We start from the raw sequence: 42,288 nt of genomic DNA, 5'->3' as shown, positions 1-42,288 counted from the left end.
CCTGCCGTGACCGTGCTGGCTAGCAAAAATGTTAACGCAGGCGCAGCAGGGGCATGGATGGTTCTGGCAGCAGAACAGCAAGGGGCGGTATGTGGATGCTTTGCGACTGGAGAAAAAATAATGTGCCCACGAATGCTGAGAATAGCTATACAAAAATATGACGATAAACGTGCAGATGGGGAAACAAATATACCCATGAACTTCAAGTTGATTGCTATCTGTTTACTTCAGGCTACTCTTGGTCCCATCTGCGTTGGTGGGTAAGCAAGCATCTTCAGGTTTATTGGATATATAGCAATATAAGGAGGTGAACATGGGTAACTCTCAGGATGAGGCTATTCAGCAGGCATACGATGCTTATGACGACTTAATGCTGGATAAACGATATATCAGGGACAATGATGCCTGGGGAGATTTAAAAATTGACCGTGAAAATGGTGCAATCTCATTGTTGCTCAGATGGAAATATAATTGGATAAAAAGATGGGATGCAAAAACTGATTGGACAGATATGGAGAAAAATGCCTTTCATGGGAAAGTTATTTTTGTCATTAATCAAACATGGAATAATAAGATTTTTTTTATCCGTTTCTGGGAAGTCTGAGTTTGTCAGTAAGTTTAATGGCAAGGATTTATCTTTCACAATAGAAATAATTCAGACTGATCGTCATGGGTATTGGGATGTGGTGGTGTTTAAAATTGATAATGATGATCCAAATAGTTTTCGACAGAGTTCCATTGTCTGGAATAGTCGATACGTTGAACTTGACTCTAAAGATATAGTTGCAGCAGCTAAATGTCTTGGTTCATCAAAAGTTTGCCATGAGCAAATAGGGCTGTCTCACGAGCTTGGGCATATTATTGGATATCTTGCTGATGAATACTATAGTGATGATGCAGATAAAGCAACTACACCATTCTCCGGGGACGCCAGTGCGTTAATGAATATTGGTATGGAACTGCGCTCTCGTTATATGGGAAATGTCATTGAGCGGTTAAATAGAATGGTTCCGGGTTCTAATTTTTTTGTGAAAAGCGTAAAAAAATGAAACTAATATACGCTGTGATTATTTTTTTGATAGTGGGTGGGGCGAAAAATAGCATGCCTGATATTCCTGTACATGCTTATCTGAATGCGAGTGGTGTGTATAATAGAGTTGAAGAGAATGTTCTATTAAATAACTATGGTCAGCCAGCGTATGAATTTATAAAGCCTCGTTATAAACTTGTAGGCGAATATTATATAGAAATTGAAAGTACCTATCGCTCAACAAATCCTGAATTCAGAAATATCCCCATCAAAGAAATGTTTTGGCATTTGCGGGGGGATTTAAATCTGACATGTTTTTTTCATTATAAAGATGGACAGTGGCGGGTTATTTCTTATTTTTTCTGGCAGCCGGGCGCTAAATTCTAATCCGATATTAAAGGAATAAATATCATGAGTTTTGTATCTACGGGTAATAAATCTGGCAGTAACGGTGGGCCAGCTATCTCCACGCCACTTATAGCCAGAGAAAGTGGTGGTATAAGCCCTGGTTCAGCCGCAACCGATGTAGCTGATGCAGCCGAGCAGATGGCAGAACAGGCCGCGGCGGACCTGTTTGGTGCGTTGCCGGAACCGTCAGGTCTGGTTAAAGCCGCAGTAGCTGCTGCTCAGGCTGCCGCTGCAGCAGCAGGGATATCGGATATGGCTGGTGCAGTTCAGGATGCGGCGGCGTCGATTGCAGCCGGTGGTCCGGGCGCGCATAACGTCACAGTAAGTGGTAGTGCGGTGCCGCCGCAGATGCTTTTGTTTGCAGGCATGAATGGTTCGGAAGGGCTTGGGAATCTGTTTTCCTACACAGTACAGCTTAAAACGCCGGACGCCCTGAACCTGGGGTACGTTTCCCCCGCTGCTAACCTGCCGCTTCAGCCCATGGTGGGCAAAGACCTGTGCATCAGTATCGAACTGGACGGTGGCGGAAAACGGTATATCAGCGGGCTGGTGACGGCGGCGAGGGTGGTCGGCCATGAGGGCCGTTCGGTAACGTATGAATTACGCATTGAGCCGTGGCTGAAGCTGCTGACCCACACCAGCGACTACAAAGCGTTCCAGAATAAAACCGTGGTGGATATTCTCGATGAAGTACTGGATGAATATTCTTTTCCGGTGGAAAAGCGGCTGGTGGAAAATTATCCACCCCGCGCCTGGCAGGTGCAGTATGGTGAAACCGACTTCGATTTCATCCAGCGCCTGATGCAGGAATGGGGGATTTACTGGTGGTTTGAGCACAGCGAGAACAGCCACACGCTGGTGCTGGCGGATGCCATCAATGGTCATAAAGCGTGCCCTGACTCGCCGCTGGTGGAGTGGCACCAGGAGGGACTGAAGCTGGATAAGGAATTTATCCATACCATTACGGCCAGTGAGAGGCTGCGTACTGGAAAGTGGGTGATGGACGATTTTGATTTCATGAAGCCGCGTTCGCTGCTGAAAAGTACCGTGGCCAGTCCGCGTGATACCGGTCATGCTGAATACGAGCATTACGAATGGCCTGGTGATTACTTCACTACGGTCGAGGGCGAGATGCTGACGCGCATTCGTATGGAAGCGCAGCGCAGCCCAGGCAGCCGGGCACATGGGGCCGGTCATATCCGTACCCTCATGACCGGGTACTCCTTTACGTTGATGAATCACCCGACGGCAGAAATTAATCAGGAATATCTGCTGGTACAGACCACGCTGTTTTTACGGGATAATGCGCAGCACAGCGGTCAGGATCAGCATTTTACCTATGTCACCACGTTTGAACTGCACCCCACCAGCGAAGTTTACCGCCCACAACGAACCCTGAGCAAACCCCACACCAAAGGCCCGCAGAGCGCCATTGTCACCGGCCCGGCGGGGCAGGAAATCTGGACGGATAAATATGGCCGGGTGAAGCTGCAGTTTGGCTGGGATCGTTACGGTAACAATGACGAAAACAGCTCCTGCTGGGTCCGTGTCAGCTATCCGTGGGCAGGGAAAGGATTTGGCATGATCCAGATCCCGCGTATTGGCCAGGAAGTACTGGTGGATTTCAAAAACGGCGATCCGGATTTGCCCATCATCGTGGGGCGCACCTATAACCAGGACACCATGCCGCCGTGGGGGCTGCCGGGCATGGCGTCGCAGAGTGGGATATTCAGCCACTCATTGCAGGGAGGGCCGACTAACGGAAATATGCTGCGCTTTGACGATAAAACTGGTGCGGAAGAAGTGAAGTTCCACGCGGAAAAAGACCTGAATACTACGGTAAAAAACAATGAAACCCACACGATCATGGTCGATCGCACAAAAACCATTGTCAAAAATGAAACCATCAGCGTGGGAGAAGACCGTAATGCCACCATCACAAAAAATGATGGTCTTTCCGTCAAACTGGCTCAAACCATCAATGTCGGAACGACATATCGTCTGGATGTTGGCGATCAATTTACCCTTCGTTGCGGCAATGCAGCGCTTGTATTACACAAGGATGGCTCGATTGAGTTTTGCGGAAAACAACTTTTACTGCACACCAGCGATGTTATGCAACTCATTGGCAGTGGCATTGATATGAACCCGGATGGCGGAAAAGCCATTACTGCGGATGATATTGCCCCGTTATCCACTCCGGATGCTTCTGAATAAAAAATAATAAAAGGATTTTATCTATGACCAGCCTTTACCGTATTCAGGAGGGCAGCTTTGCCCTGCCTGAAACTTTTCTTGATCGCACCGTCAATATCTTCGTCCCGTTGGGCAATGAGAGGGCAACTCCCAGTCTGAATATTTCCCGCGATACGCTCAGGTCCGATGAAAACCTGACCACCTATATTGACCGCCAGATAGCCTTGATGAAAAAAAACCTGGGCCAGCACCGGGTACTTTCGCGGGGAACGGCACTGGCGGGAACTGGCGAAGCTGCCATGACAGGTGAACAGATTCTCGCAACTCATCGTTCTGGAAAAACAGAAGTGTACCAGCGTCAAGCCGGGTTTATCACCGGGCCAGCAAAGGTACTGGTGTTGACGCTGACCAGTCAGCGTCCTTTTGATGAGCACACCGACCAGCTATGGACTGCATGGTTGACCAGTTTTCAGCCTGCTAAAAGCTAAAAAAACAGGGAGGTTTTGTCATGTATGAAGCCGCACGGGTGGATGATCCCATCTACCACACCAGCGCCCTTGCCGGGTTTTTGATAGGGGCCATCATAGGTATCGCCATTATTGCCGTCGCCAGCTTTGCTTTTGTTACCTGCGGCTTTTTGGCTGGGCTGATTTTGAGTTTTCTGGCTGATCAGATAGCTTCCGGAGTCCTGCAATTGGGAGAAGCCATCGGGCGCTCGATACATTCCACAGTGGGAAAAATTCTGACCGGTTCTGATAATGTCAGCACCAACAGTCGCCCGGCCGCCCGCGCCGTACTGAGTACGGTGATATGCGAAGACCATTCCCCGGAAATCCGCATTGCCCAGGGTTCCGGCAACATCTACATCAACAGCCAGCCAGCTGCCCGCAAGGATGACCACACTGAGTGTGATGCAGTGATTGAGGACGGCTCCCCCAATGTCTTTCTCGGCGGTGGTACACAAACGGTACTGGAAATCAGCCCGGAAATCCCTGACTGGCTGCGTCAGGTGGTGGATGTGCTGTATGTGGTCGCCGGAATGCTTGGCGGACTTGCCGGAGCCGCACGCCAGGCGGCAAAGATGGGGTCGAAATTTGGCACAAAATGCGCGGCCAAATTTATTGGCGGCGAAATTACCGGGATGGCCGTTTCCGAGGTCGCTATGGGGTTGTTCAGTAACCCGGTGGATGTCACTACAGGGCAAAAAATTCTGCTGCCGGAAACGGATTTCACCCTGCCGGGTCGTCTGCCTGTTACCTGTTCGCGCTTTTATGCCAGCCACCTGGAAACTGAAGGATTGCTGGGCAGAGGATGGCGGCTGAACTGGGAAATAACCCTGCGAGCTGATGAGGAACATATCACTCTGATTGGCGGACAAGGTCGGGAGTTAAGTTATCCGAAAGCGATGCTGACACCGGGTCACCAGATATTTGACCCCGAAGAGCAGTTTTACCTTAGCCGCCTGCATGACGGACGCTATGTGCTGCATTACACCGACCGCAGCTACTACGTGTTTGATGAGTTTGATGACCACGGCGTCGCGCCATTACTTTTTATGGAGACACCGTACCGGCAGCGAATTGCTTTCGGGCGTGAGAACGGCAGGCTGGTGCGGGTGGCTTCCAGCAGCGGGCACCATCTGTTACTGCACCGCACAATGACGCCGGCAGGGGAAAGACTTTCGCATATTGAACTGGTGAAAGGCGGGCGTCCCGGTAACCTGGTGGAATATCGCTACGACGATAACGGGCAACTGACTGGCGTGGTGAACGGGGCCGGTGTGACGGTACGCCAGTTTGCCTATGAAAATGGCCTGATGACAGAGCACCGCAACGCGACGGGCTTTACCTGTACCTACCGCTGGGAAGAGATTGAGGGGGTTCCCAGGGGGGTGGAGCACTCAACCAGCGACGGTGAGGATTACCGGTTCCACTATGATTTTGCTGGTGGGCAGACGGTGGTAACTGGCAGGCCGGAGCAGAAGTGGCAGTGGTGGTTTGATGAAGATACGTATGTGACTGCTCACCGGACGCCGGGCGGCGGAATGTACCGCTTCAGGTACAACGAAAACCATTTTCCCGTAGAGGTGGAACTCCCCGGCGAACGCAGGGTAACGCTGGAATACGATACCCTGAGCCGGGTGGTGAAAGAGACGGACGCGGCAGGGCGGGTGACACAGACGCAGTGGAACGGCAGTTTTGCTGAAATCACGCGCCGGGCACTGGATGACGACCACGTATGGAAGGCGGATTACAACGAACACGGTCAGGTGATACGGGAGACAGACCCGGAAGGACGCGTCACGCGCTACGGGTATGATGAACAGGGGCTGGCGGTCAGCCGCACGGATGCGCGGGGCGGCGAGGTTGCGCTGGCGCGCGATGCGCGCGGTCAACTGACGCGTTACACCGACTGTTCGGGGCGCGCCACGGGTTATGAATACGATGAAGACGGCAATCTGACGGCGGTGACGGACGCGGAAGGGAAAACGGTACGCATCAGCTATAACCGTCTGGGGCTGCCGGAGACGGTCAGCCACCCCGGTAAACAGCAGGACCGTTACACCTGGAACGCGCTGGGGTTACTGAGCAGCCACCGTCGCATCACGGGCAGCGTACAGTCCTGGCAGTATACGCCGCGCGGGCTGCTGGCGCTCCATACGGATGAAGAGAAACGGGAGACGCGCTGGCATTATACCGCGGAGGGATGGATTGCCAGCCTGAGCAACGGCAACGGGGCGCTTTACCGGTTCAGCTACGACGGCGACGGACGGCTGACGGGAGAACAGCGCCCGGACGGCCTGATACGGATGTTTGTGCTGAATGCGGGCGGGTATCCGGTCATCATCCAGACGCAGGGTACAGAAGGCGGGATGCTTAATGAGCGGCAGGAGCGTGATGTGCTGGGCCGCCTGCTGCGCAGTGACACGCAGCACAGTACACGGACCTTCAGCTACAACCGTCTTGACCAGATAACGGAAGTGACGCTCACCCCGACGGAAGAAGGGGAACGGCTGCACCACATGCAGGCGGACAGGGTGCGCTTTGATTATGACCGCAGCGGGTGGCTGACGGCAGAGCACAGCGTGCACGGCAGCATAAAGTACCGGCGTGACGCGCTGGGCAATCCCACCGACATTACCCTGCCGGGCGGGCAGCATCTCAGCCATCTTTACTACGGCAGCGGGCATCTGCTCCAGACGGCACTGGACGGTATCACGGTCAGTGAATATGAGCGTGACAGCCTGCACCGTCAGGTGATGCGCACGCAGGGGAAACTGGCGACGTTCAGCGGCTACAACGCCGACAACCGGTTAAGCTGGCAGCGCAGCCTGCCGGGCGGCAGCCAGAATCCGCAGCAGACCGGTAACCCCCCGGCGCAGAACGACAGCGTGACGGCGCGGGACTATATCTGGAATGCGGACGGTGAAGTTGGCGGCATCAATGACAAACTGCGCGGTTGCCTGGTGTTCAGCTATGACCGCAGCGGCTGGCTGACCAGCCGCACGGGACAGATGTACGACCATGACCATTATTATTACGACAAAGCGGGCAACCTGCTGACGGACGAGTATCAGGGAGCGGTGCCGGATAACCGCCTGCCGGGCTACGGGCGTGACCGTTACCGCTATAACGAATGGGGCGAACTGACAGAACGCAGGGACCAGCAACTGGAGTGGAACGCACAGGGCCAGTTAACGCGAGTCATCAGCAGCAACAGCGAGACGTGGTATCAGTACGATGCGCTGGGCAGGCGCATCAGCAAGGCGACCAGCAATCTCCATGCCGACCGGGGAGAACGAAGCCGGACGACGTTTGTGTGGGAAGGGTTCCGGCTGTTGCAGGAGACAACGTGGCAGGGGAAGCGGACATACCTGTACGACGCGGAACAGCCGTACACGCCGGTGGCGGCCATCACCGGGCGCGGAGAGAGCCGGAAAATCTGGTATTACCACACGGACCTGACGGGAACGGTGCAGGAGGTGACCACAGCGGACGGGACGCTGGTGTGGGCAGGCTACCAGGCGGGATTTGGTGAAAACCGGGGCGACATCAGCAACAGCGGGGCGTACTTTGAACAGCCGCTGCGACTGCCGGGGCAGTACTTTGACGAAGAAACAGGACTGCATTACAATCTGTTCAGATATTATGCGCCGGAGTGCGGGCGGTTTATCAGCCAGGACCCGATAGGGCTGGCGGGTGGAATAAACCTCTATGCTTACGCGCCTAATCCGCTGTCATATATTGATCCTCTGGGGTTAAGTGCAATTCCTGGAATAGATACCAATAATGTATTTAGAGGCGATGGTAATTATAGCGGAGGCTCAATTGGACTTCCGAAAGAAGGAATAATATCAGCAGAAGATATTGTGAATCATATTGAAGAAAAAGGTGATGGGCGTTTAACGTCTTTTAGTACTAAAAATAAATCTTCACCCAGTTCACGAGGAGCAGATTTCTTCTCCAATAAAGTGGTTAAAGTTTCTGTCGCTGATCTTGCTGAATTAGAAAAGGCAGGTTATATTTCCGTACTAACACAAGAAAAAGTGAAGGGGATACTTAAATCATCATCCGATAAAAGCATCAGAAGGAATGTAAATAATATACTTCAAAATATGAGTAGAAATAATGAAGTATTAGTTCATGGGCAGATTCCTGGGGATAATGTTAGGCCATGTGGGTGAGACAGTTTATTTATAAACGGAGGAGCTATGAGTGATGTTAATATAGGTGTCTCAGGTAATACATCTTCTCCTTGTGTTAGTGTAATCAGGTTAAAAGGTTATACTGTTACATTATCCATTCAGATTATGTCTGATGATGAATTTGATTGTGCTTACGAGTGGTATGCTAAGAGAGATAATCAATTTTTTCGAGCTACAAATCCAGAGGAATTATTAGGGTTGATTGTTATGTGGGAATATAAAGGAATTAATTGGCAATCAGAAGGCAATGAGTATATTGAATATAAAAATATTATTGAAAATGCTCAGGTATTCGATAAAAATGGCAAAGAAATAACCTCAATTTGAATTTTGTTTGGTCATATATGAGATAAAAAAACCGGGAAAAAATTAAATCTTCCCGGCTTTTTATTATTTAACTCTCGTTCAGCACACTAAACATCCCGTCACGCATCCCCTTAACAGCCTGTTTAACCTGATACAGTTCCTCCCGCAGCTCCTGCACCTCGTCACTGTCAGCGATGATGGTCAGGCATCCCTCCGAAATCTTCACCGTGACACCCCGTCCGGTATCAAATCCGGCCTCTTTCAGCCAGTCGCCCTTGAGGTTCAGGCTGGGGTGTCGTGAGTAGTACGTGGTCATGTAGGTTTTGCTGTTTATGTGGCGGGCTCTGACATAGCCGACTTTATAGCGGCGCTGTGTTTTGGAAATGGTGACTTCTGGCGTAATATCGTGTTCAGCCATCATTAACTACCTCAGTTAGCTGCTTGCAGGGGCTTTCATAATCTTACCCCGACTCTCCCCGGCCCTAAACACAACCCCCACTCACCACAACCTAAACTCATCCGCATCCCGCCATGCCGGAAACTTTTCTCTATATTCCCTTAACACAGCCATCGACAGCTCCGCATCAATGCGCGTTGCCTGATGCGCGTCGGCAGTAGCGATAATCTCGCCTTGTGGATTAATCACCCGACTGTCACCGCGATAATGGCAGCCGTTGCCATCGCTGCCGACGCGATTACATCCCGCCACATACGCCTGATTCTCAATCGCGCGGGCTGTCAGCAATGCCTGCCAGTGCAGAGAGCGCGGTGCAGGCCAGTTGGCAACGTAGATGGCGAGGTCGTAATCGTTGAGATTGCGCGACCACACCGGAAAACGTAAGTCGTAGCACACCAGCGGTAAAATACGCCAGCCGCGCCATTCCACCATCACTCGCGCATTGCCCGCTTTATAATGCAGATGCTCATCTGCCATTCGGAACAGATGACGCTTGTCATAAAAATGTACCTTGCCGTCAGGCTCAACCAGCAAAAATCGATTAACCGAACCAGACTCCGTTTGTAATGCAACACTGCCTGCAATCAGCGCATTGCACTGCTGCGCTTTGGCTGTCATCCAGTTCACTACGTCATCTTGTGCTAGCGACGAAGCTGCCGCTTCCATGGCAAAGCCGCTGGTAAACATCTCCGGTAGAACGATCACATCGCGCCCGGTAATACCTTCCAGTTGACGATCAAAATGGCGCAGGTTGGCAGGACCATCCATCCACACCAACGGTTGCTGCAAAAGCGTAATCTTCAAACCAGGCACGGTGTACAACTCCTTTATGCGAAGGGTTTTATAACTTTAACACCTTATCAGGCTATTACCTTACTGCGGAATAAATTGATAACAAATGCTGATATTGGAAATATCTGATTTGCAAATTATCGTGTTATCGCCAGGCTTTAGGAGGTTAATAACATGGGCAGGATAAGCTCGGGAGGAATGATGTTTAAGGCAATAACGACAGTCGCCGCTCTGGTCATCGCCACCAGTGCAATGGCGCAGGATGATTTAACTATTAGCAGCCTGGCAAAGGGCGAAACCACCAAAGCTGCGTTTAATCAGATGGTGCAAGGGCATAAGCTGCCTGCCTGGGTGGTGAAAGGCGGTACTTATACTCCCGCACAAACCGTGACATTGGGAGATGAGACGTATCAGGTGATGAGCGCGTGCAAACCGCATGACTGTGGCTCGCAACGTATCGCTGTGATGTGGTCCGAGAAATCTAATCAGATGACGGGGCTGTTCTCGACTATTGATGAGAAAACGTCGCAAGAGAAACTCACCTGGCTGAATGTGAACGATGCGCTTTCGATTGATGGTAAAACGGTGCTGTTCGCGGCGTTGACCGGCAGCCTGGAAAACCATCCGGATGGCTTTAATTTTAAATAATTAGCGGATAAAGAAACGGAGCCTTTCGGCTCCGTTATTCAATTACGCGGCTTCAACTTTCCGCACTTTCTCCGGCAACTTTACCGGCTTCGTCGCCAGCTCTTCCGGATCAAAGTCATCAACGTTAATACTACGCAGACGGCTTTCTTCAGCTTTCACCAGAATAGCGGCTTCATCTTTATCAATCAGCCCCTTCGCCAGCGCGTTGTGCGCCAGTTCATCCAGACGGGTAAACGGCAGATTTTTACCCAGCTCTTTACAGATCCGCTGATGAATCGGGTCGGCGGCAATCACATCCACCAGCGCCTCTTCCAGCAAGCCAACCGGGTTATGCTCGCTCGGCGTCAGGTACTGACCGCGCCCAATGCGGGAACGGGTGGCGTTCGGCACTTGTAAAATCTTCGCCACCTTATGATCCAGCTTGTCAGAAGGTGCCAGATAATGACGTCCGGTCGGGAAGATCACCACATTCAGCAGCCCGGCAACCACGCGGTTCGGGAAGTTTTGCAGTAAATCATCCATCGCCTGTTCAGCCTGATACAGCGCATCTTGTACGCCCCAGTGCACCAGCGGCAGGTCGGCTTCATTACGGCCTTCGTCGTCATAACGCTTCAGAACGGCAGAGGCGAGGTAGAGCTGGCTTAAAATATCACCCAGACGGGCCGAGATGCGCTCGCGACGTTTCAGGCTGCCACCCAGCACCGCCATCGAGACATCAGAAAGCAGGGCGAGGTTGGCGCTCAGGCGGTTCAGGTGTTGATAGTAGCGTTTAGTGGCATCGCCGGTTGGCGTGCTGCTGGTTAAACCGCGCGTCAGGCCCAGCCAGAAGCTGCGAACTTTGTTGCTACCGACGTGACCGATATGTTTGAACAGCAGTTTATCGAACGCGTTAACGTCATTGTTCTTCGCTGCTTCCATCTCTTCCAGCACGTACGGATGGCAACGAATCGCCCCCTGACCGAAGATCATCATGCTGCGGGTCAGAATGTTAGCCCCTTCAACGGTGATGGCAATCGGTGCGCCCTGGTAAGCACGCGCCAGGAAGTTGCTTTGCCCGAGCATAATGCCTTTACCGCCGGTAATATCCATCGCATCAATAATCGACTGCTGCCCGCGGTGGGTACAGTGATACTTAACAATGGCCGACAGTACGGCGGGTTTTTCACCGAGCATAATGCCGTAGGTAATCAGCGACGCCGCAGCGTCCATCACGTAGGCGTTTCCTGCAATACGCGCCAGCGGCTCTTCAATCCCTTCCATCTTACCAATAGAGATTTTGAACTGACGACGAATGTGCGCATACGCGCCCGTTGCCAGCGCTACTGATTTCACGCCGCCGGTTGAGTTGGAAGGCAGGGTGATGCCGCGGCCTACCGAGAGACACTCCACCAGCATCCGCCAGCCTTGCCCGGCCATTTTCGGCCCGCCGATGATGTAGTCGATCGGCACGAAGACATCTTTACCGCGCGTCGGTCCGTTCTGGAACGGTACGTTCAGCGGGAAGTGGCGACGACCAATTTCCACGCCCGGCGTGGTGGTCGGGATCAGCGCACAGGTAATACCTAAATCTTCTGCGCCACCCAGCAGTTTTTCCGGGTCGGAGAGTTTAAACGCCAGACCAAGCACGGTCGCAATCGGTGCCAGCGTAATGTAGCGTTTGTTCCAGGTCAGACGCATCCCCAGCACCTGCTGGCCCTGCCACTCGCCCATGCAGACAATCCCGGTGTCCGGAATCGCGCCCGCATCGGAACCCGCTTCCGGGCTGGTCAGTGCAAAGCAAGGGATCTCCTGACCACGCGCCAGACGCGGCAGATAGTGATTTTTCTGCTCGTCAGTGCCGTAATGTTGCAGCAGCTCGCCCGGGCCTAATGAGTTCGGCACGCCGACGGTAATCGCCAGGATCCCGCTCACGCCGGAGAGTTTTTGCAGCACGCGAGACTGGGCATAAGCTGAGAACTCCAGTCCGCCGTACTCTTTTTTGATGATCATCGCGAAGAAGCGATGCTCTTTAAGGTACGCCCACAACTCCGGCGGCAGATCAGCCAGTTCATGGGTGATCTGGAAATCATTCGCCATCCGGCAGGCTTCTTCTACCGGGCCGTCGAGAAACGCTTGCTCTTCGGCGGTCAGGCGCGGCTGTGGATAGTTGTGCAGCTTTTTCCAGTCCGGCTTGCCCTGGAACAAATCGCCCTCCCACCAGGTGGTGCCTGCGTCGATCGCTTCTTTCTCAGTGCGCGACATCGGCGGCATCACTTTACGGAAACCGCGAAATACCGGCGCGGAAATCATCGACTTACGCATAGGCGCAAAGTTAAACGGCACAAGGATAATGGCCAGAGGCACCAGTACCCACGCCGACCACAGACCAGCAACGCCGAGGGCGGCTGTCCAGGCGAGCAAAATCAGACTGCTGATAAATAAGCTCACGCGGTGATAGAACAACGCGCCGAGCAGGACAACCGTAGCGAGAATACTCAAAATCATCATAACGAAAAGCCCCTTACTTGTAGGAGGTCCGACCACTTGTGATGATATGGTTGTAGTAGATGTAAAATTATTTAGCAATGCGTTTACAATATAATTACAACGAAGCTCACATTGTTGCTGTTTTTATCCGCACTTTGGGTCAAAAAGTCCTGGTCATTCCACCGCGCTGGTCTTCTCGCTTTTGGTGGTATCCGGTACACTGCATTTTGTCTAATTCATTTATGCTGAAGGATATCCTCATGTACCAGGATCTTATTCGTAACGAACTGAACGAAGCGGCGGAAACGCTGGCTAACTTTTTAAAAGATGACGCCAATATTCACGCCATTCAGCGCGCGGCGGTCCTGTTAGCAGACAGCTTTAAAGCCGGTGGCAAGGTGCTTTCCTGTGGCAACGGCGGCTCCCATTGCGACGCCATGCACTTTGCAGAAGAGTTGACCGGTCGCTACCGTGAAAACCGTCCGGGCTATCCGGCGATTGCCATTTCAGATGTCAGCCACATCACCTGTGTTGGCAACGATTTTGGTTTCAACGATATTTTCTCCCGCTACGTTGAAGCCGTAGGACGCGAAGGCGATGTGCTGCTGGGGATCTCCACCTCCGGTAACTCAGCAAACGTGATCAAAGCGATTGCGGCGGCGCGTGAGAAGGGGATGAAAGTGATCACCCTGACCGGTAAAGACGGCGGTAAAATGGCTGGCACAGCGGATATCGAAATTCGCGTTCCGCACTTTGGTTATGCCGACCGCATTCAGGAGATCCACATTAAAGTGATCCATATCCTGATCCAGTTGATTGAAAAAGAGATGGTTAAGTAAGTCTGGCGTAGGCCGGATAAGGCGTTTACGCCGCATCCGACCTGAAAATTCTTAAATCAATCTTCGCCGGGGGCCATGCGCTCCCGCTGTTGTGGAGGTTACCGATGTGCGAATTGCTCGGGATGAGCGCCAACGTCCCTACCGATATCTGCTTTAGTTTCTCCGGGCTTGTGCAGCGTGGTGGTGGAACCGGGCCACATAAAGATGGCTGGGGCATCACCTTTTACGAAGGTAAAGGCTGTCGCACATTTAAAGATCCACAACCCAGCTTTAATTCCCCCATCGCCAAACTGGTCCAGGACTATCCGATAAAATCCTGTTCGGTTGTGGCTCATATTCGCCAGGCCAATCGGGGCGAGGTGGCACTGGAAAATACTCACCCGTTTACCCGCGAGTTATGGGGACGCAACTGGACTTATGCCCATAACGGGCAACTGACGGGCTACAAATCACTGGAAACTGGCAACTTCCGCCCAGTAGGTGAAACCGACAGCGAAAAAGCCTTCTGCTGGCTGCTGCATAAATTAACGCAGCGTTACCCGCGCACGCCGGGCAACATGGCAGCAGTGTTTAAATATATCGCCTCACTGGCGGACGAACTGCGGCAGAAGGGCGTTTTCAACATGCTGCTTTCGGATGGGCGCTATGTAATGGCGTATTGCTCGACTAATTTACACTGGATCACCCGCCGCGCGCCGTTTGGCGTGGCAACGTTGCTGGATCAGGATGTGGAAATCGACTTCAGCTCGCAGACCACACCGAATGATGTGGTCACGGTGATTGCGACACAGCCGCTGACGGGCAATGAAACCTGGCAAAAGATTATGCCAGGCGAATGGCGCTTATTTTGCCTCGGGGAGCGTGTAGTTTGATGCCAGCTGTGGTTGCACCACTTCGTGGCTCAACGGCTTGCTGACCACGTAACGACCATTGACCACAGAAACGGTCGGTGGCTTACGGGTCTGTTCAAAGTAGTCATAGCCTGGCTTCAGTTGCTCCCAGAAGTCCTTAAAGTTGGAATATTTATGGCGCTTCATATTAGCGTCGGTCATGCGGAACGGGTAAATACTCACCTGCACGCTCGGCTGACCAAATACCAGCGCGCCAGTAACGAACTGGAAGATCTCATCAATACCCTGATTGGTCATTGCGTAGCAGCCGATGGAAACACAATCGCCGTGGATCATCAGGTATTTCCCTTCATAACCATGCGCACGGTCATAGGCATTGGGGAAACCAATATTAATCGCTTTGTAGTAACGGCTGTCAGGTTTTAACTGATTACGCTGAACGCTATAAAACCCTTCCGGACTTTTAAAATCGCCCTGACGCTGTTTGGGTCCTAACCCGCCGGAATATTTACAGATTTTATAACTGTCGAGCAGTTGATATTGCTCGCCCATTTTGACGTAGAGATCGAGCGTACGTTCTTCCTTGAAGATCTGGATGTAGACAGGGGATCCCATCAACTGCTGCTTATACTCTTTGCTCACTGGCGTGGTAGAGCTACTGCTGCCCAGCAAACCGGCGAATGAAACGCACGGGATCAACAACATCGCAAGAATTAATGCGATTTTACGCATACTGCTTATTCCTTGATAAAACGGTTACACACGCCAGGACGGCAAAATAGATCCCAAATCGGAATAGTCTGGATTTGGAAGGCTCACATTATCACCAAAAGAGTTTTACGCAAGTCTGTCGGCGCTGGGTTTACAAATTTAGCATAAGTGGCGATTTTCAAAAGTCCGAAAAGCGCATGTAAAGCGGTTTATTTCTTATTTCCTAAGGTTATGAAACCTCGATAGTAATATGCAAATAAGCAATTAATAATCCCGCCTCTCCTTCCTTTCCTCTAATATTCTCATCTTCATTCAGCCGGTTTATATCCTCCATGTATTTGTTCTCTCACGACAGATTGCTGCGCCTGGGCGTGTTTTCTTTGTCCCTTTTGCTTCCTTTACTTGCCAGCGCCACCACATCACATATCTCTTTCAGCTACGCCGCCCACCAGCGGATGCAAAACCGTGCGCGTTTATTAAAACACTACCAAACCCATCTGAAAAAACAGGCGAGCTACATTGTGGAAGGCAATGCCGAAAGCAGAAGGGCGCTACGCCAGCACAACCGGGAGCAGATAAAACAGCATCCAGAATGGTTCCCAGGCCCGCTGAAGCTGAGCGACCGACGCTGGCAGTCGCTGGCGGAAAACAACCACTTTTTAAGCAGCGATCACCTGCATAACATCACCGAAGTGGCGATTCACCGCCTGGAGCAGCAGCTTGGCAAGCCTTATGTCTGGGGCGGCACGCGGCCCGATCAAGGCTTCGACTGTAGCGGGTTGGTTTTTTATGCCTACAACAAGATCCTTGAGGCGAAGCTCCCGCGCACGGCCAATGAGATGTATCACTACCATCGGGCAACGATTGTGGCGAACAACGACCTGCGCCGGGGAGATTTGCTGTTTTTCCATATCCACAGCCGCGAGATAACCGATCATATGGGCGTGTATTTGGGCGATGGGCAATTTATCGAGTCGCCACGTACCGGCGAAACCATTCGGGTAAGCCGGTTAGCCGAACCTTTCTGGCAGAACCATTTTTTGGGCGCGCGGCGGATTTTGACGGAAGAGACGATTTTGTAAATGGAGAATACTGACGATCAGGCAAAAAATCGGATGCCATATGGCATCCGACCTGTTTACATCTGGGATGAAAACTCACGTTCTAATACATCAACAATAAGCTGATTTTTTGAAATGGAATGTTGTCTGGCGACAATGGTCAGCCGTGAATCGATGTGATGAGGAACACGAAGCGTCAGGCGTTTTTGCTCTTCTTCTTCACGAAAAGGGGCAATGCCGTCCTCTTCACAATCCGCCATCCACTCATCCAGCGCACTTTCACCTTCCCGGTACAATGCCTCAATGCTTGTCGCCACAAAGTCGCAATAACCATTTACATTGAGGAATTTGCCGCGAAATGCGTTGATATCAGCTTCAAATGTTACTGCAGCCGGTTGACCTTTAATGGTGATAATGTTTGATGCTTTATTCATAATCTACCCCTACACAGTTAACAAACCACTCCTTAAGACCTGTTACTGCGCCTTTATCCATCACATTCTTTGGATGTGGCTCATGAGTACTGAATTTGGTCGTACCAATCTGAAATTTCCTTCTGGAACCATTGTTATTTTTTATTGTTCCACCCACCGCTTTAATGAGTGCAACAACATCATCCCATTTAATTCCAGATTTTGGCGGCTCCGTCATTACATCGTCGAATGTTTTTCTATGACGAGAGCCTAGCGCGCTGACCTTAATCATACTATCAATCCATGACGTCATTGTATGGTGTCATCGTAATCTGTTTGCAGTGTGACGTCAATCAATGGTGTCAGATGGTGCAAAGCATGGAAAAGAATCCCCAATCAACTCAACGCTCCCATAATCTTCAACTCCAGCTCATCCGGCACTTCGTTATACGACAGCACATGCAGCCCCGGCGCAAACAACCTTGCATAGCGCGCCAGCAAAGGACGCAACTGCGGCGGCACCAACAGTACCGGGTCTTTCCCCGCCGCTTTCATCTGCTCTTTTACCTGCGGCATCGTGCTCTGGAACTGGTTGAGCATATTCGGGTCGACCGGCACGCTGTCGAGCATCACTTTGCCGCCCTGTTGCGCCTGATTCACCACGTTGGTCAGCAGATTTTCCAGCTCATTATTCAGCGTATACACCGTCAGCTCCTGCTTGCGAACGAACGGATGAGTAATGCTGCGCCGCAGCGCCAGGCGCACATCAGCTGCCAGCAGAATATGATCTTTGGTCACTGTGCTACTGGCGACCAGCACGGTGGCGATGGTGACAATATCGCGCAGGGAAACGCCTTCGGTCAGCAGCGCCCGGTACACTTTCAGCAACTGGCTGTAATTCAGCGCCGCGCTCAAATCTTCCGCCAGGCGCGGTGCCATCGACGACAAACGGTTATGCAACTGCGTGATGTCGTCATAGTTAAACAAATCAGGAATATAGCTGCGCACAATCTTATTCACATGGGTAGCAATCACGCTGGCGCTGTCGATCACCTGATACCCCATATTCAGCGCCTTCGCTTTCTGCGTGGGCTGGATCCAGGTGACCGGCATCCCGTACGCCGGGTCGTTCCCCAGCACGCCGTCAATCTCGCCGTAGGTTTCGCTGGAGGGCAGGGCCATCAGTTTATCCGCCGGAATATCCGCTTCATCGGCCTTTATGCCGTTGATGAAAATGGCGTACTGACTGGGCTTGAGGCGGAAATTTTCCCGAATGCGGATCTCCGGCAGCAGCACGCCGTTGCCGTCGGAAATCACCTGCCGCACGCCGCGAATCCGCTGGGTGAGCGGGTTGCCCTGCGCTTTATCCACCAGCGCCACCAGTTTGTAACCGAGGCTTAAACTGATGGGCTCGATCAGCGGAATGGTTTCCCAACTGACCTGTTGCTCGCTGGTTTCGGTGATGGTGCGGGTCAGCGTTTCGAGGCTTTTCTCTTCCGCCTCCGCCGCCTGCGGGCGTTTGCTCATTCGCCAGCCGGTAAAGCCCAGCAGAGCGCTGAACAGCAAAAACGGCAGGTGCGGCATCCCCGGCACCACCGCCAGCACAAACATAATCCCGGTGGCGGTGTAGAGCACCGACGGGCTTGCCAGCAGCTGGTGGCGCACGTCATGGGCGATATCGCCGTTGTCGCTGACGCGGGTGACGATAATCGCCGCCGCGGTGGAGAGCAGCAGGGAAGGGATCTGCGCCACCAGCCCGTCGCCGATGGTCATCAGTACATACTGCTGGAAGGCGGCATCGGCGCTCAGGTTGTATTTGAAGATCCCGATGCAGACACCGCCGATCAGGTTGATCGCCAGAATCATCATCCCGGCGATGGCGTCCCCGCGCACAAACTTCGATGCCCCGTCCATTGCGCCGTAGAAATCGGCCTCGCTGGCAACATCTTTACGCCGGGTTTGCGCCTGCGCCTGGTTGATCAATCCGGCGTTAAGATCGGCGTCAATCGCCATCTGTTTGCCGGGCATCGCGTCCAGAGTAAAGCGGGCAGAAACCTCGGAAATACGCTCGGCCCCTTTGGTGACGACGATAAAGTTGATTGTCAACAGCGTCAGTAAATCCGAGCGTGAAAGCATTATCGCCGCGCTGCACGGGCAGTCGATTTTCAATGGCGGCGGGCTGTCGCCGTTAAATAAAATTAACCCGTCTTATCCGCCAAAAACTGCCACCGTGGCGGTGCCGGAAGAGACGGAGAAAAAAGTGCGCGACGTTAACGAGAAAACGGCGCTGCTGAAGAAGAAATCCGCCACTGAGCTTGGCGAGCTGGCAACCAGTATCAACACCATTGCCCGTGATGCGCATATGGAAGCGAATCTGGAGATGGAGATTGTTCCCCAGGGATTGCGCGTGCTGATTAAAGATGACCAGAACCGCAATATGTTTGAACGTGGCAGCGCGAAGATTATGCCGTTCTTTAAAACGCTGCTGGTGGAACTCGCGCCAGTGTTCGACTCGCTCGATAACAAAATTATTATTACCGGGCATACCGATGCGATGGCCTACAAAAAGAATATCTACAACAACTGGAACCTTTCGGGCGATCGCGCGCTTTCGGCTCGTCGGGTGCTGGAAGAGGCCGGAATGCCGGAAGATAAAGTGATGCAGGTGAGCGCAATGGCGGACCAGATGCTGCTGGACGCCAAAAATCCGCAAAGCGCGGGTAATCGGCGCATTGAGATTATGGTGCTGACCAAAAGTGCGTCCGATATGCTGTATCAATACTTTGGTCAGCATGGGGATAAAGTGGTGCAGCCGCTGGTGCAAAAGCTGGATAAGCAGCAGGTGCTTTCGCAGCGAACGCGTTAAATGCTGAATCTTTACGCATTTCTCAAACCCTGAAATCACTGTATACTTTACCAGTGTTGAGAGGTGAGCAATGCGTAAAATCATTCATGTGGATATGGACTGCTTTTTCGCAGCGGTGGAGATGCGCGACAATCCCGCCCTGCGCGATATCCCTATTGCTATTGGCGGCAGCCGCGAACGTCGGGGGGTGATCAGCACCGCCAATTATCCCGCGCGTAAATTCGGCGTACGCAGCGCTATGCCGACAGGGATGGCGCTCAAATTATGCCCGCATCTCACCTTGCTTCCGGGGCGCTTTGACGCCTACAAAGAAGCCTCGAATCATATCCGCGAAATTTTCTCGCGTTACACTTCGCGCATTGAACCACTGTCGCTGGATGAAGCCTATCTCGACGTCACCGATAGTGTCCATTGCCACGGTTCTGCGACCCTCATCGCCCAGGAAATCCGCCAGACGATTTTCAACGAGCTGCACCTGACGGCGTCTGCGGGCGTTGCGCCAGTTAAGTTTCTCGCCAAAATCGCCTCCGACATGAATAAACCCAACGGCCAGTTTGTGATTACTCCGGCAGAAGTTTCGGCATTTTTACAAACCTTACCGTTGGCAAAAATTCCCGGTGTTGGCAAAGTCTCGGCAGCAAAGCTGGAAGCGATGGGGCTACGAACCTGCGGTGATGTGCAAAAGTGTGATTTGGTGACGTTGCTTAAACGCTTTGGCAAATTTGGCCGCATTTTGTGGGAGCGTAGTCAGGGGATTGACGAGCGCGACGTTAACAGCGAACGGTTGCGAAAATCCGTCGGCGTGGAACGCACGATGGCGGAAGATATTCATCACTGGTCTGAATGTGAAGCGATTATCGAGCGGCTGTATCCGGAACTTGAACGCCGTCTGGCAAAGGTAAAACCTGATTTACTGATTGCTCGCCAGGGGGTGAAATTAAAGTTCGACGATTTTCAGCAAACCACTCAGGAGCACGTCTGGCCGCGGCTGAATAAAGCTGACTTAATCGCCACCGCGCGTAAAACTTGGGATGAACGCCGCGGCGGGCGCGGTGTGCGGCTGGTGGGGCTGCATGTGACGTTGCTTGACCCTCAAATGGAAAGACAACTGGTGTTGGGATTATGATGTATACTATTATGTATATTCTAGTGTGCATTATTATGAGGGGATCACTGTATGCATCGAATTCTCGCTGAAAAATCGGTCAATATCACTGAGTTACGTAAAAATCCAGCAAAATACTTTATTGATCAACCGGTTGCGGTTCTTTCTAATAATCGCCCCGCAGGATATCTCTTAAGTGCCAGCGCATTTGAAGCATTAATGGACATGCTTGCTGAACAAGAGGAGAAAAAACCAGTGAAGGCGCGCTTCCGTCCGAGTGCTGCAAGATTAGAGGAAATTACACGCCGCGCTGAAAAATATCTTAATGATATGACGGATGATGATTTCAATGACTTTAAGGAATAAGGATGCGGGTATTCAAAACAAAACTTATTCGCCTGCAACTTACTGCAGAGGAACTTGATGCGTTAACGGCGGATTTTATTTCCTATAAGCGTGACGGTGTTTTACCAGATATATTTGGTCGCGATGCACTCTACGACGACTCGTTTACCTGGCCTTTAATCAAATTTGAGCGAGTTGCTCATATTCATCTGGCAAATGAGAATAATCCATTTCCGCCACTGTTGCGCCAATTCAGCAGAACGAATGACGAAGCGCATTTGGTATATTGTCAGGGTGCGTTTGATGAGCAAGCATGGTTGCTCATTGCCATTCTGAAACCTGAACCTCATAAACTGGCTCGAGATAACAACCAAATGCATAAAATTGGAAAAATGGCAGAAGCGTTTCGCATGCGTTTTTGAATTTATATTATGAATAACATACAAATAAGAGACTATCAGCCTGGCGATTTTCAGCAACTATGCGCTATTTTCATTAGAGCGGTTACGATGACCGCCAGTCAGCATTATTCACCACAACAAATTGCCGCTTGGGCGCAGATTGACGAATCTCGCTGGAAGGAGAAACTCGCGAAATCACAAGTGCGGGTTGCCGTCATTAATGCACAACCGGTTGGTTTTATTTCCCGCATTGAACATTATATCGATATGTTATTTGTTGACCCTGAATACACCCGCCGTGGGGTTGCCAGCGCTTTGTTAAAACCTTTGATTAAGTCTGAATCCGAACTTACGGTGGACGCCAGCATAACCGCAAAACCCTTTTTTGAACGTTATGGTTTTCAGATAGTTAAGCAGCAGCGCGTTGAATGCCGGGGAGCGTGGTTTACTAATTTTTATATGCGATATAAACCGCAACATTAAATCCAGCTTGCAATGAAAATAACGCCCGCCATTCAGTGGATTTGTCCGAGTCCGTATCGGCCTCATCATGGGCGCAAAAACTGGTTTCTGGGCATTGGGCGTTTTACCGCTAATGAGCAGGAACAATCGGATGCAATCCGTTATGAGACGCTGCGTTCGTCGGGGCCGGGCGGTCAACATGTCAATAAAACCGACTCGGCGGTGCGCGCCACGCATCTGGCATCCGGTATTAGCGTGAAGGTTCAGTCAGAGCGCAGCCAGCATGCGAACAAACGGCTGGCGCGATTGCTGATTGCCTGGAAGCTGGAACAACAGCAACAGGAAAATAGCGCGGCGCTGAAATCGCAGCGGCGAATGTTCCATCACCAGATTGAACGTGGCAACCCGCGGCGAACGTTTACAGGGATGGTTTTTATCGCTGTGTAATTGAGGAATGTCTCCCGCCGTTTTCTAGATGAAAGCGGCGGGCAAAACGAAAGGAATAGTCATGTTTATCGGTCATCTTCCGGCTGGTTATTTAATAACTTGTACTTTAATGAAACGTTTGCCGCTGATTGCTCGTCATGCGCGCTGGACGATGGTTATTGGCTTAGTTGGGGACGTTGCGCCCGATTTTGCTCTTTTCTGGTGCTATCTGGTTGATAACGGGCAACGACATCATCATCTTTACCCTACACATTGGCCATTATTATGGTTTGCTCTGCTGGCGGCGACATTGGTATGGGCAGGTATCGCGAAGAATAAAAAATTCTTCTGACTTCAGGCGGCGTAACATGTTTCCTGGGGAAATTCTCCCGTGGTTAAATATGTTCTTCTGACTTTTCCCCAGGCTCTGAACATATAAAAATTCTGTTTTTCACCCTTAAGTTCTTTCACGGATTCCAGCGCGAGATTTTCTTTGGTGATTAGAAATTTCCCCCAAGAAATATGATCGCAGCTATATAAATATGCGACCTTTTCATAGGTTTCATAATGCTTTGTTATTTCAATGTAAATCGCCATGCGATTCAGCCCTTCTTTCCTGAGGTGAATGGTCGTTATTTTAATGCCTGCCGAATGAGTTTTTCGAACGTTGGATTAAAGTGATTCTGATGAGCGGTTATGAAGGGCATCAGGATAGTTCCCAGCGCAAGCATCTCTGGTGACATAAAAATGAAAATTAAGGCATCTTCAATGGCTGCCTGTTGCAGGGGAGATGATATCAAGGCTGATATCAGAGAGAAGACACCTGCAATTACAGACAATGTGCCTATTATCAGACCTAATGTGAACCATAACGACATAAACGCCAGGTTGGTATATACGACTTCAAGGACTACCCCCGAAGTAGTTTCTAGCCAGGAACCACGGAGCGTCGTTGTATGGCTTCTTCCCCAAAACCAGGTCGTATGCGAGATAGTAAATTGCCCATGACCAATCTTACCTTTCATTTCATCGTCGTCATCAATAGCGCTGGTTAGTTTCCGACGGGCTTCATCGATGGAATATGGCGTTGAACAGGAAAAGGTTTCGAGAGGTGGATACCAGATACGGTGTAATTTTTAGGGATCATTGTTCATCCTTGAACGGTCCACGCCCGTAGGCGTGGACGCTATCGTTATTACTTCGCCGGAATTTCTTTCAGCAGTTCAGTCAGCAGTGTCCAGTAATGGCCAACGCTTTCGATGTGGACTTGCTCATCCGGAGAGTGTGGACCGGTGATTGTTGGCCCGATAGAAACCATGTCCATTTCCGGATACGGTTTTTTGAACAGACCACATTCCAGGCCCGCATGGATAATCTGGATGTTCGGCGTCTTGTTGAACAGACGCTGATAGGTTTCACGTACCAGATGCATCACCGGAGAATTAGCGTCCGGCTGCCAGCCAGGATATGCGCCTTTCGCTTCGGTTTTCGCGCCTGCCAGTTTACCCAGCGAATCCAGCATGCTCACCACGTAGTCTTTACCGCTGTCGATCAGAGAACGGATCAGGCAGTGAATTTCTACGTTGTTGTCGGTCATGGTCACCACACCGACGTTCAGGGAGGTTTCAACCACGCCTTTGGCTACATCGGAGTTACGAATCACACCGTTCGGGGTGGCGTTCAGCAGACGAATAAAGGTATCGCGAGATTTCGCAATCAGGGCAGCTTTATCGTTCGCTACAGAGTCCAGCAACAAGGCCAGATTCTTCTCTTTTTCTGCCAGTTCGTTTTTCAGGATGTCCTGATAGGTATTCACCAGAGATTTCAGTGCGTCGACTTTATCAGCTGCGACAGCAATGGTCGCAAAGGCTTCACGCGGGATGGCGTTACGCAGTGTGCCGCCGTTGAAATCGATAAGACGCAGATCCAGTTCTTCTGCATGACCCGCCAGGAAGCGAACCAGCAGTTTGTTCGCGTTACCCAGGCCAACGTGGATTTCACCGCCGGAGTGACCGCCTTTCAGACCTTTTAAGGTTAACTTGAAGGTTTCAAAGCCAGCTGGAACCGCTTCACGATCTAAATGCAGGTTGGAGGTGAAGTCGATACCTCCCGCACATCCCATGTAGATTTCACCTTCTTCTTCGGAGTCGGTGTTAATCAAAATGTCAGCCTGCAACCAGTTACTTTGTAAACCGAATGCGCCGTCCATACCGGCTTCTTCGGTCATAGTAAGCAGCACTTCCAGCGGGCCGTGAACCACGTTTTCGTCAGCCAGAACCGCCAGCGCAGACGCCATACCAATGCCGTTATCTGCACCCAGCGTGGTGCCGCGCGCTTTAACCCATTCGCCATCAATATAAGGCTGGATAGGATCTTTGGTGAAGTCGTGCACGGTGTCGTTGTTTTTTTGCGGCACCATATCGAGGTGAGCCTGCAGGACAACCGGTTTACGGTTTTCCATACCTGCGGTGGCAGGTTTACGAATCAGGATATTCCCCACTTGATCGCGTTCGACGTGGAAACCTTTTTCTTTTGCCCAACCTACAATGTATTCAGCGAGTTGCTCTTCATGATAGGACGGGTGAGGAATAGAACAGATTTTTGCAAAAATATCCCACAGCGGCTGTGGAGATAATTGAGACAGTTCAGACACGTTAAGTCTCCTTGTCGATCACCCGCAAAACAGTATTGCAGGTCACAGGGTTAGCAGAAAATGTTGTCAGCACAAGTCAGGCTTGCGAGATATGTTTGAGAATACCACTTTATCTAGCGACAGGTAGTAGCAGTGCGTAAAAAGACGCGGACTTATGTGAAATACTGGTTTTTAGTGCGCCAGATCTCTATAATCTCGCGCAACCTATTTTCCCCTCGAACACTTTTTAAGCCGTAGATAAACAGGCTGGGACACTTCACATGAGCGAAAAATACATCGTCACCTGGGACATGTTGCAGATCCATGCACGTAAACTCGCAAGCCGACTGATGCCTTCTGAACAATGGAAAGGCATTATTGCCGTAAGCCGTGGCGGTCTGGTACCGGGTGCGTTACTGGCGCGTGAACTGGGTATTCGTCATGTCGATACCGTATGTATTTCCAGCTACGATCACGACAACCAGCGCGAACTGAAAGTACTGAAACGCGCAGAAGGTGACGGTGAAGGCTTTATCGTCATTGATGACCTGGTAGATACCGGTGGTACTGCGGTTGCGATTCGTGAAATGTATCCTAAAGCACACTTTGTGACTATCTTCGCGAAACCGGCTGGTCGCCCGCTGGTTGATGATTATGTGGTTGATATCCCACAAGATACCTGGATTGAGCAGCCGTGGGATATGGGCGTCGTATTCGTCCCGCCAATCTCCGGTCGCTAATCTTTTCAACGCCTGGCACTGCCGGGCGTTGTTCTTTTTAACGTCAGGCAGGTTACAATAGCTTCCAGTAAGTATTCCTGGAGGTTGCATCCATGACACAGGCTAACCTGAGCGAAACCCTGTTCAAACCCCGCTTTAAACATCCTGAAACCTCGACGCTAGTCCGCCGTTTTAACCACGGTGCGCAACCGTCGGTGCAGTCGGCCCTTGATGGCAAAAATATTCCTCATTGGTATCGCATGATTAACCGCCTGATGTGGATCTGGCGCGGTGTTGATCCGCGTGAAATCCTCGACGTTCAGGCGCGCATTGTGATGAGCGATGCTGAACGCACCGACAATGATTTATACGATACGGTGATTGGCTACCGTGGCGGCAACTGGATTTACGAGTGGGCCACCCAGGCGATGGTGTGGCAACAGAAAGCCTGTGCGGAAGAAGATCCGAAACTCAGCGGGCGTCACTGGCTGCACGCAGCTACGTTGTACAATATTGCCGCCTATCCGCACTTGAAGGGCGATGATCTGGCTGAACAGGTACAGGCGTTGTCAAATCGCGCGTATGAAGAAGCTGCGCAACGTCTGCCTGGAACAATGCGGCAAATGGAGTTTACCGTTCCGGGGGGCGCGCCCATCACTGGCTTTTTGCATATGCCAAAAGGTGATGGTCCATTCCCGACAGTATTAATGTGTGGTGGTCTGGATGCGATGCAAACCGACTATTACTCCCTTTATGAGCGCTATTTTGCACCGCGCGGCATTGCGATGCTGACTATTGATATGCCTTCAGTCGGTTTTTCCTCAAAATGGAAACTCACCCAGGATTCCAGCCTGCTGCACCAACATGTCTTAAAGGCGCTGCCTAACGTTCCATGGGTAGATCACACGCGCGTCGCAGCCTTTGGTTTTCGTTTCGGTGCTAACGTTGCTGTACGCCTGGCTTATCTCGAGGCATCACGTTTGAAAGCGGTGGCCTGTCTTGGCCCGGTGGTTCACACCTTGCTGAGTGATTTTAAGTGCCAGCAACAAGTGCCGGAAATGTATCTTGACGTTCTGGCGAGCCGACTGGGAATGCATGATGCTTCTGATGAAGCGTTGCGTGTTGAGCTGAATCGCTATTCATTAAAAGTGCAAGGATTGCTGGGACGTCGTTGCCCAACGCCAATGTTATCAGGGTACTGGAAGAACGATCCGTTCAGCCCGGAAGAGGATTCACGCTTAATCACGTCGTCATCTGCGGATAGTAAATTGTTAGATATTCCGCTTAACCCCGTGTATCGGAATTTTGACAAGGCGCTTCAGGAAATCACCAACTGGATCGAAAAGCGATTGTGTTAAAAATTTGCTAAATTTTGTCAATTTGGTAAAACAGTTGCATCACAACAGGAGATCGCAATGACGTTACCGAGTGGACACCCGAAAAGCAGATTGATCAAAAAATTTACCGCACTTGGCCCGTATATTCGTGAAGGTAAGTGCGAAGATAATCGATTCTTTTTCGATTGTCTGGCTGTATGCGTCAACGTGAAACCCGCGCCGGAAGTGCGTGAGTTCTGGGGCTGGTGGATGGAACTGGAAGCGCAGGAATCCCGTTTTACATACAGCTATCAGTTTGGTCTGTTCGATAAAGCAGGCGACTGGACGAGTGTTCCGGTAAAAGATGCCGAAGTGGTAGAGCGGCTGGAGTATACCTTGCGTGAGTTTCACGAGAAGCTGCGTGAACTGTTGGTGACGTTGAATCTGAAACTGGAACCGGCGGATGATTTTCGTGACGAGCCGGTGAAGTTAACGGCGTGAATGAAATGTGCCGGATGCATCGCATCCGGCAATATTCATTAAAACTGATACGTCATGCCAACCGCGACAATATCATCATTGTTGATATTCAGCTTATTATCGCTATCCAGCTGATTGATTTTATAATCAACAAACGCTGACATATTTTTGTTGAAATAATACGTAGCACCGACATCGATGTAATTGACCAGATCTTCATCGCCGATGCCTTCAATATCTTTCCCTTTCGATAAGACGTAACCCAGTGATGGACGCAGACCAAAGTCGAATTGATATTGTGCGACCGCTTCAAAGTTCTGCGTCTTATTGGCAAAGCCGCCAGAGATTGGCGTCATTTTGCGCGTTTCAGAATAGAAAGTTGCCAGATAAATATTATTAGCATCATATTTCAGACCTGTTGCCCATGCTTCTGCACGCTTGCCTGTGCCACGGCTTTGCAGGTTCTGCTCGTTGGTGCGATCTGAGTTGGTATAGGCCCCACTGATGGCGAAATCGCTGCCGCCGAAGTCATAGGTTAACGAGGTGCCGAAGCCATCGCCATTCTGCTTTTTCACATCGCGGTTTTCGTTTTTTCCTTGATATTGCAAGGTTAAATTCAAGCCATCGATAACGCCGAAAAAGTCGGTGTTACGATAAGTCGCCAGCCCGCTGGCGCGTTTGGTCATAAAGTTATCGGTCTGTGCGGAGGAGTCGCCACCAAATTCCGGGAACATATCGGTCCAGGCTTCCACGTCATACAACGCGCCCAGGTTACGACCATAATCGAAAGAACCCAAATCTTTATATTTCAACCCGGCAAAAGCGAGTCGCGTTTTTTGCTGTGCAGTATCACTCTCCGCTTTATTTCCGGCAAACTCTGCTTCCCAACGCCCATAACCAGTCAGTTGATCGTTAATTTGTGTTTCGCCTTTAAAACCAAAACGGATATAACTCTGGTCGCCATCTTTACTGTCATTATCACTCATATAATGCATGGCTTTAACTTTGCCATAGACATCCAGTTTATTACCGTCTTTGTTATATACTTCTGCGGCCTGTACGGATGCAGATGCCACAATACCCATCACCACTAATGCCAGAGTGCTCTTTTTCATTTTCTTTCCTGATTTTAATTTACGCGCGAATATTCAGCGGGAGAGTCCCGTTGAAAACAGGAAAGTTTTTAACCTGAGATTGTTAAAGATATATTACAGCTTAATAATATTCTTAAAATGTGCTAATTTATTAAATCTGTAATAAAAGCGTAAACAACTGCCGTTACGCTTGCTGATCCCGCGCAACAAAACGCTATGCTTTGCTCGCAGATGGTTGGCAACCGACGACAGTCCTGCTAAAACGTTCGTTTGATATCATTTTTCCTAAAATTGAATGGCAGAGAATCATGAGTGACAGCCAGACGCTGGTGGTAAAACTCGGCACCAGTGTGCTAACAGGTGGATCGCGCCGCCTGAACCGTGCCCATATCGTTGAACTTGTTCGCCAGTGCGCGCAGTTACATGCCGCCGGGCATCGGATAGTCATTGTGACGTCGGGCGCGATTGCCGCCGGACGTGAGCACCTGGGTTACCCGGAACTGCCAGCGACTATTGCCTCAAAACAACTGCTGGCGGCGGTAGGGCAGAGTCGACTGATTCAACTGTGGGAACAGCTGTTTTCGATTTATGGCATTCACGTCGGGCAGATGCTGCTGACTCGTGCTGATATGGAAGACCGTGAACGCTTCCTGAACGCCCGCGACACCCTGCGTGCACTGCTCGATAACAACATCGTTCCAGTAATCAATGAGAACGATGCTGTCGCTACGGCAGAAATTAAAGTTGGTGACAACGACAACCTTTCTGCGCTGGCGGCGATTCTGGCGGGTGCCGATAAACTGTTGCTGCTGACCGATCAAAAAGGTTTGTATACCGCTGACCCGCGCAGCAATCCGCAGGCAGAACTGATTAAAGATGTTTACGGCATTGATGACGCACTGCGCGCGATTGCCGGTGACAGCGTTTCAGGTCTTGGAACCGGCGGCATGAGCACTAAATTGCAGGCCGCTGACGTGGCTTGCCGTGCGGGTATCGACACCATTATTGCCGCGGGCAGCAAGCCGGGCGTCATTGGTGATGTGATGGAAGGCATTTCCGTCGGTACGCTGTTCCATGCCCAGGCGACTCCGCTTGAAAACCGTAAACGCTGGATTTTCGGTGCGCCACCGGCGGGTGAAATCACGGTAGATGAAGGGGCAACCGCCGCCATTCTTGAACGCGGCAGCTCCCTGTTGCCGAAAGGCATTAAGAGCGTAACCGGCAACTTCTCGCGTGGTGAAGTGATCCGCATTTGTAACCTCGAAGGTCGTGATATTGCCCACGGCGTCAGTCGCTATAATAGCGATGCATTGCGCCGCATTGCCGGACACCACTCGCAAGAAATTGATGCAATACTGGGATATGAATACGGCCCGGTAGCCGTTCACCGTGATGACATGATTACCCGTTAAGGAGCAGGCCGATGCTGGAACAAATGGGCATTGCCGCGAAGCAAGCCTCGTATAAATTAGCGCAACTCTCCAGCCGCGAAAAAAATCGCGTGCTGGAGAAGATTGCTGATGAACTGGAAGCACAAAGCGAAAGCATCCTCAACGCTAACGCCCAGGATGTTGCTGACGCGCGTGCTAATGGCCTCAGCGAAGCGATGCTTGACCGTCTGGCACTGACGCCCGCACGGCTGAAAGGCATTGCCGATGATGTGCGCCAGGTGTGTAACCTCGCCGATCCGGTGGGGCAGGTAGTCGATGGCGGCGTGCTGGACAGCGGCTTGCGTCTGGAGCGTCGTCGCGTGCCGCTGGGGGTGATTGGTGTGATTTATGAAGCGCGCCCGAACGTGACGGTCGATGTTGCTTCGCTGTGCCTGAAAACGGGTAACGCGGTGATCCTGCGTGGCGGCAAAGAAACCTGCCGCACTAACGCTGCAACGGTGGCGGTGATTCAGGACGCCCTGAAATCCTGCGGTTTACCGGCAGGTGCAGTACAGGCAATTGATAATCCTGACCGCGCGTTGGTCAGTGAAATGCTGCGTATGGATAAATACATCGACATGCTGATCCCGCGCGGCGGCGCTGGTCTGCATAAGCTATGCCGCGAACAGTCGACAATCCCGGTGATCACAGGCGGTATAGGCGTATGCCATATTTACGTTGATGAAAGTGCAGAGATCGCTGAAGCCCTGAAAGTAATCGTCAACGCGAAAACTCAGCGTCCGAGCACATGTAATACGGTAGAAACGTTGCTGGTGAATAAAAACATCGCCGATAGCTTCCTGCCCGCATTAAGCAAACAAATGGCGGAAAGCAGCGTGACATTACACGCAGATGCTGCCGCAATGGCACAGTTGCAGCCAGGCCCTGCGAAGGTGGTTGCTGTTAAAGCCGAAGAGTATGACGATGAGTTTCTGTCATTAGATTTGAACGTTAAAATCGTCAGCGATCTGGACGACGCCATTGCCCATATTCGCGAGCATGGCACGCAACACTCCGATGCGATCCTGACCCGCGATATGCGCAACGCCCAGCGTTTTGTTAACGAAGTGGATTCCTCCGCTGTTTACGTTAACGCCTCTACGCGTTTTACCGACGGCGGCCAGTTTGGTCTGGGCGCGGAAGTCGCGGTAAGCACGCAAAAACTGCACGCGCGCGGCCCAATGGGGCTGGAAGCACTGACCACCTACAAGTGGATCGGCATTGGTGATTACACCATTCGTGCGTAAATAAAATCGGGTGATGCAAAAGTAGCCATTTGATTCACAAGGCCATTGACGCATCGCCCGGTTAGTTTTAACCTTGTCCACCGTGATTCACGTTCGTGAACATGTCCTTTCAGGGCCGATATAGCTCAGTTGGTAGAGCAGCGCATTCGTAATGCGAAGGTCGTAGGTTCGACTCCTATTATCGGCACCATTTAAATCAATAAGTTACACATCATTAGTACCTTCCTTATTTTTTGACTGGGACAAATTTGGGACCGATGGGTTCAGAATCGAGTCTATTTGCCGTGCGTGTTCGGTAAGGTGATTAGGCGCGAGGTGAGCATATCGACGAACCATTTCGATAGACTCCCAGCCACCCATTTCCTGTAACACTGACAACGGGACTCCGGCTTGAACCAGCCAACTTGCCCAGGTGTGTCTCAAGTCGTGAAATCTGAAATCATCAATACCAGCTCGTCTCAGCGCCGCTTTCCAGGCTGTGTTTGCGTCATACCGCATCTTCCTTACTGTTGGCGCTTTCGTTCCGTCTGGTTTGGTACAGCTTTCCTTATACACAAATACCCAACGGTGATGATTTCCTATTTGTTTTTTCAATACGCGACATGCAGTATCATTCAGCGCAACGCCAATTGCGCGGTTTGATTTACTCTCTTCCGGGTTTATCCATGCCACCCGGCGCTGCATGTCTATTTGTTGCCATTCAAGGTTGATGATGTTCGAGCGTCTTAAACCTGTTGCCAGTGCAAATTCAACAACAGACTTTAATGGCTCCGGACATTCATCAATCAGCCTTTGTGCTTCATGAGGCTCCAGCCAGCGGATCCGTTTATTCTTTGGTTGAGGCACTTTAATAATTGGTGCCTTATCCAGCATTTTCCATTCACGCTCTGCGGCTCTTAGCAGGGCCTTTATAAATGAAAGATGCGTTGCCTTCGTTGCAACGGACGCTGGTTTTGGCGTGTATTCTGGAACTGGTTTCCCTTTTTTTCTGCATGCTTCTGCCCTGAGTTTCCAGTTTACCTCATGACGCCGGTTCGTCATTTTCTGCATTGCTGAATAAATTTTTGATTCAGTAATGTCTCTTAGTTGCATTCCTGCGAAATGTTGAAGCCAGAATCCGATCCGGCTTTTGTCATCGTCCAGTGATTTTTTATGTGCTTTCTCTTCGAGCCACCTGACACACGCCTCCTCGAACGTCATATCAGGTATTTCACCAAGTTTGCTGACCCGCCATGCTTCAGCCTTTAGCTTGTCATGGAGCTCTGTCGCCTGCCTTTTGTCCTTTGTTCCAAGAGACTGTTTAAATCTTTTACCGTTCGGCAATGTGAAACTGGCGTACCATATTTCACCTCTGCGGAAGAGTGACATTTTCTTTCCTCTGTTATGCCATCACCCGCGCTCACCTTGATAGTATGCAGCGGAGACTGAAGCGCCGCAATGCAGGCTTGTCGCGTTGTGAGGTAAGGAGATTTTGGTTTAGTGGGGTCTTTGCGTGTTGCCTGTAGGCGGCCTGTTCGTATCCAGTTGGTAGCGGTAGGTCTGGATATCTTGAGAAACTGACAGGCCTCATCGAGTGTGAGGCTGTATGATTCCATGGTTACCTCTGCTTTTTGAACGCATGTCACGTAACTTCTTAATGTGTTCTGCCGTTTCGATCTCTTCTGCTATCCGATCTGCATCAGCTTTATTCACAGGTTCAAAGTCATGATTAAAGCGGAACATGCTGGCGATACATGTTCTGCCTTTTCGGATGTAGTGAACTTTGTTGTGGGTAGAACGCAGGATTTTGCAGGGAGTGCCGTGGTGGTCGACGTACCAGGTGTTAGGAAAAATGATTCTGAACATTTTTACACCTCAGTTGGACGATGTTGAAATTTGCTGCTTTGAGGCCATCACAATCCCCATTGTTTGTTCTTAAGTTCGATCTCCTCCTGGCAACTTGCACAAGTCCGACAACCCTGAACGGCCAGGCGTCTTCGTTCATCTATGGGGTCGCCACACTCACAACAATGAGTGGCAGATATAGCCTGGTGGTTCAGACGACGCATTTTTATTGCTGTATTGCGCTGTAATTCTTCGATTTCTGATGCTGAATCAATGATGTCTGCCATCTTCCATTAATCCCTGAATTGTTGGTTAATACGCTTGAGGGTGAATGCGAATAATAAAAAAGGAGCCTGTAGCTCCCTGATGATTTTGCTTTTCATGTTCATCGCTCCTTAAAGACGCCGTTTAACATGCCGATCGCCAGGCTTAAATGAGTCGGTGTGAATCCCATCAGCGTTACCGTTTCGCGGTGCTTCTTTAGTACGCTACGGCAAATGTCATCGACGTTTTTATCCGGAAACTGCTGTCTGGCTTTTTTGATTTCAGAATTAGCCTGACGGGCAATGCTGCGAAGGGCGTTTTCCTGCGGAGGTGTCATTGAACAAGTCCCATGTCGGCAAGCATAAGCACACAGAATATGAAGCCCGCTGCCAGAAAAATGCATTCCGTGGTTGTCATGCAGCCTCCCGACGGGCAAGAATCCTTGAGCCGAACGCCATCAACTCTCCACGATCAACGGTCGTAAAGTGGCAGTGTGTACGGGGGTATGGGTGCCAGATAATGAGCATCGAGCCTTTATTATTTCCACTGACGGGTTTCCCAGTGAGTGGGTTAATAAATGCCAGTCGTCCTGCCGTGATGAATCTGACCTCACTGGCGGTTTGTATCGCTTCATGAAACCATCCGGCAGATGTGTCAGCAGGCAATAACATTACACATCCCACACTACTGAATTTGTTTTCAGTGGCTGCCTTTTTCACAAAAGGGGAAATATTGCTGTATGGTGGATTCAACCAGACATAACCAGAGGCATATCCCATTGCTTCAGGCCATGAAGTGGTTAATGTGTTCTGCTCCTGTGAGATAAAAAGCCGACATAGTCGGTTTTTTTCGCTGGCTGCAGCATCAAGTTGAAAAACGAACTCTGCATTAAGCGCAGCAAAAATCTCTGGTGGTGTGCGCCAGCTGTCGCGATGTTCGGCAGGAGTATTGCTTCCGGTGAAATCAGTCATACAGCCCCCCGTTTATTATTTATCTCCTCAGCCAGCCGCTGTGCTTTCAGTGGATTTCTGATAACAGAAAGGCCGGGAAATACCCAGCCTCGCTTTGTAACGGAGTAGATGAAAGTGATCGCGCCTACCCGGATATTATCGCGAGGATGCTTCATCGCCATTGCTCCCCAAATACAAAACCAATTTCAGCCAGTGCCTCGTCCATTTTTTCGATGAACTCCGGCACCATCTCGTCAAAATTCGCCATGTACTTTTCATCCCGCTCAACCACGACATAATGCAGGCCTTCACGCTTCATGCGCGGGTCATAGTTGGCAAAGTACCAGGCATCTTTTCGCGTCACCCACATGCTGTACTGCACCTGGGCCATGTAAGCCGACTTTATGGCCTCGAAACCACCGAGCCGGAACTTCATGAAATCCCGGGAGGTAAACGGGCATTTCAGCTCAAGGCCATTGCCGTCACTGCATAAACCATCGGGAGAGCAGGCGGTGCGCATACTTTCGTCGCGATAGATGATCGGGGATTCAGTAACATTCACGCCGGAAGTGAATTCAAACAGGGTTCTGGCGTCGTTCTCGTACTGTTTTCCCCAGGCCAGCGCCTTAGCATTAACTTCCGGAGCCACACCGGTGCAAACCTCAGCCAGCAGGGTGTGGAAGTAGGACATTTTCATGTCAGGCCACTTCTTTCCTGAGCGGGGCTTTGCTATCACGTTGTGAACTTCTGAAGCGGTGATGACGCCGAGCCGTAATTTGTGCCATGCATCATCCCCCTGTTCGACAGCTCTCACGTCGATCCCGGTACGCTGCAGGATAATGTCCGGTGTCATGCTGCCACCTTCTGCTCAGTGGCTTTCTGTTTCAGGAATCCAAGAGCTTTCACTGCTTCGGCCTGTGTCAGTTCTGACGATGCGCGAATGTCGCGGCGAAATATCTGGGAACAGAGCGGCAATAAGTCGTCATCCCATGTTTTATCCAGGGCGATCAGCAGAGTGTTAATCTCCTGCATGGTTTCATCGTTAACCGGAGTGATGTCGCGTTCTGGCTGACGTTCTGCAGTGTATGCAGTATTTTCGACAATGCGCTCGGCTTCATCCTTGTCATAGATACCAGCAAATCCGAAGGCCAGACGGGCACACTGAATCATGGCTTTATGCCGTAACATCCGTTTGGGATGCGACTGCCACGGCCCCGTGATTTCTCTGCCTTCGCGAGTTTTGAATGGTTCGCGGCGGCATTCATCCATCCATTCGGTAACGCAGATCGGATGATTACGGTCCTTGCGGTAAATCCGGCATGTACAGGATTCATTGTCCTGCTCAAAGTCCATGCCATCAAACTGCTGGTTTTCATTGATGATGCGGGACCAGCCATCAACGCCCACCACCGGAACGATGCCGTTCTGCTTATCAGGGAAGGCGTAAATTTCTTTCGTCCACGGATTAAGGCCGTACTGGTTGGCGACGATCAACAATGCGATGAACTGCGCATCGCTGGCATCACCTTTAAATGCCGTCTGGCGAAGAGTGGTGATCAGTTCCTGTGGGTCGACAGAATCCATGCCGACACGTTCAGCCAGCTTCCCTGCCAGCGTTGCGAGTGCAGTACTCATTCGTTTTATACCTCTGAATCAATATCAACCTGGTGGTGAGCAATGGTTTCAACCATGTACCGGATGTGTTCTGCCATGCGCTCCTGAAACTCAACATCGTCATCAAATGCATGAGTAATGGCTTTTTTGCTGGCCCCGCAGCGTTGTAAATGATCGATGCAGAGCGATTCAAACAAATGCTGGGGCAGACCCTTTTCCAGGTCGTCTGCCAGTTCTGCCTCTTTCTCTTCACGGGCGATCTGCTGGTAGTGACGCACCCAGCTCTGAGCCTCAAGACGATCCTGAATGTAATAAGCGTTCATGGCTGAACTCCTGAAAATGGCTGTGAAAATATCGCCCGCGAAATGCCAGGCTGATTAGGAAAACAGGAAAGGGGATTAGTGATTCAGGCCGTTACCGCGTCCGTCGAGAAAAACTTCCACGAGTAAATCACGGGTATAAGTGCGCTCGATGCCGCGATGCAGATATAGCCGTCCGCGTAAATTAGCTGATGCAGTCCAGGTACCATCTTTGTGTTTGACCAGCATTCCTGGCATGACCGCACCGCGATTAACGGTCTGCGTTCCGTAATGTTGATGAACCATAAAAACTCCTGCCCGTAAGCTGGGCTGCTGAACATATAGAGACTTCTGCGCGTATTCAGGCGGTGGATGGCCGCCGGTGTCATAACTAAGCCGCCTCGTTGAAGCGACTGAGGTATGAAGTATCGAGTTGATTTCAGCTGGTCACACCGACGTTCACGCGTCCGTTTCACCCCTCGCACTCCCCGTAGCCTGCTGAAATTCAAGCTGCGGATCTAAGCGGTCATCGCAACGGTGAATCAGGTGATTGCCGTATCGGTGTGTTGTTGCGACATGGTGATAATAGCTATTGCTATTGATGATATCAATACTTATTGCTATTGCTAGATGTGTTTTGATATTAAATGTTTGATAGCAAAAAGAATTAATTTTGTGACTTGCATCGCATAGCGATAACCGAAGCGGGGTTGTGGTGGTTTTTTGAACGGTGTGTGATGAGGGGAGGCAAAAGAAAACCCGGCACGACGGCCGGGGAAATCATTTCGCATCTACAATAAATAACCTGTTTATCTGGCCTTTTTTAACAGTAGCCTTTGCGGTTATAGTGAATACTGCAGATGGATCACCTTTGGTTGATATATATGCACTAAGAGCTCTAATATACGGGTTATTCTTCTTTCCTGCAGCTGGATCGCTAATTTCAGCAGTGATTCTCTTTTTTGAGTCATCACCATCTAAAATTATTTTAGCTGTCATATTTTGTGCATCAAATTCTGTAAGAAAAGCACGATACTCACGAAGACCGAGAACTTCATCATCATCAAGCCTATCAATTTCAGCTTTATCTCTCTCGTTAACTTTTAGAAGGCAGCCGTCAACATTTGTTGCAACACTTATCTGATCGCAAGTATTACCAATAGGTGATACTGCCTGCCTTACAGAGGGGCGAAGCTCTACAGCCATTCGGTCAATCAAAGAGATCAACTTATCAATGGTTCCAGCATCCTTGTTTCCTAGTGCCTCTATGGCCTTTTCAAGTGACTGCTGCAAAGCTTTCATTTCATCTTTCTTGTTAGAATTTCTCGCAAAAATATATTGTAGTATTGCGCCAAGTATAGTTGCGGCGATCCCCGAGAACAACTGGTTCTGAGTGGCGAAGTTAAGAACTGCTTCAAGAGTAAAGCAGTTAGCTTTTGCTTCGCGTGCGTAAACCTTAACTTCCTGATAATTAATGTATTTACTATATTTTTGTGTAACAGAGAAAGAAGCTGCTGTTGAGAGAACTTTAGAAAAACCCTTTAGGGATTCTCCTAGGCAGTTCAAATCTATTTCATGATTTAAAGCATCTTTTCCGTCATACCTAAGAGAGATTTTTATATCCTGTAAAGCGTCACAATCCATAAATCGCTCTCGTCTAATTCTAATTAAATTTACTATCCCCTAAACGACTCATCAGCACAGTACTGATTATCCATGTTTCCTGTACGTCTGGGGCATGCTCCCAATAACCTTACCGAAGATGAACACCCGGTTCATCTCGTCTTTCTCGATCGGGTCCCACGGCGAGTAGCTCTTATTATCAGAGATAACCAGCAGCTTATCCTTCATCATTTGCAGGCGCTTTACATGGGCGGTGTCGTCGTACAGAAACGCATAGATGCCATCACCGTCGAAAGATTTAACCGTGATATCAACGAACAGCAGATCACCTGGTTCGATCGTTCCTGACATGCTGTCACCACGCACGTTAATGATGCGGATATTTTCCGCCTTCCTGCCATCGAACATGTGACGAGCATCGTCAAACGAGTACTCAACCGAGCGTAGAACTTCTACAAACTCACGATTGATGACACCCGGCCCGGCACTGACTTCTATATCAAGAACGTCAATCTTGAAGTATTTGGAATGGTTGACAGCAGGCTTCCCTGATTGTTGACCGTCATTTCTCATCGGGCCTATGCCTGATGAGAGCCACTCTGTTCGAACACCTAATGCATTAGCTATTTCAACAATTTTTGTTGAGCCGCGCGCGTTGCCGCTTGTCAGTCTCCAGATTGTGGGTTGAGCTACGCCAGACGCCTTTGCAAGAGCGCCTTGAGACATTCCAGATTGTTCCATCGCTAGGTTTAAGCGATCAGCAAGAGTTTCTTTTTTCATAAGTTTTAATTTATACGCTTGCGTATTGATGGTCAAAACACGTTTTGCTATTGATTGGGTTAATACGCATTGCTATTATCTATTCATTGCAATACCAATAGGAATTGATAATGACAAATCAAACCATTCAACTCGCAATCAGTATTACAGGTAGTCAAAAACGACTGGCAGATCTATGCGGTGTAGCCCAACCCACTGTTTGGCGTTGGCTACACGGTGGCGGAATTGATGCCCGCTATGTAATGAAAATTGTCTCAGCCACTGGTGGAAAGATTAAACCAGCAGATATTCGTCCCGACCTCGCACCATTGTTTAACGCGAGTAATTCTGCCGCCTAAACTGCGGCGTTAACTGATAAGGCAATGACTATGCAACCACTTACATACCAACAGACTAGCGGATTTAGCCCGACAGCGGTGATAAATCGTTCTCAAACAAAACAGGTGCCAGGCCACGAAAAAATCCGTGATGCCGTCCGCGCCTGGTCGGCTGAAGATAATCAGGATGTCGTTGCCGCACTCATTGTGAATGAGTATCGAGCACAGGGCGGCGGCACCATCGATTTCCCTGATGATGTCAGCCGTGCACGCCAGAAGCTGTTCCGCTTCCTCGATAACAAATTCGATTCTGAAAAATACCGAAATAACGTGCGTGAATTGACCCCGGCAATTCTGGCGGTACTACCGCTGGAATATCGCGGCCACTTGGTTGAGCAGAATAGCTTCATGGCTCGGCTGGCTGAAATGGAAAAGGAACTCAGTGAGGCAAAACAGGCTGTCATTCTCAACGCACCACGCCACCAGAAACTGAAGGAGATGAGTGAAGGCATTGTGTCGATGTTTCGTGTGGACCCGGACCTGGCTGGTCCATTGATGGCGATGGTCACCACCATGCTGGGGGCAATATGACAGGTTCAGAAATGGCGAAAGCCGGTCTGCGCGAACAGAACCGACTTTCAGGTGCAAATCGTAACACACTCATTGCGGGAGGAATTATGGCAAACACTGCTGAGATATTCAATTTTCCAGTGCCGGATGTGGCACAAAAGGAGCCGCGCGTGGCAGATCTCGATGATGGTTATACGCGCATTGCTAATGAGTTGCTGGAAGCTGTGATGCTGGCCGGATTAACACAGCACCAGCTTCTGGTCTTCCTGGCTGTCATGCGCAAAACATATGGCTTTAATAAAAAAATGGATTGGGTGAGCAACGAGCAACTTTCCGAGTTAACCGGGATATTGCCGCACAAGTGTTCTGCTGCAAAAAGTGTTCTGGTAAAGCGTGGGATTTTGATTCAGAGCGGGCGGAATATAGGCATTAATAATGTGGTCAGTGAATGGTCAACATTACCCGAATCAGGTAAGAAAAATAAAGTTTACCTGAAAGAGGTAAATTTACCTGAATCAGGTAAGAAAAGTTTACCCAAATCAGGTAAACACAAAAGACAAACTAACAAAAGACAATATAAAACCTTTTTCGTCCGAGAATTCTGTCGAATCCTCTGACCAGCCAGAAAACGATCTTCCTGTGGTGAAACCGGATGCTGCAATTCAGAGCGGCAGCAAGTGGGGGACAGCAGAAGACCTGACCGCCGCAGAGTGGATGTTTGACATGGTGAAGACCATCGCGCCATCAGCCAGAAAACCGAATTTTGCAGGGTGGGCTAACGATATCCGCCTGATGCGTGAACGTGACGGACGTAACCACCGCGACATGTGTGTACTGTTCCGCTGGGCATGCCAGGACAACTTCTGGTCCGGTAACGTGCTGAGTCCGGCCAAACTCCGCGACAAGTGGACCCAGCTCGAAATCAACCGAAACAAGCAACAGGCTGGCGTGACAGCCGGCAAACCAAAACTCGACCTGACGAACACTGACTGGATTTACGGGGTGGAGCTATGAAAAACATCGCCGCACAGATGGTTAACTTTGACCGTGAGCAGATGCGTCGGATCGCCAACAACATGCCGGAACAGTACGACGAAAAGCCGCAGGTACAACAGGTAGCGCAGATCATCAATGGTGTGTTCAGCCAGTTACTGGCAACTTTCCCGGCGAGCCTGGCTAACCGGGACCAGAACGAACTGAACGAAATCCGCCGCCAGTGGGTGCTGGCTTTCCGGGAAAACGGGATCACCACAATGGAACAGGTTAACGCAGGAATGCGCGTAGCCCGTCGGCAGAATCGACCATTCCTGCCATCACCCGGGCAGTTTGTTGCCTGGTGCCGGGAAGAAGCATCCGTTACCGCCGGGCTGCCAAACGCCAGCGAGCTGGTTGATATGGTTTACGAGTATTGCCGGAAGCGTGGCCTGTATCCGGACGCAGAGTCTTATCCATGGAAATCGAACGCGCACTACTGGCTGGTTACCAACCTGTACCAGAACATGCGAGCCAATGCGCTGACTGACGCGGAATTACGGCGCAAGGCTGCCGATGAACTGACCTGTATGACAGCGCGAATTAACCGTGGTGAGGCTATACCTGAACCAGTAAAACAACTTCCTGTCATGGGCGGTAGACCTCTAAATCGTGCACAGGCTCTGGCGAAGATCGCAGAAATTAAAGCTAAGTTCGGACTGAAAGGAGCCAGTGTATGACGGGAAAAGAAGCAATTATTCATTACCTGGGGACGCATAAGAGCTTCTGTGCGCAGGACGTTGCTGAGGTAACAGGCGCAACAGTAACCAGCATAAATCAGGCTGCGGCTAAAATGGCGCGGGCAGGAATCTTAGTCATTGATGGTAAGGTCTGGCGAACGGTGTATTACCGGTTCGCTACCAGGGAAGAACGGGAAGGAAAGGTGAGCACGAATCTGATTTTCAAGGAGTGTCGCCAGAGTGCCGCGATGAAGCGGGTTTTATTTGTTTATGCGGCGGGGGGAGGAAATCAGTGAGGTTGACGATAACTAATATCTGGCGCTATATTCTGTGCGTTGCCGCAAAATCGGCACACGGGATTGGCGTCCCGGATAAGGTAATCGCGACTACTACACGCCGCGAGCGTGTTTTTTATTGTCGTAAGCATACGCACATCTGAATTATGGTGGGGCGTGTAGGGCCGACTTCGGTCGGGCCGGTTGATTACCCCGGTTACGCCAACCCTACATGTCTCACCACCAAACTGATTGGCGTCAGCGGTGGTGGTTAACTTGATTTATAGGTAATCATCATGAGCACACAACTAGTCTTTCATCAAACAAAATTCCATCCTGTTAAACACAACAACAGTATCTGGCTTACTGCCGTTGAGATTGCTCAAGCTCTCGGATATAAAAAATCTGATGCCGTAACTCAGATCTACGATCGAAATTCCGATGAATTTAGGGCAGATATGACTGAGACCCTCAATTTGAGTGTCTCAGGGAACTACCAGAAAACAATACGCATTTTCTCCCTCCGTGGTGCCCATTTGATCGCTATGTTCGCCCGCACTCCTGTAGCCAAAGAATTCCGCCGCTGGGTTCTGGATATTCTCGATCGAGAAGTTCAACAATCCCCAATCACAAGACAATTCACTGATAACGAAC

General features: G+C 50.5%; 51 protein-coding genes, 1 tRNA gene and 4 pseudogenes. 32 read left to right on the top strand and 24 right to left on the bottom strand.

Features of this window, described 5'->3' with window-relative positions:
• The 8 genes and pseudogenes from FEK43_RS23250 to FEK43_RS22145 all read left to right on the top strand — a co-directional run.
• Window positions 1–121, top strand: a pseudogene (locus FEK43_RS23250) (cytoplasmic protein); the annotation flags it as partial.
• A 192-nt stretch (window positions 122–313) separates the two neighbouring features.
• The gene (locus tag FEK43_RS23245; protein ID WP_240782992.1) at window positions 314–604 is read left to right on the top strand and encodes a hypothetical protein; all 291 of its coding nucleotides are present in this window, start codon (window positions 314–316) and stop codon (window positions 602–604) included.
• Complete coding sequence (locus FEK43_RS22170) at window positions 531–1,049, top strand: hypothetical protein (protein WP_240783151.1); 519 nt, start codon at window positions 531–533, stop codon at window positions 1,047–1,049. The genes FEK43_RS23245 and FEK43_RS22170 overlap by 74 nt, the downstream gene beginning before the upstream one ends.
• Window positions 1,046–1,417 (top strand): hypothetical protein, encoded by a 372-nt coding sequence (locus FEK43_RS22165; RefSeq protein WP_131162131.1) that lies wholly within the window; start codon window positions 1,046–1,048, stop codon window positions 1,415–1,417. The genes FEK43_RS22170 and FEK43_RS22165 overlap by 4 nt, the downstream gene beginning before the upstream one ends.
• A 24-nt stretch (window positions 1,418–1,441) precedes the next feature.
• A complete protein-coding gene (tssI, locus tag FEK43_RS22160; RefSeq protein ID WP_135406099.1) occupies window positions 1,442–3,655 on the top strand; it encodes a type VI secretion system tip protein TssI/VgrG in 2,214 nt (737 codons plus the stop codon).
• Window positions 3,656–3,678: 23 nt separating this feature from the next.
• Window positions 3,679–4,122, top strand: a complete 444-nt coding sequence (locus FEK43_RS22155) for a DcrB-related protein (protein ID WP_135406100.1) — start codon at window positions 3,679–3,681, stop codon at window positions 4,120–4,122.
• A 20-nt stretch (window positions 4,123–4,142) separates the two neighbouring features.
• The gene (locus FEK43_RS22150) at window positions 4,143–8,318 is read left to right on the top strand and encodes an RHS repeat-associated core domain-containing protein (RefSeq protein WP_240783150.1); all 4,176 of its coding nucleotides are present in this window, start codon (window positions 4,143–4,145) and stop codon (window positions 8,316–8,318) included.
• 27 nt (window positions 8,319–8,345) lie between these two features.
• Window positions 8,346–8,666, top strand: a complete 321-nt coding sequence (locus FEK43_RS22145) for a hypothetical protein (protein ID WP_138158707.1) — start codon at window positions 8,346–8,348, stop codon at window positions 8,664–8,666.
• A 67-nt stretch (window positions 8,667–8,733) separates the two neighbouring features.
• Here the strand turns inward: FEK43_RS22145 and FEK43_RS22140 are convergent, their stop codons facing one another.
• A complete protein-coding gene (locus tag FEK43_RS22140) occupies window positions 8,734–9,063 on the bottom strand; it encodes a SymE family type I addiction module toxin (protein WP_135406118.1) in 330 nt (109 codons plus the stop codon).
• A gap of 81 nt (window positions 9,064–9,144) precedes the next feature.
• Complete coding sequence (gene yafV / locus FEK43_RS22135) at window positions 9,145–9,915, bottom strand: 2-oxoglutaramate amidase (protein WP_135406102.1); 771 nt, start codon at window positions 9,913–9,915, stop codon at window positions 9,145–9,147.
• Between the two features lie 180 nt (window positions 9,916–10,095).
• Between yafV and ivy the strand changes: the two genes are divergently transcribed.
• Complete coding sequence (ivy, locus tag FEK43_RS22130; RefSeq protein ID WP_205712940.1) at window positions 10,096–10,542, top strand: Ivy family C-type lysozyme inhibitor; 447 nt, start codon at window positions 10,096–10,098, stop codon at window positions 10,540–10,542.
• A gap of 42 nt (window positions 10,543–10,584) precedes the next feature.
• Here the strand turns inward: ivy and fadE are convergent, their stop codons facing one another.
• Window positions 10,585–13,029, bottom strand: a complete 2,445-nt coding sequence (gene fadE / locus FEK43_RS22125; protein WP_000973094.1) for an acyl-CoA dehydrogenase FadE — start codon at window positions 13,027–13,029, stop codon at window positions 10,585–10,587.
• A 239-nt stretch (window positions 13,030–13,268) separates the two neighbouring features.
• Here fadE and lpcA point away from each other — a divergent pair, with 239 nt between their 5' ends.
• Both lpcA and FEK43_RS22115 read left to right on the top strand, forming a co-directional pair.
• Entirely contained in the window at window positions 13,269–13,847 is a 579-nt protein-coding gene (lpcA, locus tag FEK43_RS22120) for a D-sedoheptulose 7-phosphate isomerase (RefSeq protein WP_016159301.1), read from the top strand.
• Window positions 13,848–13,951: 104 nt separating this feature from the next.
• On the top strand, window positions 13,952–14,719 hold the full coding sequence (locus FEK43_RS22115) for a class II glutamine amidotransferase (protein ID WP_096977180.1): 768 nt from the start codon (window positions 13,952–13,954) through the stop codon (window positions 14,717–14,719).
• On the opposite strand, the gene dpaA is transcribed toward FEK43_RS22115, so the two are convergent.
• A complete protein-coding gene (gene dpaA, locus FEK43_RS22110) occupies window positions 14,690–15,430 on the bottom strand; it encodes a peptidoglycan meso-diaminopimelic acid protein amidase (protein WP_001225679.1) in 741 nt (246 codons plus the stop codon). The two genes, FEK43_RS22115 and dpaA, sit on opposite strands and share 30 nt — an antisense overlap.
• Window positions 15,431–15,741: 311 nt before the next feature.
• On the opposite strand from dpaA, the gene FEK43_RS22105 reads away from it, so the two are divergent.
• Window positions 15,742–16,491 (top strand): C40 family peptidase, encoded by a 750-nt coding sequence (locus FEK43_RS22105; RefSeq protein ID WP_135406103.1) that lies wholly within the window; start codon window positions 15,742–15,744, stop codon window positions 16,489–16,491.
• A 56-nt stretch (window positions 16,492–16,547) separates the two neighbouring features.
• On the opposite strand, the gene FEK43_RS22100 is transcribed toward FEK43_RS22105, so the two are convergent.
• The 3 genes and pseudogenes from FEK43_RS22100 to FEK43_RS22090 all read right to left on the bottom strand — a co-directional run.
• Window positions 16,548–16,904, bottom strand: coding sequence for a type II toxin-antitoxin system HicB family antitoxin (locus FEK43_RS22100; protein ID WP_130209693.1), 357 nt, complete (start codon window positions 16,902–16,904; stop codon window positions 16,548–16,550).
• Window positions 16,897–17,175 (bottom strand): type II toxin-antitoxin system HicA family toxin, encoded by a 279-nt coding sequence (locus FEK43_RS22095; protein ID WP_130209691.1) that lies wholly within the window; start codon window positions 17,173–17,175, stop codon window positions 16,897–16,899. Before FEK43_RS22095 ends, FEK43_RS22100 begins: the two co-directional genes overlap by 8 nt.
• 104 nt (window positions 17,176–17,279) lie before the next feature.
• Window positions 17,280–18,992 (bottom strand): annotated as a pseudogene (locus FEK43_RS22090) (flagellar biosynthesis protein FlhA); the annotation flags it as partial.
• On the opposite strand from FEK43_RS22090, the gene lafU reads away from it, so the two are divergent.
• The 7 genes and pseudogenes from lafU to FEK43_RS22055 all read left to right on the top strand — a co-directional run.
• On the top strand, window positions 18,964–19,749 hold the full coding sequence (gene lafU / locus FEK43_RS22085) for a putative lateral flagellar export/assembly protein LafU (RefSeq protein ID WP_167850455.1): 786 nt from the start codon (window positions 18,964–18,966) through the stop codon (window positions 19,747–19,749). The pseudogene FEK43_RS22090 and the gene lafU sit on opposite strands and share 29 nt — an antisense overlap.
• Window positions 19,750–19,819: 70 nt before the next feature.
• Window positions 19,820–20,875, top strand: a complete 1,056-nt coding sequence (gene dinB, locus FEK43_RS22080; RefSeq protein ID WP_130209685.1) for a DNA polymerase IV — start codon at window positions 19,820–19,822, stop codon at window positions 20,873–20,875.
• A 51-nt stretch (window positions 20,876–20,926) separates the two neighbouring features.
• Window positions 20,927–21,220 carry a type I toxin-antitoxin system antitoxin YafN gene (yafN, locus tag FEK43_RS22075; protein WP_135406105.1) on the top strand — a complete coding sequence of 98 codons (294 nt, stop codon included), beginning with the start codon at window positions 20,927–20,929 and terminating at the stop codon, window positions 21,218–21,220.
• 2 nt (window positions 21,221–21,222) lie between these two features.
• Window positions 21,223–21,621 carry a type II toxin-antitoxin system mRNA interferase toxin YafO gene (yafO, locus tag FEK43_RS22070; protein WP_135406106.1) on the top strand — a complete coding sequence of 133 codons (399 nt, stop codon included), beginning with the start codon at window positions 21,223–21,225 and terminating at the stop codon, window positions 21,619–21,621.
• 9 nt (window positions 21,622–21,630) lie between these two features.
• Window positions 21,631–22,083: a GNAT family N-acetyltransferase gene (locus FEK43_RS22065; protein WP_135406107.1), complete on the top strand. Its 453-nt coding sequence runs from the start codon at window positions 21,631–21,633 to the stop codon at window positions 22,081–22,083.
• A 12-nt stretch (window positions 22,084–22,095) separates the two neighbouring features.
• Window positions 22,096–22,509: a peptide chain release factor H gene (prfH, locus tag FEK43_RS22060; RefSeq protein ID WP_276606398.1), complete on the top strand. Its 414-nt coding sequence runs from the start codon at window positions 22,096–22,098 to the stop codon at window positions 22,507–22,509.
• Window positions 22,510–22,570: 61 nt separating this feature from the next.
• Window positions 22,571–22,828: pseudogene (locus tag FEK43_RS22055) on the top strand (metal-dependent hydrolase); the annotation flags it as partial.
• A gap of 14 nt (window positions 22,829–22,842) precedes the next feature.
• On the opposite strand, the gene FEK43_RS22050 reads toward FEK43_RS22055, so the two are convergent.
• From FEK43_RS22050 to pepD, 3 genes are all read right to left on the bottom strand, one after another.
• The gene (locus tag FEK43_RS22050) at window positions 22,843–23,085 is read right to left on the bottom strand and encodes a hypothetical protein (RefSeq protein ID WP_135406108.1); all 243 of its coding nucleotides are present in this window, start codon (window positions 23,083–23,085) and stop codon (window positions 22,843–22,845) included.
• A 35-nt stretch (window positions 23,086–23,120) separates the two neighbouring features.
• A complete protein-coding gene (locus tag FEK43_RS22045) occupies window positions 23,121–23,513 on the bottom strand; it encodes a hypothetical protein (protein WP_135406109.1) in 393 nt (130 codons plus the stop codon).
• A 170-nt stretch (window positions 23,514–23,683) separates the two neighbouring features.
• Window positions 23,684–25,141, bottom strand: a complete 1,458-nt coding sequence (pepD, locus tag FEK43_RS22040; protein WP_001293002.1) for a cytosol nonspecific dipeptidase — start codon at window positions 25,139–25,141, stop codon at window positions 23,684–23,686.
• Between the two features lie 260 nt (window positions 25,142–25,401).
• On the opposite strand from pepD, the gene gpt reads away from it, so the two are divergent.
• From gpt to crl, 3 genes are all read left to right on the top strand, one after another.
• The gene (gene gpt / locus FEK43_RS22035; protein WP_001291990.1) at window positions 25,402–25,860 is read left to right on the top strand and encodes a xanthine phosphoribosyltransferase; all 459 of its coding nucleotides are present in this window, start codon (window positions 25,402–25,404) and stop codon (window positions 25,858–25,860) included.
• Window positions 25,861–25,952: 92 nt separating this feature from the next.
• Entirely contained in the window at window positions 25,953–27,197 is a 1,245-nt protein-coding gene (frsA, locus tag FEK43_RS22030) for an esterase FrsA (protein WP_135406110.1), read from the top strand.
• Between the two features lie 57 nt (window positions 27,198–27,254).
• A complete protein-coding gene (gene crl, locus FEK43_RS22025) occupies window positions 27,255–27,656 on the top strand; it encodes a sigma factor-binding protein Crl (protein ID WP_130209675.1) in 402 nt (133 codons plus the stop codon).
• Window positions 27,657–27,694: 38 nt separating this feature from the next.
• On the opposite strand, the gene phoE is transcribed toward crl, so the two are convergent.
• Window positions 27,695–28,750, bottom strand: coding sequence for a phosphoporin PhoE (gene phoE, locus FEK43_RS22020; RefSeq protein ID WP_062883175.1), 1,056 nt, complete (start codon window positions 28,748–28,750; stop codon window positions 27,695–27,697).
• Window positions 28,751–29,037: 287 nt separating this feature from the next.
• Between phoE and proB the strand changes: the two genes are divergently transcribed.
• The 3 genes from proB (at window position 29,038) to FEK43_RS22005 (ending at window position 31,596) form a co-directional block, all read left to right on the top strand.
• Window positions 29,038–30,141 (top strand): glutamate 5-kinase, encoded by a 1,104-nt coding sequence (gene proB / locus FEK43_RS22015; RefSeq protein ID WP_001285288.1) that lies wholly within the window; start codon window positions 29,038–29,040, stop codon window positions 30,139–30,141.
• Between the two features lie 11 nt (window positions 30,142–30,152).
• Window positions 30,153–31,406: a glutamate-5-semialdehyde dehydrogenase gene (gene proA, locus FEK43_RS22010; protein ID WP_135406111.1), complete on the top strand. Its 1,254-nt coding sequence runs from the start codon at window positions 30,153–30,155 to the stop codon at window positions 31,404–31,406.
• A gap of 114 nt (window positions 31,407–31,520) precedes the next feature.
• Window positions 31,521–31,596 (top strand) — tRNA-Thr (locus tag FEK43_RS22005).
• Window positions 31,597–31,610: 14 nt separating this feature from the next.
• Here FEK43_RS22005 and FEK43_RS22000 read toward each other — a convergent pair.
• From FEK43_RS22000 to FEK43_RS21935, 13 genes are all read right to left on the bottom strand, one after another.
• Entirely contained in the window at window positions 31,611–32,729 is a 1,119-nt protein-coding gene (locus FEK43_RS22000) for a site-specific integrase (RefSeq protein ID WP_240782996.1), read from the bottom strand.
• On the bottom strand, window positions 32,651–33,001 hold the full coding sequence (locus FEK43_RS23240; RefSeq protein WP_000446903.1) for a helix-turn-helix domain-containing protein: 351 nt from the start codon (window positions 32,999–33,001) through the stop codon (window positions 32,651–32,653). Before FEK43_RS23240 ends, FEK43_RS22000 begins: the two co-directional genes overlap by 79 nt.
• Window positions 32,973–33,251: a DUF4222 domain-containing protein gene (locus tag FEK43_RS21990; RefSeq protein ID WP_000488407.1), complete on the bottom strand. Its 279-nt coding sequence runs from the start codon at window positions 33,249–33,251 to the stop codon at window positions 32,973–32,975. Before FEK43_RS21990 ends, FEK43_RS23240 begins: the two co-directional genes overlap by 29 nt.
• A 47-nt stretch (window positions 33,252–33,298) precedes the next feature.
• Window positions 33,299–33,517, bottom strand: a complete 219-nt coding sequence (locus FEK43_RS21985) for a TraR/DksA family transcriptional regulator (protein ID WP_000763364.1) — start codon at window positions 33,515–33,517, stop codon at window positions 33,299–33,301.
• 98 nt (window positions 33,518–33,615) lie between these two features.
• Window positions 33,616–33,831, bottom strand: a complete 216-nt coding sequence (locus FEK43_RS21980) for a cell division protein ZapA (protein ID WP_240782995.1) — start codon at window positions 33,829–33,831, stop codon at window positions 33,616–33,618.
• Between the two features lie 76 nt (window positions 33,832–33,907).
• The gene (locus FEK43_RS21975; protein ID WP_080075637.1) at window positions 33,908–34,465 is read right to left on the bottom strand and encodes a phage N-6-adenine-methyltransferase; all 558 of its coding nucleotides are present in this window, start codon (window positions 34,463–34,465) and stop codon (window positions 33,908–33,910) included.
• Window positions 34,462–34,620, bottom strand: coding sequence for a DUF1317 family protein (locus tag FEK43_RS21970; RefSeq protein WP_000682559.1), 159 nt, complete (start codon window positions 34,618–34,620; stop codon window positions 34,462–34,464). Before FEK43_RS21970 ends, FEK43_RS21975 begins: the two co-directional genes overlap by 4 nt.
• Window positions 34,617–35,297, bottom strand: a complete 681-nt coding sequence (locus tag FEK43_RS21965) for a lambda exonuclease family protein (protein ID WP_000186846.1) — start codon at window positions 35,295–35,297, stop codon at window positions 34,617–34,619. Before FEK43_RS21965 ends, FEK43_RS21970 begins: the two co-directional genes overlap by 4 nt.
• Window positions 35,294–36,079, bottom strand: coding sequence for a phage recombination protein Bet (bet, locus tag FEK43_RS21960; protein ID WP_000100847.1), 786 nt, complete (start codon window positions 36,077–36,079; stop codon window positions 35,294–35,296). Before bet ends, FEK43_RS21965 begins: the two co-directional genes overlap by 4 nt.
• Before the next feature lie 5 nt (window positions 36,080–36,084).
• A complete protein-coding gene (locus tag FEK43_RS21955) occupies window positions 36,085–36,381 on the bottom strand; it encodes a host-nuclease inhibitor Gam family protein (protein WP_097411298.1) in 297 nt (98 codons plus the stop codon).
• A 75-nt stretch (window positions 36,382–36,456) separates the two neighbouring features.
• Entirely contained in the window at window positions 36,457–36,663 is a 207-nt protein-coding gene (locus FEK43_RS21945) for a phage encoded cell division inhibitor protein (protein WP_000233576.1), read from the bottom strand.
• A gap of 474 nt (window positions 36,664–37,137) precedes the next feature.
• Window positions 37,138–38,001, bottom strand: coding sequence for a hypothetical protein (locus tag FEK43_RS21940; protein WP_000340376.1), 864 nt, complete (start codon window positions 37,999–38,001; stop codon window positions 37,138–37,140).
• Window positions 38,002–38,067: 66 nt separating this feature from the next.
• Complete coding sequence (locus FEK43_RS21935; RefSeq protein WP_000712399.1) at window positions 38,068–38,760, bottom strand: helix-turn-helix transcriptional regulator; 693 nt, start codon at window positions 38,758–38,760, stop codon at window positions 38,068–38,070.
• Between the two features lie 110 nt (window positions 38,761–38,870).
• Here FEK43_RS21935 and FEK43_RS21930 point away from each other — a divergent pair, with 110 nt between their 5' ends.
• The 7 genes and pseudogenes from FEK43_RS21930 to FEK43_RS21905 all read left to right on the top strand — a co-directional run.
• Window positions 38,871–39,098, top strand: a complete 228-nt coding sequence (locus FEK43_RS21930) for a helix-turn-helix domain-containing protein (RefSeq protein ID WP_000184665.1) — start codon at window positions 38,871–38,873, stop codon at window positions 39,096–39,098.
• 30 nt (window positions 39,099–39,128) lie between these two features.
• The gene (locus tag FEK43_RS21925) at window positions 39,129–39,668 is read left to right on the top strand and encodes a toxin YdaT domain-containing protein (RefSeq protein WP_135406114.1); all 540 of its coding nucleotides are present in this window, start codon (window positions 39,129–39,131) and stop codon (window positions 39,666–39,668) included.
• A pseudogene (locus tag FEK43_RS21920) lies at window positions 39,665–40,661 on the top strand (replication protein). The gene FEK43_RS21925 and the pseudogene FEK43_RS21920 overlap by 4 nt, the downstream one beginning before the upstream one ends.
• Entirely contained in the window at window positions 40,658–41,359 is a 702-nt protein-coding gene (locus tag FEK43_RS21915) for a replication protein P (protein ID WP_000788891.1), read from the top strand. The pseudogene FEK43_RS21920 and the gene FEK43_RS21915 overlap by 4 nt, the downstream one beginning before the upstream one ends.
• The gene (locus FEK43_RS21910; RefSeq protein ID WP_130216499.1) at window positions 41,356–41,655 is read left to right on the top strand and encodes a protein ren; all 300 of its coding nucleotides are present in this window, start codon (window positions 41,356–41,358) and stop codon (window positions 41,653–41,655) included. The genes FEK43_RS21915 and FEK43_RS21910 overlap by 4 nt, the downstream gene beginning before the upstream one ends.
• 146 nt (window positions 41,656–41,801) lie before the next feature.
• The gene (locus FEK43_RS23235; protein WP_215629063.1) at window positions 41,802–41,909 is read left to right on the top strand and encodes an ash family protein; all 108 of its coding nucleotides are present in this window, start codon (window positions 41,802–41,804) and stop codon (window positions 41,907–41,909) included.
• A 21-nt stretch (window positions 41,910–41,930) separates the two neighbouring features.
• On the top strand, window positions 41,931–42,288 hold a 358-nt coding region (locus FEK43_RS21905), incomplete at its 3' end, for a Bro-N domain-containing protein (protein WP_138158706.1).

This window comes from Escherichia sp. E2562, assembly GCF_005781075.1.
Taxonomy (GTDB): Bacteria; Pseudomonadota; Gammaproteobacteria; order Enterobacterales; family Enterobacteriaceae; genus Escherichia.
This window is presented reverse-complemented; position numbering and strand designations above follow the sequence as displayed.

What these genes read in the sequence shown, in the direction of transcription:
- FEK43_RS23245 (WP_240782992.1), top strand. Translation starts at nt 314, where the DNA reads ATGGGTAACTCTCAGGATGAGGCTATTCAGCAGGCATACGATGCTTAT.
- FEK43_RS22170 (WP_240783151.1), top strand. Translation starts at nt 531, where the DNA reads ATGGGAAAGTTATTTTTGTCATTAATCAAACATGGAATAATAAGATTT.
- FEK43_RS22165 (WP_131162131.1), top strand. Translation starts at nt 1,046, where the DNA reads ATGAAACTAATATACGCTGTGATTATTTTTTTGATAGTGGGTGGGGCG.
- tssI (WP_135406099.1), top strand. Translation starts at nt 1,442, where the DNA reads ATGAGTTTTGTATCTACGGGTAATAAATCTGGCAGTAACGGTGGGCCA.
- FEK43_RS22155 (WP_135406100.1), top strand. Translation starts at nt 3,679, where the DNA reads ATGACCAGCCTTTACCGTATTCAGGAGGGCAGCTTTGCCCTGCCTGAA.
- FEK43_RS22150 (WP_240783150.1), top strand. Translation starts at nt 4,143, where the DNA reads ATGTATGAAGCCGCACGGGTGGATGATCCCATCTACCACACCAGCGCC.
- FEK43_RS22145 (WP_138158707.1), top strand. Translation starts at nt 8,346, where the DNA reads ATGAGTGATGTTAATATAGGTGTCTCAGGTAATACATCTTCTCCTTGT.
- FEK43_RS22140 (WP_135406118.1), bottom strand. Translation starts at nt 9,063, where the DNA reads ATGGCTGAACACGATATTACGCCAGAAGTCACCATTTCCAAAACACAG.
- ivy (WP_205712940.1), top strand. Translation starts at nt 10,096, where the DNA reads ATGTTTAAGGCAATAACGACAGTCGCCGCTCTGGTCATCGCCACCAGT.
- fadE (WP_000973094.1), bottom strand. Translation starts at nt 13,029, where the DNA reads ATGATGATTTTGAGTATTCTCGCTACGGTTGTCCTGCTCGGCGCGTTG.
- lpcA (WP_016159301.1), top strand. Translation starts at nt 13,269, where the DNA reads ATGTACCAGGATCTTATTCGTAACGAACTGAACGAAGCGGCGGAAACG.
- FEK43_RS22115 (WP_096977180.1), top strand. Translation starts at nt 13,952, where the DNA reads ATGTGCGAATTGCTCGGGATGAGCGCCAACGTCCCTACCGATATCTGC.
- dpaA (WP_001225679.1), bottom strand. Translation starts at nt 15,430, where the DNA reads ATGCGTAAAATCGCATTAATTCTTGCGATGTTGTTGATCCCGTGCGTT.
- FEK43_RS22105 (WP_135406103.1), top strand. Translation starts at nt 15,742, where the DNA reads ATGTATTTGTTCTCTCACGACAGATTGCTGCGCCTGGGCGTGTTTTCT.
- FEK43_RS22100 (WP_130209693.1), bottom strand. Translation starts at nt 16,904, where the DNA reads ATGAATAAAGCATCAAACATTATCACCATTAAAGGTCAACCGGCTGCA.
- FEK43_RS22095 (WP_130209691.1), bottom strand. Translation starts at nt 17,175, where the DNA reads ATGATTAAGGTCAGCGCGCTAGGCTCTCGTCATAGAAAAACATTCGAC.
- dinB (WP_130209685.1), top strand. Translation starts at nt 19,820, where the DNA reads ATGCGTAAAATCATTCATGTGGATATGGACTGCTTTTTCGCAGCGGTG.
- yafN (WP_135406105.1), top strand. Translation starts at nt 20,927, where the DNA reads ATGCATCGAATTCTCGCTGAAAAATCGGTCAATATCACTGAGTTACGT.
- yafO (WP_135406106.1), top strand. Translation starts at nt 21,223, where the DNA reads ATGCGGGTATTCAAAACAAAACTTATTCGCCTGCAACTTACTGCAGAG.
- FEK43_RS22065 (WP_135406107.1), top strand. Translation starts at nt 21,631, where the DNA reads ATGAATAACATACAAATAAGAGACTATCAGCCTGGCGATTTTCAGCAA.
- prfH (WP_276606398.1), top strand. Translation starts at nt 22,096, where the DNA reads ATGAAAATAACGCCCGCCATTCAGTGGATTTGTCCGAGTCCGTATCGG.
- FEK43_RS22050 (WP_135406108.1), bottom strand. Translation starts at nt 23,085, where the DNA reads ATGGCGATTTACATTGAAATAACAAAGCATTATGAAACCTATGAAAAG.
- FEK43_RS22045 (WP_135406109.1), bottom strand. Translation starts at nt 23,513, where the DNA reads ATGAAAGGTAAGATTGGTCATGGGCAATTTACTATCTCGCATACGACC.
- gpt (WP_001291990.1), top strand. Translation starts at nt 25,402, where the DNA reads ATGAGCGAAAAATACATCGTCACCTGGGACATGTTGCAGATCCATGCA.
- frsA (WP_135406110.1), top strand. Translation starts at nt 25,953, where the DNA reads ATGACACAGGCTAACCTGAGCGAAACCCTGTTCAAACCCCGCTTTAAA.
- crl (WP_130209675.1), top strand. Translation starts at nt 27,255, where the DNA reads ATGACGTTACCGAGTGGACACCCGAAAAGCAGATTGATCAAAAAATTT.
- phoE (WP_062883175.1), bottom strand. Translation starts at nt 28,750, where the DNA reads ATGAAAAAGAGCACTCTGGCATTAGTGGTGATGGGTATTGTGGCATCT.
- proB (WP_001285288.1), top strand. Translation starts at nt 29,038, where the DNA reads ATGAGTGACAGCCAGACGCTGGTGGTAAAACTCGGCACCAGTGTGCTA.
- proA (WP_135406111.1), top strand. Translation starts at nt 30,153, where the DNA reads ATGCTGGAACAAATGGGCATTGCCGCGAAGCAAGCCTCGTATAAATTA.
- FEK43_RS23240 (WP_000446903.1), bottom strand. Translation starts at nt 33,001, where the DNA reads ATGGAATCATACAGCCTCACACTCGATGAGGCCTGTCAGTTTCTCAAG.
- FEK43_RS21990 (WP_000488407.1), bottom strand. Translation starts at nt 33,251, where the DNA reads ATGTTCAGAATCATTTTTCCTAACACCTGGTACGTCGACCACCACGGC.
- FEK43_RS21985 (WP_000763364.1), bottom strand. Translation starts at nt 33,517, where the DNA reads ATGGCAGACATCATTGATTCAGCATCAGAAATCGAAGAATTACAGCGC.
- FEK43_RS21980 (WP_240782995.1), bottom strand. Translation starts at nt 33,831, where the DNA reads ATGACACCTCCGCAGGAAAACGCCCTTCGCAGCATTGCCCGTCAGGCT.
- FEK43_RS21975 (WP_080075637.1), bottom strand. Translation starts at nt 34,465, where the DNA reads ATGACTGATTTCACCGGAAGCAATACTCCTGCCGAACATCGCGACAGC.
- FEK43_RS21970 (WP_000682559.1), bottom strand. Translation starts at nt 34,620, where the DNA reads ATGAAGCATCCTCGCGATAATATCCGGGTAGGCGCGATCACTTTCATC.
- FEK43_RS21965 (WP_000186846.1), bottom strand. Translation starts at nt 35,297, where the DNA reads ATGACACCGGACATTATCCTGCAGCGTACCGGGATCGACGTGAGAGCT.
- bet (WP_000100847.1), bottom strand. Translation starts at nt 36,079, where the DNA reads ATGAGTACTGCACTCGCAACGCTGGCAGGGAAGCTGGCTGAACGTGTC.
- FEK43_RS21955 (WP_097411298.1), bottom strand. Translation starts at nt 36,381, where the DNA reads ATGAACGCTTATTACATTCAGGATCGTCTTGAGGCTCAGAGCTGGGTG.
- FEK43_RS21945 (WP_000233576.1), bottom strand. Translation starts at nt 36,663, where the DNA reads ATGGTTCATCAACATTACGGAACGCAGACCGTTAATCGCGGTGCGGTC.
- FEK43_RS21940 (WP_000340376.1), bottom strand. Translation starts at nt 38,001, where the DNA reads ATGGATTGTGACGCTTTACAGGATATAAAAATCTCTCTTAGGTATGAC.
- FEK43_RS21935 (WP_000712399.1), bottom strand. Translation starts at nt 38,760, where the DNA reads ATGAAAAAAGAAACTCTTGCTGATCGCTTAAACCTAGCGATGGAACAA.
- FEK43_RS21930 (WP_000184665.1), top strand. Translation starts at nt 38,871, where the DNA reads ATGACAAATCAAACCATTCAACTCGCAATCAGTATTACAGGTAGTCAA.
- FEK43_RS21925 (WP_135406114.1), top strand. Translation starts at nt 39,129, where the DNA reads ATGCAACCACTTACATACCAACAGACTAGCGGATTTAGCCCGACAGCG.
- FEK43_RS21915 (WP_000788891.1), top strand. Translation starts at nt 40,658, where the DNA reads ATGAAAAACATCGCCGCACAGATGGTTAACTTTGACCGTGAGCAGATG.
- FEK43_RS21910 (WP_130216499.1), top strand. Translation starts at nt 41,356, where the DNA reads ATGACGGGAAAAGAAGCAATTATTCATTACCTGGGGACGCATAAGAGC.
- FEK43_RS23235 (WP_215629063.1), top strand. Translation starts at nt 41,802, where the DNA reads ATGGTGGGGCGTGTAGGGCCGACTTCGGTCGGGCCGGTTGATTACCCC.